Source organism: Roseomonas aeriglobus (assembly GCA_016937575.1).
GTDB classification, from domain to species: Bacteria; Pseudomonadota; Alphaproteobacteria; order Sphingomonadales; family Sphingomonadaceae; genus Sphingomonas; species Sphingomonas aerigloba.
The window spans coordinates 2324273-2381943 of sequence record JAFHKN010000002.1; the positions used below are offsets into that span (position 1 = coordinate 2324273).

45 protein-coding genes (2 of these 45 running past the window's edge) are annotated in these 57671 nt (G+C 67.1%); 19 read left to right on the top strand and 26 right to left on the bottom strand.

What is annotated here, in order from left to right; genetic code table 11:
- Both JW805_11670 and JW805_11675 read left to right on the top strand, forming a co-directional pair.
- Positions 1 to 1196: the 3' portion of a glycosyltransferase gene (locus tag JW805_11670; protein MBN2972674.1), read on the top strand. 1078 nt of this gene lie to the left of the window's left edge; 1196 of the gene's 2274 nt are visible here — the last part of the coding sequence; its start codon lies beyond the left edge, outside the window; the stop codon is at positions 1194 to 1196.
- Between the two features lie 45 nt (positions 1197 to 1241).
- Entirely contained in the window at positions 1242 to 2525 is a 1284-nt protein-coding gene (locus JW805_11675) for a glycoside hydrolase family 130 protein (GenBank protein MBN2972675.1), read from the top strand.
- 403 nt (positions 2526 to 2928) lie between these two features.
- Here the strand turns inward: JW805_11675 and JW805_11680 are convergent, their stop codons facing one another.
- The 6 genes from JW805_11680 to hflK form a co-directional block, all read right to left on the bottom strand.
- Complete coding sequence (locus JW805_11680; GenBank protein ID MBN2972676.1) at positions 2929 to 4884, bottom strand: oligopeptide transporter, OPT family; 1956 nt, start codon at positions 4882 to 4884, stop codon at positions 2929 to 2931.
- 231 nt (positions 4885 to 5115) lie between these two features.
- Complete coding sequence (locus tag JW805_11685; protein MBN2972677.1) at positions 5116 to 6339, bottom strand: amidohydrolase; 1224 nt, start codon at positions 6337 to 6339, stop codon at positions 5116 to 5118.
- Between the two features lie 46 nt (positions 6340 to 6385).
- On the bottom strand, positions 6386 to 8050 hold the full coding sequence (locus tag JW805_11690; protein MBN2972678.1) for a DUF853 family protein: 1665 nt from the start codon (positions 8048 to 8050) through the stop codon (positions 6386 to 6388).
- 58 nt (positions 8051 to 8108) lie between these two features.
- Entirely contained in the window at positions 8109 to 9641 is a 1533-nt protein-coding gene (locus JW805_11695) for a Do family serine endopeptidase (GenBank protein ID MBN2972679.1), read from the bottom strand.
- 114 nt (positions 9642 to 9755) lie between these two features.
- The gene (locus JW805_11700) at positions 9756 to 10616 is read right to left on the bottom strand and encodes a protease modulator HflC (protein ID MBN2972680.1); all 861 of its coding nucleotides are present in this window, start codon (positions 10614 to 10616) and stop codon (positions 9756 to 9758) included.
- Positions 10613 to 11767, bottom strand: a complete 1155-nt coding sequence (gene hflK / locus JW805_11705) for an FtsH protease activity modulator HflK (protein MBN2972681.1) — start codon at positions 11765 to 11767, stop codon at positions 10613 to 10615. Before hflK ends, JW805_11700 begins: the two co-directional genes overlap by 4 nt.
- A 73-nt stretch (positions 11768 to 11840) precedes the next feature.
- Between hflK and JW805_11710 the strand changes: the two genes are divergently transcribed.
- Both JW805_11710 and JW805_11715 read left to right on the top strand, forming a co-directional pair.
- Positions 11841 to 12782, top strand: coding sequence for an Mrp/NBP35 family ATP-binding protein (locus JW805_11710; protein MBN2972682.1), 942 nt, complete (start codon positions 11841 to 11843; stop codon positions 12780 to 12782).
- 1 nt (position 12783) lies between these two features.
- Positions 12784 to 13212 (top strand): CoA-binding protein, encoded by a 429-nt coding sequence (locus JW805_11715; GenBank protein MBN2972683.1) that lies wholly within the window; start codon positions 12784 to 12786, stop codon positions 13210 to 13212.
- Here the strand turns inward: JW805_11715 and JW805_11720 are convergent.
- The 3 genes from JW805_11720 to JW805_11730 all read right to left on the bottom strand — a co-directional run bounded on the left by JW805_11720 (position 13209) and on the right by JW805_11730 (position 15027).
- A complete protein-coding gene (locus JW805_11720) occupies positions 13209 to 13487 on the bottom strand; it encodes a DUF1294 domain-containing protein (protein ID MBN2972684.1) in 279 nt (92 codons plus the stop codon). The two genes, JW805_11715 and JW805_11720, sit on opposite strands and share 4 nt — an antisense overlap.
- Positions 13488 to 13549: 62 nt before the next feature.
- A complete protein-coding gene (gene dapD, locus JW805_11725) occupies positions 13550 to 14359 on the bottom strand; it encodes a 2,3,4,5-tetrahydropyridine-2,6-dicarboxylate N-succinyltransferase (protein ID MBN2972685.1) in 810 nt (269 codons plus the stop codon).
- Complete coding sequence (locus JW805_11730) at positions 14356 to 15027, bottom strand: pyrimidine 5'-nucleotidase (GenBank protein ID MBN2972686.1); 672 nt, start codon at positions 15025 to 15027, stop codon at positions 14356 to 14358. Before JW805_11730 ends, dapD begins: the two co-directional genes overlap by 4 nt.
- Before the next feature lie 240 nt (positions 15028 to 15267).
- Here JW805_11730 and JW805_11735 point away from each other — a divergent pair, with 240 nt between their 5' ends.
- Positions 15268 to 16248 (top strand): LLM class flavin-dependent oxidoreductase, encoded by a 981-nt coding sequence (locus JW805_11735; GenBank protein MBN2972687.1) that lies wholly within the window; start codon positions 15268 to 15270, stop codon positions 16246 to 16248.
- A gap of 128 nt (positions 16249 to 16376) precedes the next feature.
- Here JW805_11735 and JW805_11740 read toward each other — a convergent pair whose 3' ends face one another.
- The 3 genes from JW805_11740 to JW805_11750 form a co-directional block, all read right to left on the bottom strand.
- Positions 16377 to 17744 carry a HAMP domain-containing histidine kinase gene (locus JW805_11740; protein ID MBN2972688.1) on the bottom strand — a complete coding sequence of 456 codons (1368 nt, stop codon included), beginning with the start codon at positions 17742 to 17744 and terminating at the stop codon, positions 16377 to 16379.
- A gap of 178 nt (positions 17745 to 17922) precedes the next feature.
- Positions 17923 to 18603 (bottom strand): response regulator transcription factor, encoded by a 681-nt coding sequence (locus tag JW805_11745; protein ID MBN2972689.1) that lies wholly within the window; start codon positions 18601 to 18603, stop codon positions 17923 to 17925.
- Between the two features lie 42 nt (positions 18604 to 18645).
- Positions 18646 to 18951 (bottom strand): hypothetical protein, encoded by a 306-nt coding sequence (locus JW805_11750; GenBank protein ID MBN2972690.1) that lies wholly within the window; start codon positions 18949 to 18951, stop codon positions 18646 to 18648.
- Between the two features lie 239 nt (positions 18952 to 19190).
- Between JW805_11750 and JW805_11755 the strand changes: the two genes are divergently transcribed.
- The 4 genes from JW805_11755 (at position 19191) to JW805_11770 (ending at position 24774) form a co-directional block, all read left to right on the top strand.
- The gene (locus tag JW805_11755; GenBank protein ID MBN2972691.1) at positions 19191 to 20984 is read left to right on the top strand and encodes an ATP-binding cassette domain-containing protein; all 1794 of its coding nucleotides are present in this window, start codon (positions 19191 to 19193) and stop codon (positions 20982 to 20984) included.
- 200 nt (positions 20985 to 21184) lie between these two features.
- Positions 21185 to 21793 (top strand): hypothetical protein, encoded by a 609-nt coding sequence (locus JW805_11760; protein MBN2972692.1) that lies wholly within the window; start codon positions 21185 to 21187, stop codon positions 21791 to 21793.
- A 6-nt stretch (positions 21794 to 21799) separates the two neighbouring features.
- Complete coding sequence (locus JW805_11765) at positions 21800 to 23620, top strand: copper resistance system multicopper oxidase (GenBank protein MBN2972693.1); 1821 nt, start codon at positions 21800 to 21802, stop codon at positions 23618 to 23620.
- A gap of 485 nt (positions 23621 to 24105) precedes the next feature.
- Positions 24106 to 24774 carry a copper resistance protein B gene (locus JW805_11770; protein ID MBN2972694.1) on the top strand — a complete coding sequence of 223 codons (669 nt, stop codon included), beginning with the start codon at positions 24106 to 24108 and terminating at the stop codon, positions 24772 to 24774.
- Positions 24775 to 24786: 12 nt separating this feature from the next.
- Here the strand turns inward: JW805_11770 and JW805_11775 are convergent, their stop codons facing one another.
- The 3 genes from JW805_11775 to JW805_11785 all read right to left on the bottom strand — a co-directional run bounded on the left by JW805_11775 (position 24787) and on the right by JW805_11785 (position 29215).
- On the bottom strand, positions 24787 to 25782 hold the full coding sequence (locus JW805_11775) for a class 1 fructose-bisphosphatase (protein MBN2972695.1): 996 nt from the start codon (positions 25780 to 25782) through the stop codon (positions 24787 to 24789).
- A 409-nt stretch (positions 25783 to 26191) separates the two neighbouring features.
- Positions 26192 to 28591, bottom strand: a complete 2400-nt coding sequence (locus tag JW805_11780) for a TonB-dependent receptor (GenBank protein ID MBN2972696.1) — start codon at positions 28589 to 28591, stop codon at positions 26192 to 26194.
- A gap of 168 nt (positions 28592 to 28759) precedes the next feature.
- Entirely contained in the window at positions 28760 to 29215 is a 456-nt protein-coding gene (locus JW805_11785) for a MarR family transcriptional regulator (GenBank protein MBN2972697.1), read from the bottom strand.
- Between the two features lie 117 nt (positions 29216 to 29332).
- Here JW805_11785 and JW805_11790 point away from each other — a divergent pair, with 117 nt between their 5' ends.
- On the top strand, positions 29333 to 29797 hold the full coding sequence (locus tag JW805_11790) for a MarR family transcriptional regulator (GenBank protein MBN2972698.1): 465 nt from the start codon (positions 29333 to 29335) through the stop codon (positions 29795 to 29797).
- An 87-nt stretch (positions 29798 to 29884) separates the two neighbouring features.
- On the opposite strand, the gene JW805_11795 is transcribed toward JW805_11790, so the two are convergent.
- The 5 genes from JW805_11795 to JW805_11815 all read right to left on the bottom strand — a co-directional run bounded on the left by JW805_11795 (position 29885) and on the right by JW805_11815 (position 36283).
- Positions 29885 to 31975: an acetate--CoA ligase family protein gene (locus JW805_11795; GenBank protein ID MBN2972699.1), complete on the bottom strand. Its 2091-nt coding sequence runs from the start codon at positions 31973 to 31975 to the stop codon at positions 29885 to 29887.
- A gap of 150 nt (positions 31976 to 32125) precedes the next feature.
- A complete protein-coding gene (locus JW805_11800) occupies positions 32126 to 32962 on the bottom strand; it encodes a p-hydroxycinnamoyl CoA hydratase/lyase (GenBank protein ID MBN2972700.1) in 837 nt (278 codons plus the stop codon).
- Between the two features lie 22 nt (positions 32963 to 32984).
- Complete coding sequence (locus JW805_11805; protein ID MBN2972701.1) at positions 32985 to 33509, bottom strand: DUF3237 domain-containing protein; 525 nt, start codon at positions 33507 to 33509, stop codon at positions 32985 to 32987.
- A 14-nt stretch (positions 33510 to 33523) separates the two neighbouring features.
- Positions 33524 to 34930: an aldehyde dehydrogenase gene (locus JW805_11810; protein MBN2972702.1), complete on the bottom strand. Its 1407-nt coding sequence runs from the start codon at positions 34928 to 34930 to the stop codon at positions 33524 to 33526.
- A gap of 54 nt (positions 34931 to 34984) precedes the next feature.
- On the bottom strand, positions 34985 to 36283 hold the full coding sequence (locus JW805_11815) for an MFS transporter (protein MBN2972703.1): 1299 nt from the start codon (positions 36281 to 36283) through the stop codon (positions 34985 to 34987).
- 155 nt (positions 36284 to 36438) lie between these two features.
- Here JW805_11815 and JW805_11820 point away from each other — a divergent pair, with 155 nt between their 5' ends.
- Entirely contained in the window at positions 36439 to 37548 is a 1110-nt protein-coding gene (locus tag JW805_11820) for a 5-methyltetrahydropteroyltriglutamate--homocysteine S-methyltransferase (protein ID MBN2972704.1), read from the top strand.
- Positions 37549 to 37723: 175 nt separating this feature from the next.
- Here JW805_11820 and JW805_11825 read toward each other — a convergent pair whose 3' ends face one another.
- The 4 genes from JW805_11825 to JW805_11840 all read right to left on the bottom strand — a co-directional run bounded on the left by JW805_11825 (position 37724) and on the right by JW805_11840 (position 43511).
- On the bottom strand, positions 37724 to 39301 hold the full coding sequence (locus JW805_11825) for an alkaline phosphatase D family protein (protein MBN2972705.1): 1578 nt from the start codon (positions 39299 to 39301) through the stop codon (positions 37724 to 37726).
- A gap of 16 nt (positions 39302 to 39317) precedes the next feature.
- On the bottom strand, positions 39318 to 41957 hold the full coding sequence (locus tag JW805_11830) for an outer membrane beta-barrel protein (protein MBN2972706.1): 2640 nt from the start codon (positions 41955 to 41957) through the stop codon (positions 39318 to 39320).
- 511 nt (positions 41958 to 42468) lie between these two features.
- Complete coding sequence (locus tag JW805_11835; GenBank protein ID MBN2972707.1) at positions 42469 to 42912, bottom strand: MarR family transcriptional regulator; 444 nt, start codon at positions 42910 to 42912, stop codon at positions 42469 to 42471.
- 113 nt (positions 42913 to 43025) lie between these two features.
- Entirely contained in the window at positions 43026 to 43511 is a 486-nt protein-coding gene (locus tag JW805_11840; protein ID MBN2972708.1) for a MarR family transcriptional regulator, read from the bottom strand.
- 118 nt (positions 43512 to 43629) lie between these two features.
- Here JW805_11840 and JW805_11845 point away from each other — a divergent pair, with 118 nt between their 5' ends.
- From JW805_11845 to JW805_11880, 8 genes are read left to right on the top strand one after another with little or no spacing between them, the layout of a single operon-like run.
- Complete coding sequence (locus tag JW805_11845; GenBank protein ID MBN2972709.1) at positions 43630 to 44151, top strand: TRAP transporter small permease subunit; 522 nt, start codon at positions 43630 to 43632, stop codon at positions 44149 to 44151.
- Positions 44141 to 45445 (top strand): TRAP transporter large permease, encoded by a 1305-nt coding sequence (locus JW805_11850; GenBank protein MBN2972710.1) that lies wholly within the window; start codon positions 44141 to 44143, stop codon positions 45443 to 45445. Before JW805_11845 ends, JW805_11850 begins: the two co-directional genes overlap by 11 nt.
- A complete protein-coding gene (gene dctP / locus JW805_11855) occupies positions 45445 to 46482 on the top strand; it encodes a TRAP transporter substrate-binding protein DctP (GenBank protein ID MBN2972711.1) in 1038 nt (345 codons plus the stop codon). Before JW805_11850 ends, dctP begins: the two co-directional genes overlap by 1 nt.
- Positions 46479 to 47669: a CoA transferase gene (locus tag JW805_11860; protein ID MBN2972712.1), complete on the top strand. Its 1191-nt coding sequence runs from the start codon at positions 46479 to 46481 to the stop codon at positions 47667 to 47669. The genes dctP and JW805_11860 overlap by 4 nt, the downstream gene beginning before the upstream one ends.
- Positions 47666 to 48643 (top strand): CoA transferase, encoded by a 978-nt coding sequence (locus tag JW805_11865; protein MBN2972713.1) that lies wholly within the window; start codon positions 47666 to 47668, stop codon positions 48641 to 48643. Before JW805_11860 ends, JW805_11865 begins: the two co-directional genes overlap by 4 nt.
- Positions 48640 to 49803: a CoA transferase gene (locus JW805_11870; protein MBN2972714.1), complete on the top strand. Its 1164-nt coding sequence runs from the start codon at positions 48640 to 48642 to the stop codon at positions 49801 to 49803. The genes JW805_11865 and JW805_11870 overlap by 4 nt, the downstream gene beginning before the upstream one ends.
- Positions 49800 to 51047 carry a CoA transferase gene (locus JW805_11875; protein ID MBN2972715.1) on the top strand — a complete coding sequence of 416 codons (1248 nt, stop codon included), beginning with the start codon at positions 49800 to 49802 and terminating at the stop codon, positions 51045 to 51047. The genes JW805_11870 and JW805_11875 overlap by 4 nt, the downstream gene beginning before the upstream one ends.
- On the top strand, positions 51047 to 53374 hold the full coding sequence (locus JW805_11880; GenBank protein ID MBN2972716.1) for a 2-hydroxyacyl-CoA dehydratase: 2328 nt from the start codon (positions 51047 to 51049) through the stop codon (positions 53372 to 53374). The genes JW805_11875 and JW805_11880 overlap by 1 nt, the downstream gene beginning before the upstream one ends.
- Before the next feature lie 57 nt (positions 53375 to 53431).
- Here JW805_11880 and JW805_11885 read toward each other — a convergent pair whose 3' ends face one another.
- Together JW805_11885 and JW805_11890 are read right to left on the bottom strand one after the other, a co-directional pair.
- Positions 53432 to 56128: a TonB-dependent receptor gene (locus tag JW805_11885; GenBank protein MBN2972717.1), complete on the bottom strand. Its 2697-nt coding sequence runs from the start codon at positions 56126 to 56128 to the stop codon at positions 53432 to 53434.
- Positions 56129 to 56147: 19 nt separating this feature from the next.
- Positions 56148 to 57671, bottom strand: partial view of a CocE/NonD family hydrolase gene (locus tag JW805_11890; protein ID MBN2972718.1) — the 3' portion only. Its footprint extends 186 nt past the window's final position; only the last 1524 of its 1710 coding nucleotides appear in the window; the start codon falls outside the window, past its right edge — the gene reads right to left on this strand; the stop codon is at positions 56148 to 56150.

The following is a 57671-nucleotide window of genomic DNA, read 5'->3' on the forward strand; positions in this document are numbered from 1 at the left end:
CGGCACGCGCCTATGCCCGCGGCCGTTCGATGATCTGGCCGCGCCTGGCGGAGGCCGCGCTCGCACAGATCGAGCGCATCGTCGCCAATCGCCCGCGCCGCCTGGGCCAGCAGGGTCACGCCGCCCGCATCCTGCCGATCGACATCGCAGCGGTCGAGCGGATGAGCGACGCGACCGGGATGCTTCAGCATTCGATCCTCTCGGTGCCCGATCGCCGTCACGGCTATTGCATCGACGACAACGCCCGTGCGCTGATCCTGATGACGCAGGTACCCGATCTCGAACCGGTCGTCCGCGACAAATGGTCGAGCGTGTACGGCGCGTTCGTGCAATATGCCTGGAACCCGGACAAGCGCCGCTTCCGCAATTTCATGAACTATGACCGCACCTGGTGCGAGGAATATGGTTCGGAGGATTCGAACGGCCGTGCGCTGTGGGCGCTGGGCGTCACCGCGCGCGATGCCGGCATGCAGAAGCACCGCGACTGGGCTGCGCGCCTGTTCGACGAAACCGCCAGCCTGGCGTTCGAGCTCGGCAGCCCCCGCGCGCATGCCTTTGCGATGCTGGGCGCTGCGGCGATGCTGGAGGCGCATCCCGGCCACGGCCTGTCGCGAGAAATCCTGACGCGCTTTTCTGCCGAACTCGCCAGCCTGCTCGACACTGCGCGCCGGCCCGAATGGAGCTGGTTCGAAATCGTGCTGGCCTATGACAACGCCCGCCTGCCCGAAGCGATGATCCGCGCCGGTGTCGCGCTCGGCAAGCCCGAGCTGGTTGCGACGGGCATCGAGACGCTCGACTGGATCGTCAGCCGCCAGACGTCGCCCGAAGGTCGTTTCCGCGCGGTCGGCACGGAAAGCTTCGGTCGCGAATATGCCGATCCGCTGCCGTTCGACCAGCAGCCGCTGGAGGCGCAGGCGACCGTCGATGCGTGCGCAGCGGCCTTCGACGCCACCCGCGACGGTCGCTGGCTGACCGAAGCGAACAAGGCCTATGGCTGGTATCTGGGCGCAAACGACCTCGACCTGCCGCTGGCCAGCATTTCGGACGGCGGCTGCTTCGACGGCCTGATGCCGAATGGTTTGAACCGCAACCAGGGTGCCGAATCGATCCTGGCGCTGCAACTTGCCGGGTGCACGATTTCGGCCCTTTCAAAGCGGGGCGCATCCGTGGCAGGTCAAACCCGCGTGGCGGCGTAATCGCGCCGCCCGCCAGGACTGACCGTAACGCCCCGGGGGGGACGCATGATTGAATTCCACGACCATCCGCTGCGCCTGCACGCCGACCCTTCGCGCGTGGTGGTCCGCCCGTTCCACATCGCCTGGGCGACCCCGACCCCGGGCGCGGAAAGCCGCACCCAGCGGATGGTCCGCGCCGTCTTGGAAATGAGCCCCGGCGAAGCGCGCGAGCAGCTGGAAACGGTGCTCAAGGATTTCGAAGCGCGCCACTGGCAGACGCGGCGCGTGTTCATGACGCGCTATGACGAGATCGAGGCGTTGCTCGGGCTCGACGGCAGCCAGATCGGCGACGAGAAGCGCCAGCTGATCGGCGCCTATTTCTGCCACGAATACAGCTACGCCGCCGCCGCGCTGATGAACCCCAGCGTGGTGCCGCATTTCGATCAGAGCGGCATGCCGCGCGGGTCGCAGCGCATCCTGATGTCGATGCGCGCGGTCGGCGAAGGCCACATCAGCTCGGTCGCGTTCCGCGAAGGCATCATCACCGACCAGAACGAACTGACGCTGGCGCCCGAACCGCCGTTCGCCACCGCGGCGGACGCGGTGGGCGACGAGTTGGAAATGCCGTCAGGGCCGGTGACCGTCTATCGGCACCGCGACTCCACCCTGTCGGGCACGGTCATCTTCCCGATCACCGAGCAGCAGTCGAAGGGACTGGAGGACCTGCGCCTGGTCCACTTCACCCATGACGACGGCGAAGTGGAGTGGATCGGCACCTATACCGCCTATGACGGGTCGGGCATTCAGTCGGAAATGCTGCGGACCAAGGACTTCCGCGCGTTCGACCTGGTGCCGATGTCGGGATCGGCTAGCCGCAACAAGGGCATGGCGCTGTTCCCGCGCAAGGTCGGCGGCAAATATATGATGATCGGCCGCCAGGACGGCGAGAACGTCTTCATCATCGACAGCGATCGCATCGACCATTGGGACGAAGGCCAGCTGTTGCTGAAGCCGGAATATCCGTGGGAACTCGTCCAGATGGGCAACTGCGGCCCGCCGATCGAAACCGAAGCGGGCTGGATCCTGCTGACCCACGGCGTCGGCGCGATGCGGAAATATTCGATCGGCGCGGCCTTGCTCGATCTCGACGATCCGACGAAGGTGATCGGGCGGACGAAGGAACCGATCCTGGCCGCAGCGGATCAGGATCGCGAGGGATACGTGCCGAACGTGGTCTATAGCTGCGGCGCGATCCGGCATGGGGACAAGCTGTTCATTCCGTACGGGATTGCGGACAGCTCGATCGGGTTTGCGTTCGTCGAGATCGAGAAGCTGCTGGCGGCGATGTAAGGTGCGGGCACCCTGCGATTGCCAAAGCAATCGCAGGGAAAGCAATCGCAGGGGATGCCACGGCGGGCAGCGGGGTCGCGCAGCGATCCCGTCTGACGGCGTGGGGGTACGCTCTTTCTCGCCCCCGTGGTGCTCCCGCGAAGGCGTGAGCCTAGGGCGACAGACTAAATCCTCTGTAACTTTAAGGCTCCCGACTTCGCGGGAGCACTGGTGGGTCTCATTCGCCGTCACACCGCCCAATTCGTCATCCCCGCGAAGGCGGGGATAAATTCTGGCTGGCCATCGTGAGTCTCATGTCGTTCAGCGACTATTGATCCCCGCCTTCGCGGGGATGACGATCGTGAGTGACGGGATTCAGGTCAACAGCGCGCGGACTGGCTGAGCGCCGGCCAGTCCCCCGGACCTACCCCCGCGCCGCCTTCAACGTCTTCTGGTACAGCACCACAATCCCGAGCGCGAACACCACCAGCGCCGCCGGAATGGTGACCCCCTCGCCCAGTTCCGCAATCGCCAACGGTGCGTCGCTGCCCGTTGCGGCGACGATACCGGCGAAGACGACGCCGAACAGGCTTTCACCCACGATCAATCCGGTCGCGGCCAGCACGCCCAGGCGGCTGACGAATTCCGGGTTCGCGCTTTTGGCCGCCTGGCGTTCGTACCAATGGCCGATCGCAGCCCCGACCGGGATGAGCAGCGTCAGCGCCATCGGCAAATAGATGCCCATGCCGACGGCGAGCGGCGGCAGGCGGTAGCGGCTGGTCTTGCCGAGCGTCTCGTCGACCGCGACGACGACCACGCCGATCCCTGCCCCGATGCCGATCAGCCCCCAGTTGATGTCACCGCCCAGCACGCCCTTCGCCAGCGCGGAAATGAGCGAGGCCTGCGGCGCCGCCAGCGCGTTCGGGCCGGCGTTCGCCGCGCCGGCGAACCCGAAGGCGGTATTGAGCAGGTCGAGCACCGGCGGGATGATGAGGCTGCCGAAGACGACGCCCAGCACCAGCGCGAACTGCTGCTTCCACGGCGTCGCGCCGACCAATTGGCCGGTCTTCAGGTCCTGGAGGTTATCGTTCGAAATCGTCGCGATCGAAAAGACGATCGCGGTGGTGAACAGCGCATAGGCGACCAGCGCATCGACCCGTGCGGGATCGCCGCCGTGGCCGAAGACCATCGCCAGCAACAGCGACGCGCCCAGCACCGCAAGGATGCCGACGCCCGACACCGGCGAATTGGACGCGCCGATCAGCCCGGCCATGTATCCGCACACCGCCGCGATCACGACGCCGACGACCAGAACATAGGCAAGCGTCCCGCCGATCACGAGCCAGGGGTGTTCCGCCACCGGCCCGCCGCTGGCGAAGTCCCACAACAGCCAGGCGATCGGGATCAGGGAGAACAGGATGGTGCCGCCGACGACGCCGATCGGCAGGTCGCGCTCGGTCAGCTCCAGCACCGCCCCGCCCTTGCGCGCGCGGGCCGCGACCATCGCCGATCGGATGCCGCCGATGATCGGCCCCAGGATCTTGAGCAACGTCCAGATCGCCGCGACGCCGATCGTGCCGGCGCCGATGAAGCGCACGTCGTTGCGGAACACGGACCCGACCACGGTATCGACCGGGTCGAGCGTCGGTTGCAGGCTGGTCAGGGTTGGCATCAGCACGCCCCAGGCGAGCACCATGCCGATCGCCATCGCGATACCGACGGTCAGCCCGACGAGGTGCCCGACACCGATCAGCGCGAGCGAGAAGCTGGTCGAGACGCCTGTTGCCGACGCCGCACCGACCTTGAAGTTCTTTGCCGCTTCCGCCGCGACCAGGCGGAGTTGGGTCAGGAGCGTGAAGCCCGCCGCGATCAGGCTGCCGAGGATGATGGTGCGCAAGCCGCGCATGTTCTCCGCGCCGCCCTCGCGCGATTCGGCGCCGACCTTCAGCACTTCGGCCGCGGCGACGCCCTCCGGGTAAGGCAGGTCGGAACCGGTCACGAGCGCGCGCCGCAAGGGCACCGAGAACATGACACCCAGGATCCCGCCGACCGCGCAGACGAACGCGGTGATCCAATAGGGAAAACCGCTCCACCACCCGACCAGCACCAGGCCCGGCAAGACGAAGATGATCGCGGCCAGCGTGCCCGCGGCCGACGCGATCGTCTGGACGATGTTGTTCTCCAGGATATTGCCGGTCTTGAACAGCCGCAGAATCGCCATCGAGATGACCGCGGCCGGGATCGACGTGGCGAAGGTCAGGCCGACCTTCAGCCCCAGATACACGTTCGCTGCGGTGAACAGCACGGTGATGATCGCGCCGAGGATGATCCCGCGCAGGGTGAGTTCGGGCAGGCGGGCAGTGGTGCGGGTGTCGCTCATGGGCGGGAGCGTGGCACAGGATGGAAAAGGAGGGAAGATGGGCGGGCGCCATGGGCCGCCCTTACCCTCTCGCTCGTCATCCACGCGGAGGCGGGGATCAATTCTGGCTGAACGCAGTGCGACTCCGCCTTCAGCGACTATTTATCCCCGCCTGCGCGGGGATGACGGCGCGGGGCGATTGCGAGGATGACGGTCGAGGGGCGATCGCGGAATGACGGTCGAAAGCGAGCGTCAGCCCGGCAATCCGCCCTGCAACACTCGATCCGCGAACGCACAATGCAGCGCGATCCCTTTGCCCATCACGCTCTCCTCGATCGTCATCCGCGTGTTGTGGAGCGGTGGGTTCGTCGCAGGGTCGCTCCCCTCGGGCGCCACACCGATGAAGGCCATGCAGCCCGGCACGTCGCGCAGGACATAGCTGAAATCCTCGCCGCCCATCATCGGCGCGGGCATCGTCATCCAGCCGGCTTGCGGGTTCATCTCCTCGGCGATGTCGCGCACCAGGGTGATCGCGCGCGGGTCGTTCATCGTGACCGGATAACCCTCGTCGATCCGCACTTCGGCGGTGCAGCCATGGGCCAGCGCGACATGCTCCGCCACGCGCTTCAGGCCGGCACGCGCCGTGTCGCGAGTCGCGGGCGACAGCGTGCGCAGCGTGCCGAGCATCGTCACGTCGGACGGCACGATATTGTAGGCCGATCCGGCCGCGATCTTGGTGATCGACAGCACGGCGGGGTCGCTGACCGGGATGGTCCGCGCGATGAAGGCATTGAGCGCGGTCACGATCTCGCAGGCGACCGGGATCGGATCGACGCATTCGTGCGGCATCGCGGCGTGGCCGCCCTTGCCGCGGATGGTGAAGTTCAGCGCGTCGGTCGAGGCCAGCAGCGGTCCCGGACGGCTGACAACAGTGCCGGCTGGAATGTTCGGCGAAATGTGCAGCGCAAAGGCCGCGTCGGGACGGGCGATGTCGAGCAGCCCGTCCTCGATCATGAAGCGTGCGCCGTGGTGCCCCTCTTCCCCTGGCTGGAACATGAAGACGATCGTGCCGGGCAGTTCTTCGCGACGCGCGCACAGCACGCGGGCGGCGCCGGCGAGCATCGCGGAGTGGCTGTCATGGCCGCAGGCGTGCATGGCACCGGGCACGGTGCTGGCGAAATCGAGGCCGGTTTCCTCCTGCATCGGCAGCGCATCCATGTCGCCACGCAGCAGGACGGTGCGGCCGTTGTCGCCCTTGCCCCCGGCCCCGCCCCGCAGGATCGCGATGAAGCCGGTGGTCGAGCGGCTTTCGTGGATTTCGAGCGGCAGCCCCTCCAGCGCCGCGCGCAGCTTCGCGGTGGTCTTGGGGCAGTGCAGGCCGACTTCGGGCTCGGCATGGATCGCGCGGCGCAGCGCCACGACATCGGCGAGTTCGGCCGCTCCGGCGGCGGTCCAGCGGGTGGTGGGGGCGTTCATGACAGAATTACTACGCCTCCACGCCGCCCCCGCCAAGCCTGCCCGCTCAGCCCTTGAACAAGCCGCCCAGCACGCCGCGGACGAGGCCGCCGAGCAATCCGCCGCTCGACGATCGGCTGCGCGACGAGCCGCCGAGCACCGCCTTTGTCACTTCGTTCGCGATCGTGCGGCCAACGGTCGAGCTGGCGGAGCGGGTGGCCGAGGTGATCGCCTTGTTCCACGGGCTGTTTGCGGCCTCGCGTTCGGCGGCGCGCCGCGCCTGGGCGTCGAGGCGGGCCTGACGGTCGGCGTCCTTCTGCGCCTGGAGCCGCGCGCGTTCGGCCTCCTTTGCCGCCTGCGCATTGGCCTTGGCCTGGAGGGCGGCGGCCTTATCGGCTTCGGTCTGCGCCTTGGCGGCCGCGGCCGCGGCGGCAGCTTCGCCGGCCTTGGCGGTCAGCAGTTCCTCGGCGCTTTCACGGTCGATGCGCTCGTCATATTTCGATCCGATCGCGTCGGTCTGGATCAGCACGCCGCGCTCGACCGGCGTGACCGGACCGACGCGGCTCGACGGCGGCTTGATGAGCGTACGCTCGACCGGCGACGGCGCACCGTCGGGCTGGAGCAGCGACACCAAGGCCTCGCCGACCTTCAGTTCGGTGATCGCGGTGGCGACGTCGACGCCGGGGTTGGCGCGGAATGTCTCTGCCGCGGAGCGCACAGCCTGCTGGTCGCGCGGCGTGAAGGCGTTCAACTTGTGCTGAATGCGGTTGTTGAGCTGACCCGCCACCGTGTCAGGGATGTCGATCGGGTTCTGGGTAATGAAGTAGACGCCGACGCCCTTCGAGCGGATCAGGCGGACGACCTGTTCGACCTTTTCGAGCAGCGCCTTGGGCGTGTCGTTGAACAGCAGATGCGCTTCGTCGAAGAAGAAGACGAGGCGTGGCTTGTCGGGGTCGCCGACTTCGGGGAGCGTTTCGAACAGCTCGCTGAGCAGCCAGAGCAGGAAGGTCGAATAAAGCTTGGGGCTCGCCATCAGCTTGTCGGCGGCCAGGATGTTGACGACGCCCCGGCCCCGGTCATCGGTCGCGATGAAATCGGTGATGGCGAGCGCGGGTTCGCCGAAGAAATGCTCGCCGCCTTGGCTCCGCAGCTGGAGCAGCGACCGCTGGATGGCGCCGACCGACTGTTTGGTGACGTTACCGTAGGTGACGGTCAGTTCGTCGGCGCGGTTAGCGCATTCGGCGAGCATCGCCTGGAGGTCGTCGAGGTCGAGGAGCAGCAGCCCTTCCTTGTCGGCGACGTGGAAGGCGATGGTGAGCACGCCTTCCTGTACCTCGTTCAGGTCCATCAGGCGCGCGAGCAGCACCGGGCCCATTTCGCTGACGGTGGTGCGGATCGGGTGCCCCTGTTCGCCGAACAGGTCCCAGAATTGCGTGGGATTGTCGCCGTAGGACCAGTCGGTCAGGCCGAGTTCGGCAGCGCGTACGGCAAAGATTTCGTGAGTCTTAGTCTGGGCAGAGCCAGCCATGGCGAGGCCGGACAGGTCGCCCTTCACATCGGCGACGAAACTGGGGACGCCTTCACGGGCAAACCCCTCGACGATGCCCTGCAGCGTCACCGTCTTGCCGGTGCCCGTCGCCCCGGCGATCAGGCCGTGGCGGTTCGCGCGCTTGAGGACCAGGTCCTGCCGCTTGCCGTCCGCACTGGCACCGATGAAGATCGAGTCGGCCATCCGCTATCCCCTAACCTAATTCGGTTCAGGGATAGCGGATGGCGCGGACCGCTCAAGCTTACTTCAGATCGACCGCGACGTAGCGGCCGCCCAGACGGGCGCGCTGGAAGTAGATCAGCACCGTCTTGCGACCGGCAGACTTCGCCGCAGCAATCGCCGCCGTCGCCTCAGCCGGAGTCGTCACCGGCTTGCGATCGATCGAGCTGATGACGTCACCACGCTGCAGGCCCTTGGCCGCGAGGTCGCTCGATTGGTCGACCTGGGCGATCACGACACCGCGAACGCTGGCGTCGATCCCCAGCTGGCGCGCGATCTGCGGAGTCAGCGCGACGACCTGTGCGCCGAGCGACTGCGACGCCGGCGTCTGGCTGCCGCTGTCGCCACCCGGCAGGCCGTCGTCGTCGTCACCACCGGCCGACGCGATCAGCTGGTCCTCGGGCGGACGCGTGCCGACGGTCGCCGTCACCGTCATGCGCTTTCCGTCACGCAGCAGCTCGATCGGGATGCGGGTTCCGGGCGCCTGATTGGCAACAAGGAAGCTGAGGGTCTGGTCTGGCGTCACGTCCTGGCCCGCGACCTTCACGACCACATCGCCCGACCGGATGCCGGCCTTATCGGCGGCCTCGCCTGGCTCCACGCGGTTGATCAGTTCGCCAACGTTGCGCGGCAGGCCGAGCGCGGAGGCGATCCCCTCGTCGATCTGCTGGATGCCCACGCCCAGGTAACCGCGCTGGACGCTGCGGCCCTTCATCAGCGTGTCTATGACGGGCTTGGCGACTTCGGCCGGGATGGCGAAGCCGATGCCGACATTGCCGCCGGTCGGCGAGAAGATCTGCGAGTTGATGCCGATGACGTTGCCGTTCAGATCGAACATCGGGCCACCCGAGTTGCCCTGATTGATCGACGCGTCGGTCTGGATGAAGCGATCGGCGTTGCCCGGCTGGGTGCCGGTCGAGCGATGAACCGCCGAGACGATACCCGCAGTGACGGTGCCGCCAAGTCCGAAAGGATTGCCGATCGCGACAACCCAATCACCGACACGCGCGCGCTGCGAATCGCCGAAGCGAACGAATGGAAGGTTGGTCGCGTCGATCTTGAGCAGCGCCAAGTCCGACGTCGGGTCGCGGCCGATCAGGCGGGCCTTATATTCCTTGCGGTCGCTCAGCGTCACGGTGATCGTCTCGACCACGGCGTTACGCGTTCCGGCCGAAATGACGTGATTGTTGGTTACGACATAGCCGTCGGGCGAGATGATGAAGCCCGAACCCAGCGACTGCGCCTGGCGCGTCACCGGCGCACCGCCCTGCCCCTGGCTCGGCCCGCCGAAGAAATTCTCGAACGGCGTGCCCGAGAACGGGTTCTGCTGCTGCTGGTTGAGCGTCACGCGCTGGGTGGTGGAAATATTGACGACGGCCGGCTGCAGCTTCGCGACCATGTCGGCAAAACTCATCGGCGCGCCGGCGCGCGGGGTGCTGGCGCTGATCGCGCCGGGTTCGTTCTGCGCGGTCTGCGCGCCGATCGGCGACAGCGTCATCGTGGCGGCAGTGCCGCCCAGCAGGAGGGCGGCGGTCAATGCGTAGGCGTAGCGCACGTGCGTGATATTCCTCTCAACTCAGAAAAACTGATGACCCCTCTGGCGGCAGTCTCGCTGGCCTTTGCTGAACGCTGACTGAAGGCAATTGGTCCGCCGCCTGTTCCCTTCGTTCTATCGTCCCCCGAATTCGCGCAGATACCCGTTCTGCGGGCTGAGGATGATCGATGTTCCACCGCGGCCTTCATCCGCCTGGCCATCGGCGCCGAAGGTGTAGCGATAGGACTGCATCGCCCGGTAGAAGTCGTAGAATTGCGGATCCTTGCCGAACGCATCGGCGTAGATCTTAGACGCCTGGGCATCCGCCTCGGCCTGCACGATCTGCGCATTGCGTTGGCCCTGTGCGCGGATGGTCAGTGCCTGCTGCTGGCGCGCGGTGCGCATGCGGTTAAGCGCGGATTCGAGCGGCGTGCCGTCCGGCAGATCGGCATGCTTGATCCGCACGTCGACGATCTGGACGCCGTACTGGGTCGCGTAATTCTGCAGGCGGGTCTGGATATTGTCCATCACCTGGCCGCGTTCGGGGCTGAGCAATGTCGCGAATTCGACCTTGCCGAGCTCGGCCCGCAGCGCCGAACTGAACAGCGGCTGGAGCGCCGAGGTCACGCCCTCTTCGCTGCGCGCTGTCACGACCATCTTGAGCGGATCGATCACGCGGAAGCGGGCATAGGCGTCGACCTGCAGTCGCAGCTGGTCGGTCGAGAGCACCGGCTGGTTTTCCAGATCGACGTCGAGCACGCGCTTGTCGACCCAGACGATGCGGTCGACGAACGGGATGCGCGCGATGACGCCGGCGCCGGTGTTGCCGAAATCGCGGTTCGGCTGCCACGCGTTCACGGTACGCACGGGCTGTTCGAAGCGCAGGATGACCGCCTGGCGCTTCTCATCGACGATCGTGAACGTCGACAGCAGGACGATGACGGCCGCGAGCAGCGCGATGCCGAGGCCCATCGGGCCCTTCAACCAGCCGGTCACTGGCCACCTCCCTGCACCGCAGGCGCGGGCGTGGTCGCCGGCGTCGCCGGTTCGGGCAGGCGCTTGGCCGCTTCGGGAAGCGGGAGGTAGGGCGTCACGCCCTGCGCCTCGATAATCGTCTTGTTCGACTTGGCGAGCACGGCTTCCATCGTTTCGTAATAGAGGCGGCGGCGGGTGACTTCCGGCGCGGTCTTGTACTGTTCGTAGATCTTGTCGAACTTCGCCGCCTCACCCTGCGCGCGGGCGATGACCTGCTGCGCATAGGCGCGGGCGTTGTTCAGGTTCGCCTGCGCCTGCTGCTGGGCGGCCGATACCGCCTTGAAGTCGTCGTTGACGGCCGCCGGCGGATCCGCCTTCGAAATGGCGACGCCCTGGACCATGATGCCCGAATTATAGTCGTCGAGGATCTGCTGCATCGTCTGCTGCACGCGCGCCTCGATCACCGTCCGGCCGCGGCCGATCGCCTGGTCGAGCGTCACGTCGGCGACGACCGCGCGCATCGCGCTTTCGGCGGTCGCGCGGACGGTTTCCTGCGGATTGCGGATCTGGAAGACGAAGTCCTGCGGGTTCGCGATGTTCCAGCGCACCTGATAGCCCAGATCGACGATATTCTGGTCGCCGGTCAGCATCAGATTCTCGCCCGACCCCGAGGTCGGGAAATTCTCTTCGCGGATCGCGCGGACGTTGACCTTCGTCACGCTGTTGATCGGCGCCGGCAGGACAAGATGGATGCCGGGTTCGAGCACGCGCGAATATTTGCCGAAGAAGGTGACGACGCCGCGTTCCTGCGGGCCGATCTGCTGGAAACTGGTGAAGACCAGCCAGATCGCCGCGATCACACCGACGCCGATCGCCCACAGCCGCTTGGCCGGCAGGCCGCCGCCGGGGAAACCGCCGCCCGAAAAGCCGCCGCCGCCCCCGCCGCCGGTCTTTGCCCGCTTCAGCAGTTCGTCGAGCGCGCTGGGACCGCCGGGACGCGGACGGCGCCCCTCGGGCGGGAAGGACCAGGGATTGCGCGGCCCGTCATTGCCGCCGCCACTCCCCTTACCGCCATTGCCGTCGCCGCCCGATGGCGGCCCGCCCCATGGACTCTTCGGTGGTTCGTTGCGAAGGATGCCGCCGAGAGTGGCCAGCCCCGAAAAGATGCTCATGCCTGTCTTTATAGGTGCGGCTTTTCAGAAAAACAGTGGCACGGCGCGCCCGCGGACCTAAATCGCCTGCGACATGAACGACACTTCCCTGCCCGGTCTGCCGCCCGGCGCCACCGCGCGCGTCGCCGACGGCCGCGCCAGCATCATCCTCGACGTGACCGGCCTGTCCCCCGACGCGGCGGACACGTTGGAAGCGCAGGCGCGCGCGGTCGCCGAAGCGGCGGGCCTGGAAGCGCGTGTCGCGCGCACGGCGTCGCGGGTTGCGCGGCGGCTGATCGCGGTGGCCAGCGGCAAGGGTGGCGTCGGCAAATCGACCGTGTCGGCCAATCTTGCGGTCGCGCTGGCCAAGCGCGGGCGGCCCGTCGGACTCGTCGATGCGGACATCTCCGGTCCGTCGCAACCGCGGCTGTTCGGCGTGGAGGACGCAACCCCCGATGCCGCCGACAAGCGGATGTTCCCGGTGCCGACGGCGGCAGGCGTGGGACTCGTTTCGATGGGTATGCTGGTGCCCCGGGCCCAGGCGATCGCCTGGCGCGGGCCGATGCTCGCAGGCGCGCTCAGCCAGTTGCTCGATGCGCATTGGGGCGCGGCCGACCCGCTGATCCTCGACCTGCCACCCGGCACCGGCGACGTCCAGCTGACGATGGTGCAGAAGCACCGCCCGGCGGGGGCCGTCATCGTCTCGACGCCGCAGGATCTGGCGCTGATCGACGCGCGGCGCGCGATCGATTTCTTCGAAAAGGCGGGCGTACCGATCATCGGCCTGATCGAGAATATGGCCGGCTATGCTTGCCCGCATTGCGGCGAGGTCAGCGATCCGTTCGGCTCGGGCGGCGCGCAGGCCGATGCCGAGCGGCTGGGCCTGCCGTTCCTGGGCCGCATTCCCTTGAGCCGCGAGGTCCGCGCCGCGTCCGACGCCGGTACGCCCCCGGCCGCCGGGAACGGCCCGGATGCGGCGGCGTTCGATGCGGTGGCGGAGCAGGTGGACGACTGGCTCCGCACCAACGGAGGGTGATATGCCGCTGACCTGCGACGAGGATATCAAGGCGCTGCTGGAGAGCGCACGCACCATCGCCGTGGTCGGCGCGTCCGATCGGCCCGACCGGCCGAGCTACGGCGTGATGCAGCGGCTTCAGGACCATGGCTACCGCGTGATCCCGGTCAATCCGCAGATCACCGGCGAACATGTCCACGGCGAGTTCGTCTTCCGCGAGCTGGCGCAACTCGGCGACCCGATCGACATCGTCGACATCTTCCGCCGCCCCCAGGCCGCCGGCGAGGCGGTGGACGAAGCGATCCGGATCGGCGCGAAGGCGGTGTGGATGCAATTGGGCGTCGTCAACGACGAAGCGGCGGCACGCGCCGAGGCGGCGGGGCTGAAGGTCGTGATGGACCGGTGCCCCGCGATCGAGATCCCGCGATTGGGTGTGGCGCCGGTCGCCTAGAAAAATGCGATCGTCAGGCCGATCGTTACGCCGACCTGCAGCATCGCGATCGCGGCAAGTTGATCCGAAAACGGCTGTTTGCGTGTCTTGTGCCGATAGACACGGCGCGCGAGATACGCCGCGGGGGTGCCGCCGAAAAAAGCCAGTTGCAAAAGGTGCGATTCCCGGATGCGTCGCACACCGCGCATGGCACGCTGTTTGTCTGCCCCGAATTGCACGAACGTGACCGCGTTGACGATAACGACACCAACGATGATCAAAACCGTGATCGACATGACGCGGTCTTAGCGGCCCGACGTTTCCGTGAGCTTACCAGATAGCGTGAATGCTTAGTCCTTCAGTCCCGCAGCAGCTCGTTGATCCCCGTCTTCGACCGCGTCTGCGCATCGACCGTCTTCACGATGACCGCGCAGTAGAGATTCGGCCCGTTCGGATTGCTGGCCGATGGCGCGCTGCCGGACACGACAACCGAATAGGGCGGCACTTCGCCGCGATATTCCTTGCCGCTCGCGCGGTCGATGATGCGGGTCGAGGCGCCGAGATAGACGCCCATCGATAGTACGGCGCCTTCACCGACGCGGACGCCCTCCGCCACTTCGGCACGTGCGCCGATAAACGCGCCATCGCCGATGATGACCGGATCGGCCTGGAGCGGTTCGAGCACGCCGCCGATCCCTGCGCCGCCCGACAGGTGAACGTTCCGTCCGATCTGCGCGCACGATCCGACCGTCGCCCAGGTGTCGACCATCGTGCCGTCACCGACATGGGCGCCGATGTTGACGAAGCTCGGCATCAGCACGCAGCCCTTGCCGATGAAGGCACCGCGGCGCACGACGCTGCCCGGCACCGCGCGGAAGCCCGCGTCGCGGAACTGGTCGGCGCCCCAGTCGGCGAACTTCAGCGGCACCTTGTCGTACCACCCGTCCATGGGCACGTTATCGTTCAAGCGGAACGACAGCAGCACCGCCTTTTTCAGCCACTGATTGACCTGCCAGCCCTGACCGGTCGGCTCGGCGACGCGCGCAGTGCCGGCATCGAGCATCGCCAGCGCCTCGTTCACCGCGTCGCGCACGGCGCCGGTGGTGGCGGTGCTGAGCGACGCGCGGTCGTCCCAGGCGGCGTCGATGGTCGATTGCAGATCGGTCACAGGGGGTCTCCCAACAGGTCGGCGAGCCACGCGGTCAGATCCGCGGTCGCATGGTCGATGTACGGCGCGGCGTGCGCCTCGGGCTGGTGTTCGGATCCGTTGTCGATCCACAACGTCGTCATGCCGATCGCCTTGGCCGGCGCCAGATTGCGCGCCATGTCATCGGCGAACAGCGCGGCGGCCGGGTCGAGGCGGTAGGCGTCGCACAGGCTCTGGTAGGCGATCGGCGCGGGCTTGGGCGCCAGCGCCATCGCATGGATGTCGTGCACGCCTTCGAACGTCGACCCCAGCCCCAGGCGGCCAAGCACCTTTTCGGCATAGGGCCCGTCGCCGTTGGTGAAGACGATCTTGCGCCCCGGCAGCTTCGCGATCAGCGCGGCGAGCGGCGCGTTTTCCTCCAGCACGTCCATTTCGACGTCGTGGACATAGGCCAGGAACTCGTGCGGATCGACGCCGTGCTCGGCCATCAGCCCGGCGAGCGTCGTGCCGTGGCTAAGAAACCAACCACGCCGGAGCGCCGATGCCTCCGCCTCGGGCAGGCCCAGCTTCTCGGCGATATACCCCGTCATCCGCGCCTCGATCGGCGCGAACAGGTTGCAGGACGCCGGGTAGAGCGTGTTGTCCATGTCGAAGACCCAGGCTTCGATGTGGGCGAGATCGGCGCGCATGGGCGGCCGCTTAGGGCAAGGCTGCCGGAAGAAGAAGAGAGATTGTTCAGAGAAGACGCGAAGGCACGAAGAGCCCTCGCCCGCTGCCCCGTCTCGCGACAGCGACACCTTCGCCTGATCGGTCTGGGAAGAAGGCCGCATTCGCGGCGAGCACTGAACGCCTTAGCGCCTTCGCGCCTTCTCGGAACAAAACTTCTTCTTCTCTTACCGAGCCTTGCCCCCGCCCCCACATGGGCGGTCATGATACCGTACAGTTTCCTCGACCTCGTCCCGATCCTCGAAGGCGGCACCGCGGGCCAGGCGCTCGCCCACGCCGCCAAGCTCGCAGCGCATGCGGAAGCGCAAGGCTTCACCCGCTATTGGGTCGCCGAGCATCATGGCATGCCGGGGATCGCGAGTGCCGCGACGGCGGTCGTCATCGGTCACTTGGCGGCCGCGACGAAGACCATCCGCGTCGGCGCGGGCGGGATCATGCTGCCCAACCACGCGCCGATGGTGATCGCCGAACAGTTCGGCACGCTCGACGCGCTCTATCCCGGACGGATCGACCTGGGTCTCGGCCGAGCGCCGGGCAGCGACGGGCGCGTGGCGCGAGCGCTCCGGCGGACGCTCGACAGCGATCCCAACGCCTTCCCGCGCGATGTCGTCGAGTTGCAGAGCCTGTTCGCCGATGACGGCGCGACCGGCATCCATGCGACTCCCGGCGGCGGGGCGGACGTAAAGCTGTGGATCCTGGGATCGAGCACCTTCGGCGCCCAACTCGCGGCGATGCTGGGGCTGCCGTACAGCTTCGCCTCGCACTTCGCGCCGGATTCGCTCGATGCCGCCGCCGCGATCTATCGGCGGGACTTTGCCGGCGCGGGCAAGCCGCACTTCATGCCCGCGTTCAACGTGATCGCCGCGGATACCGACGAAGAGGCCCAACTGCTCGCCACGTCGCAGCAACAGGCGTTCGTCGCGATCCGCACCACCGGCACCGGCATTCAGCTGCCCCCGCCGGTCCCCGGCTATCGCGAGAGCCTGCCCCCACAGGCCGCCGCGATGCTCGACCATGTGCTGTCGTGCACGGCGATCGGATCGGCGGACACGGTAGCGAAGGGCTTGCGCGCGTTCATCGACCGCACCGGCGCGGACGAGATCATGCTGACGAGTTCGATCTACGACCAGGCCGCGCGGAAGCGGAGCTTGTCGATCGCGGCCGAGGTCATGCGGTCGCTGTAATCCTCCCCGCTTGCGGGGAGGGGACCAGCCGTAGGCTGGTGGAGGGGGTGGGCCGCAGAGGGTGTCGCTCGTGGAGAACCCCCTCCACCACCGCTTCGCGGCGGTCTCCCCCCGTACCGGGGAGGATTCTACGCTGCCGGTAACCTGAGCCGCACCAGCAGCCCGCCCAGATCGTCGCTTTCCTCCAGGCTCGCCGTGCCTTCGTAGATTTCCGCGACGTCGCGCACGATCGCGAGGCCGAGCCCCGTCCCCGGCTTGCCCGAATCCAGCCGCACGCCGCGGTCGAAGATGCGGATGCGGTCGGCCTCGGGGATGCCCATCCCGTCGTCCTCGACCAGAATCTCGACGAAACCGGCGTTCGCCCGCGCCGTCACGAACACGCTGCCACCGCCATATTTCGCGGCGTTCTCGACTAGGTTGCCGAGGATTTCGTCGAGGTCCTGCCGCTCGATCCGCGCGATCAGGTCCTTTTGCCCGTCCACGTCGATGCGGACGTTGGGATAGAGGCGCGCGACCGCACGCTCGACTGCCTCGACGGAGGGCCAGACGTCCGCGCGGCTGTGCGCGGAGCCGCGCCGCCCGACCGCACGCGCACGCGCGAGGTGATGGTCGACCTGGCGCCGCATCGTCCGCGCCTCGCGGATCACGGTTTCGGCAAGGTCGCTCTGCCCCGCGGCGGCGGCATTCATGATGACGGTCAGCGGGGTCTTCAGCGCATGTGCGAGATTGCCGGCATGCCGCCGCGCCTCCTCTGCCTGGCGGTCGTTGTGTGCGACCAGTGCGTTCAACTCCTCGACCATCGGCGCGATTTCCATCGGCATGTCGCCCTCGACCCGCGTCGACTTGCCTTCGCGCAACCGCTGGATCTCGAGGCGGAGCTTGCGCAAGGGAAGCAGCCCCCAGATCGTCTGGAGCGCGACCATTACGATCAGCCCGGCGCCCAGCAGCAGGAAGCTGCGGACCAGCACGCGGCGCAGTGCCGAAATCTGTTCGTCGAGCGCATCGCGGTTCTGCGCGATCTGGAACCGCCAGCGCACCGGCGATCCCGGCACCGTCGAATCGATCTCCGCGACCCGCAACGTCTCGTCAGGGAACTGCGTCGAATTATAGATGTGGACGTTGCGATCGTTGTGCTTCTCGGTGGTCGCCAGCCGCCGGTCCCACAGCGAGCGTGACGGGAAAGGCGCGAAGTCGCCGCCGCTGATCTGCCAGTAGAGACCCGAATTGGGCTCCAGGAAGCGCTGATCGGCGAGCTGCCGGTTGAAGACCAGTTCGCCCTCCGAATCGATCTCGGCCGATGCAAGCATCGTGTTGAGCAGAAATTCGAGCTGATTGTCGAAATTGCTGCTGATCGCCGATGTGAGCACACGGTCGAGCGCATAACCGCCGCCGGCGAGGAGCACGAGGATCCACGCCGCCGCGATCGCGATCATCCGGCGCGAGATCGAGCCCGTGACGCGGACGTAGGGGCGTGGGGGGTCGGTAGAAACTGTCATAGCCCTCTCCCCTTGAGGGGAGTGACGGGTAAACAGCGCCCCGCGCTGTTTTGGCCATGCTGGGAGCATGGCCGACCCGACACTGGTGGGGAGAGGGGCCGGGCCAAGGGCGATAGTCTCGGTGAGAAACCTTTCCCTCTCCCAACCCTCTCCCCAGAGGGGGAGAGGGCTTTAATGGTCACTCGCTCGGCCGGCGCTCGTCGGGTTCGTCCAGGCTGTAACCGAGCCCGCGGATGGTCGTGATGACGTCCTGACCCAGCTTCTTGCGGATGCGCGTCACGAACACTTCGATCGTGTTCGAATCGCGGTCGAAATCCTGGTCGTAGATATGTTCGATCAGCTCGGTGCGGCTGACGACCTTGCCCTTGTGGTGCAGCAGATAGCTGAGCAGCTTATATTCCTGCGCGGTCAGCTTCACCGGCTCGCCAGCCTTGGTCACCTTGCCCGAACGGGTGTCCAGGCGGATGTCGCCCGCGGTCAGCTCTGCCGAGGCGTTGCCCGACGCGCGGCGGATCAGCGCACGCAGGCGGGCGATCAACTCCTCCGTCTGGAACGGCTTGGCGACATAATCGTCGGCGCCCGCGTCGAGCCCGGCAACCTTGTCCGACCAGCTGTCGCGTGCGGTCAGCACCAGCACGGGAGCGGTGCGGCCTTCCTTGCGCCAGCGGTCGAGCACGGTCAGTCCATCGACTTCGGGCAGGCCCAGGTCGAGGATGATCGCGTCATATTGCTCGGTCGAACCGAGGAAATGCCCCTCTTCACCATCCGTCGCCAGATCGACGGCATAGCCCGCACCTTCCAGCGTATTGCGGAGCTGTTGGCCGAGATTGGGTTCGTCCTCGACGATCAGAACGCGCATCAATGTCTCCCCTGTTCGGTGGCGCCAATTCGGTGCCGGGCGTCAGCGGCTTCGACCGATGATGTTGCCCGACCGACCGTCGACCATCACCCAGATCATCGACCCATCGCGCAGGAACTTCAGCGTGTAAACCGCGGTTCCCGAATCGAAGTCGACGCCGAGATATTTGGCCCCCTGCATCGACGGGATCACCCGGCGCTGAATCTCGCTGAGCGGCAGGATGCGCCCTTCGCGGCGGGCGGCCAGCACCGCCTCCTGCTCGCGCGTCTGCGACGGCGGCTCGGGCGCGGCTGTGGTCAAGGCCAGGCCGGTCAGGGCGGTCAGGAACATGCTCATGGACGGCGGCATAGGTGCATCGCTTTGAACGGACTGTGAATGGTCGTGGCAGCGCAGTGTCAGGAAAGGCGCGGGGTGTGATGATTGGGCCACAGTTTCGGGTGTGGTGGCGCCGGGGCAAAGCCGCCCTTCGACTGCCTGCAAGGCAGGCGCTCAGGACAGGCTTTGTCGGTCGTCGCTCGTAGCGACGCCGGCCGAGGCTGCGCTTGAGCCTCGATTTAGCTGCGCTAACTCGCTAGGCCGCGCGGCATATGGCCTCTGCCCCCATCCTCTCCTACGAAAAGCTCGGCCTCGTCCAGGGCTCTGGCTGGCTCTTCCGCGACCTCGACCTGTTCATCGGCCAACGCGACCGGCTGGCGCTCATCGGCCGCAATGGCGCGGGCAAGACGACGCTGTTGAAACTGATCGCCGGCACGATCGATTCCGACGAAGGCCGCCGCACGATCGTGCCCGGCACGAAGGTTATCCTGCTCGAACAGGACCCCAAGGTCGACGGCTCCGCGACGCTGCGCGACTTCACGCTGTCGGGCGACGATGCGCCCGAGCGTCACGAGGTCGAGGCGATCGCCGACCAGCTGGGCATCGACCTGAACCGCGAGGCGGCGACGGCGAGCGGCGGCGAGCGGCGGCGGGCGGCGATCGCGCGGGCGCTGGCGATGGACCCCGACGTGCTGCTGCTCGACGAACCGACCAACCACCTCGACATCCATGCGATCGAGTGGCTGGAGGATTGGCTGTCACGTTTCCGCGGCGCGTTCGTCGCGATCAGCCACGACCGCGCGTTCCTGACCAACCTGACCAAGTCGACTTTGTGGCTCGACCGCGGCAAGATCCGCCGCGCCGAAGTCGGCTTCGGAGGGTTCGAGGCCTGGACCGAGACGGTCTATGCCGAGGAGGAACGCAACGCCGCGCGGCTCGATGCGAAGCTGAAGATCGAGGAACATTGGCTGCAGCGCGGCGTCACCGGGCGGCGGCGGCGCAACCAGGGGCGGCTCGCGAAACTCAAGGAAATGCGCGCCGAACGCGCCGCGATGCAGGGGCCGCAAGGCGCCGCCGCCCTGTCGGTCGCCGCGGACGACAGCAAGACCAAGGTCGTCATCGATGTTAAGGGCGTGACGAAGCGGTTCGGCGCCGGAAACGAACAACGCACGGTCATCAAGGACCTGAACCTGCGTGTCACGCGTGGCGACCGGCTGGGCATCGTCGGCGCGAACGGCGCAGGCAAGACCACCCTGCTTCGCCTGTTGACCGGCGAACTGGCGCCCGACGAGGGCACAATCCGGCTTGCCAAGACGCTGGACGGCATCGTCATCGACCAGCAGCGCAAGCTGATGGCGCCCGACAAGACCGTGCGCGACGTGCTGACCCAGGGCGGCGAGTGGATCGAGGTCCAGGGCAGCAAGAAGCATGTCGCGGGCTACCTCAAGGAGTTCCTGTTCGACCCCTCGCTGGTCGATGCCAAGATCGGCACGCTGTCGGGCGGCGAGCGGTCGCGTCTGCTGCTGGCGCGTGAGTTCGCGCGGCCGTCGAACCTGCTGGTGCTCGACGAACCGACCAACGATCTCGACCTCGAGACGCTCGATCTGTTGCAAGAAGTCATCGCGGACTATGCGGGCACGGTGCTGATCGTCAGCCACGACCGCGACTTCCTCGACCGGACGGTGACGGTGACGCTGGGCCTCGACGGGTCGGGTACGGTCGACGTGGTCGCGGGCGGCTATGCCGATTGGGAGGCCAAGCGGAAGCCGAAAATCGCCGCCAGGGCACCGGTGAAGGCGGCGCCGGTCGCCGAGGCGCCCAAGCCGAAGGCGGCGAAACTCTCGTACAAGGACCAGCGCGACTACGACCTGTTGCCCAAGCGGATCGACGAGCTGGATGCCGCGATTGCGCGCGACGAAGCGGCGCTGGCCGACGCGACCCTGTTCATGCGCGATCCGAAGAAATTCGACGCCCTGATGGCTTCGGTCGCCAAGGCGCGCGACGAGAAGGACATGGCCGAGATGCGGTGGCTCGAGCTGGCGGAAATGGCCGAGGGGTTGGGATAGGGTCTCCGGGGGATGGGCTTCCGCAAGGCTCAGCCCCCTCAAGGGAGAGCCTGTGTCGGTATGATCCGATCGGTCAGGCCGATCCAATGCTATGTCAAGACCGTCGACCGCTTGTCGAACGCCAGCCGCAGGAGACACGCATTTGCCGGGGAGCCGCGGGACGCTTTCGCAGCGTGGCGATCGGCGGTAGCAGGGTCGCCATGATTCAGATCGTCCCGCTCCTCCTGGCCGCCGTCGCAGCGGCGCCTGCCGACGCACAGGCCGTCCGCCCCTCGAAGGTCGCGTCGGAGACCTTCACCGGCTGCCGCTGGGGAAAGGTCACCGGGCGGAGCTATTCGATCTGGAGCTATGCGTGCGGCAAGGCCGATGGCGACCAGCGACTGGTGCCGGCCAACGATGTCGACGGCTTCGCCATCGTGCCGACCGCGCCCGCCCGCGACCGGCAGATCGTCCTGCGCACCTTTCGCCGCGCGCGGGGCGCCCCCGTCACCGCGATCCTGCCCGCGGTGCTGAAGGTCACCGGCCGTGCCAAGTCGTCGTGCCGTCTGGTCAAGCGTCGCAACTATGGCGACTGGGGCACCGTCTGGCTGCTCGAGCCGACCGGCGCGCAGAAGCGGGCGTATGACATCGCCAATGCGAAGGAACCGCAGGAGAATCCGTGCGGAGCGCTCGGCATCGGGCCGGCGGGCGACCGGTTCTTCCGCGTGTTGCCGGCGGACCCGACGCGAATCATCTATGCGGACATGGGCAGCGAAATCCAGATCTTCGACCTGAAAACGCTGCGCCTGACCTCTGCCAGGACGCGCTGACGCACGATGATCTCGACCGACCGCCGCGGAATGATCCGCAACGCCCTGTCTCTGGGCGGGACCGCCGCGCTGGCGCCCTGGTTTCCCGCCTGGGCGCAGCCGGTATCCGCCGGCATCGTGCGCCCGCTGCCGAGCGTGTCGGGCGAGGACATTCACCTGCGCATCGCGCACCAGATGATGACGATCGACGGGCGCCGGTCCCACGCGATCGGCATCAACGGCACCGTGCCGGCACCGCTGATCCGCCTGCGCGAGGGGCAGACGGTCCGCCTGCACGTCGAGAACACGCTCGACGAGGACAGCTCGATCCACTGGCACGGGCTGATCCTGCCGTTCCACATGGACGGCGTGCCGGGCGTCAGCTTTCCCGGCATCAAGCCACGGTCGGCCTTCACCTATGAATTTCCGGTCGTGCAGGCGGGCACCTATTGGTACCACAGCCATTCCGGGCTGCAGGAACAGATGGGACATTATGGTCCGATCGTGATCGATTCCGCGGGCGAAGACCCCGTCCGCGCCGACCGCGAGCACGTCATCCTGCTGTCCGACCACAGCCAGTTGCACCCGCACACGATCTTCCGGAAGCTCAAGCAGCAGGGCGGCTATTTCAACTATCAGAAGCAGACGCTGGCCAGCCTGCTCGCCGGCAAGGATCAGTCCGCGAAGGAACGGCGCGCGTGGGGCGCCATGCGCATGGACCCGACCGACGTCGCCGACGTGACGGGCAGCACCTACACCTACCTGGTCAACGGCCACGGCCCGCGCGACAATTGGACCGGGCTGTTCCGCCCGGGCGAGCGCGTGCGGCTGCGGCTGATCAACGCATCGGCGATGACGACCTTCAACGTCCGCATTCCGGGCCTGAAGATGACCGTCGTCCAAGCCGATGGCCTGCCGGTGCGGCCGGTCGCGATCGACGAGATGCAGATCGCGGTGGCCGAGACCTACGACGTCATCGTCGAGCCGAGCGACGATCGCGCCTATACGATCGTCGGCGAAAGCGTCGACCGGTCGGGCATGGCGCGCGCCACGCTCGCCCCGCGCGAAGGCATGGCCGCCGAGGTCCCTCCCCTCCGTCGCCGGCCGCTCGCCGACATGAAGGACATGGGCATGGGCGCCATGGCGGGAATGGATCATGCCGCGATGGGACATGGCGTATCGCCGGCGCCGGCCGCGGCCGCCTGCCCGCCCGAACACGCCGCGATGGGGCATTGCACCCCGCCCGCCAGCCAGCACGCCGGCATGGGTCACGGGTCGGGGGGCATGAATCATTCGATGCGCGATTTCTCCGTCGCGCCGGAGGTCAGGAAGACCCCCACCGTGCAGACGATCGCCCCGATGCCGGTCGACCGCATGGGCGAGCCGGGCCAGGGGCTGGAGGATGTCGGCCATCGCGTGCTCGTCTACACGGACCTGATGGCGGTGACGCGCAACCCCGACGTCCGCGCGCCCGATCGTGCGCTGCGCATTCACCTGACCGGCAACATGGAACGCTATATGTGGGCGTTCGACGGGCAGAAGCTGAGCGAAGTGACCAAGCCCATCCCTTTCCTGAAGGACGAACGGGTACGCGTGACTTTGGTCAACGACACCATGATGGGACACCCCATCCACCTGCACGGGCATTTCTTCGAACTGGTGACCGGCAAGGGTGCGTACGCGCCGCGCAAGCACACCATCCAGGTCCAGCCAGGCGGGACCGCGACGTTCGACGTGACGACCGATGCGGTCGGCGACTGGGCGTTCCACTGCCATATGCTCTATCACATGCACGGCGGCATGATGCAGGTCGTGTCGGTCCGGCCGCGCGCAGGCGACGCGGCGTGAGGGTGGTGATCCTCGCCAACGTCGGGGCGATGGCACTCGCCACGGCGTCGCCCGCCGCGGCGCAGTCGATGGGACATGGGCACCACATGCCCGGCATGACGATGCCGATGCCCGCAGCGACGGCGACGCCGGCTCCGCGCCGTGCGCAGCCCAAGACCCCGGTGCGCAAGGTCGCCAAGCCGGTCGCGACGCGCACGCCCCCTCCCGCCGCGACCGCCGGCTGTCCGCCCGAACACGCCGCGATGGGCCATTGCACGCCCGAGGCCAGCGCGCCGCCGCCGGCACCGATCGCCCCGCCCAGCACCGACGCAAGCTGCCCGCCCGAGCATGCCGCGATGGGGCATTGCGTGCCGAAGCCCCCCGCGTCCACGCCGGCAGCGACAGCGCCGACGGCTGCGATCGGTACCGCGCTGCCCGCCGGCAATGCCCCTGCGCCGGCCGCCCCGGATGCCGATTACGCCGATCGTATCTGGGGCCGCGACGCGATGGCAGCGGCCCGCGCCACGCTTCGGCGCGAGCACGGCGGAATGGCGATCTCGCAGCTGATGCTCAATCTGGCCGAGGTGCGGGTCGACCGCGGTCGCGATGGCTACCGCTGGGACGGCGAATTCTGGTATGGCGGCGACATCAATCGCCTGACCGTGAAAAGCGAAGGCGATGGCCGCTTCAGTGAGCCGGCAGGCGGCGAGGTCCAGGCGCTCTACAGCCGCGCGATCGGTCCCTATTTCAACCTGCAGGCGGGCGTCCGCCAGGATATCGCGCCCGGCCCCGACCGGACCTATGCCACGATCAGCGTCGAGGGACTCGCTCCCTATTGGTTCGACGTGGAGGGCGCGCTGTTCCTGTCGGACAAGGGCGATCTGCTCGCCCGGCTCGAGGGCTATTACGACCAGCGGGTGACCCAGCGCCTGATCCTGCAGCCCCGCGTCGAGCTGAACCTGTCCGCACAGGACGTGGCCGCGAGCCGCATCGGCTCCGGGGTGACCGACGCCGAGGCCGGGCTGCGCCTGCGCTACGAGATAGCGCGCGAGTTCGCGCCCTATATCGGCGTGTCGTGGGAACGCCGTTTCGGCGACACCGCCCGCTTCGCCCGTGCCGACGGCGAACGGACCGGCGGGGTCAACATGGTCGCCGGCATCCGCGCCTGGTTCTGACGGCGTAACTCGCTACGCCGGTTCGCGCAGCATCGCGATTTCGTCGGCGTCGCCCAGCAGCAAACCAACCCGCTGGTGCAGGCCCGTCGGTACGATGTCGAGGATGCGGGTCGTCCCGTCGATCGACGCGCCGCCCGCCTGTTCGATCAGGTAGCTCATCGGATTGGCCTCGTACATCAGCCGCAACCGCGCGCCGCCGGTACGGACGTCGGTCGGGTAGCAGAAGGTGCCGCCGCGCTTCAGGATGCGGTGGACGTCGGCGACCATCGATCCGGTCCAGCGCATCGTATACTCGCGCCCGCACGGCCCCGTTTCGCCCGCCACGCGGTCGTCGACGAAGCGGACGACGCTGTCCGACCATTGCCGCCGCCGCGCCATGTTGATCGCGAATTCAGGCGTGCCCGCCGGCAGCCGGATCGGCCCGTCCGTGAGCCGCCACGACCCGATTTCGCGATCGAGCGTGAATTCATAGACCCCCGAACCGACCGACAGGACCAACAGCGGCTGCGGCCCATAGATGGCGTAGCCAGCCGCGACCTGGCTCGATCCGGGCTGGAGAAAATCTTCCTCCGCAATCTCGCGTCCCGCCGCATCGGCCGGCGCCTTCAGCACCGAAAAGATCGTGCCGACCGACAGGCAGACGTCGATGTTGCTCGACCCGTCGATCGGATCGAAGAGCAGCAGATATTCGCCCTTGGGGTAGCGGTGCGGGATGCGATGGATCGTCTCCATCTCCTCCGACGCCATCGCTGCCAGATGCCCGCCCCACTCGTTCGCATCGAGCAGCAGTTCGTTGGCGATCACGTCCAGCTTCTTCTGCACCTCGCCCTGGACATTCTCCTTGTCCAGGCTGCCGAGCACTTCGCCCAGCGCCCCTTTCGACACGGCATGACAGATCGTCTTGCACGCGCGCGCGACGGTCTCGATCAGCAGGCGCAGCTCGGCCGGCAACGCCGCCTCCCCGCGCTGCTGCTCGATCAGGAAACGGGCGAGCGACATAGCTTGCATCATGACCGGGCTCCGGATTGGGGCAGAAAGGCAGACTGGGGCAACGGGACGTCTTCGTTCCAACCACGCGGCGACTGCTGAGGGGTCGACGCGAGCAGGTCCGGAAGATGGCGGTCCTTTACAGGACAAAGCGGCCCACTCAAGTCATCGAGCGGCGCGATCCTTCTCGCGGCCCGGCTGCCCGCCGGCGTCGCGCTGCTGTCCGATCATGGGTGCGAACCCGCCCCGCAGGCCGGGGCCGGACGGTTTCCGGCAGGTTAGTCCGGCCGCATCGTCGCGCGTCTCCGTCGGCCAAGTCGACCGTAGCGGGCAGTGCCTGTACCCGGCAGGGCCCGGCGGGGCGCCGCGTCGCGCCGTCCCGCCAGGGTCAGCAGCGATCCGTTTGGTTCGGCGCCCGCCCCTCGCCCCGTCAGAACGACGCCGAAATCTGCGCGAACCAGTTGCGCGGACGCGCAAAGATGCGTTCGGCATAGCCGAGCGTCGCCAGCGACGCATTGCCCTGAATGAGGTAGCGCGAGTCGAGGATGTTGTTGACGCCCGCACTCACTTCAAAGCGATTGGCGAACTTCAGGCCAACCGACGCGTTGCCGACGAAATAGCCGTCCTCTTCGATCAGCGGGATGCTGCCGGTGATGAAGGTGATCTTCGACTGGTAGGTGCCGTCGACGCGCGGGGTCAGCGTGGTGCCATTCCCCAGTTCGATCCTGTATGACAGACCGAAGTTCGCCTGCAGGTCGGGCGTGAAGGGAAGATCGTCGGCCGGGGTAACGGTCGCGGTCGCGCCGGGGATGGGCGTGATGCTCTTGATCTTGTCCTTCAGCACGCTGAGGCCGCCGTCGAAGATCAGCCCCCAAGGCGCGCGGTAGCTGGCTTCGGCCTCGAAGCCGCGGATGCGCGCTTCGCCGGCGTTGAACAGCAACGGTACGACGCCCTGACGGAAGATCAGCTGGATATCCTGATATTCGGCCTGGAACGCCGCCAGGTTCAGGCGCAGTCGCCCGATGTTGGTCTTGATACCCGCTTCGTAGCTGGTCACGCTTTCGTCGGCGAAGGGCACCGGCAGGTTATCCGCGGTCGCGGCATTGTAGCGGGTGTTGAAGCCCCCAGACTTGAAGCTCTTGGCATAGGACGCATAGGTGCTGATCGCGTCGTTCCAGCGGTACTGGACGCTGCCGGAGCCGGTCAGCGCGGCGAAATCGCGCTGGAACGGCCGCGGGAAGATGAACAGCGAACCGCCCTGCGTCGTCGCCAATGTCGGCAGCGGGTTGGGATCGGGTTGGGTCGCCGGGAACAGGTTGAGCACCGTGCCCTGATAATATTTGCGGTCGGACGTGTAGCGCAGTCCGCCGCTCAGCTCGAGCCGTGCGGTCGGCGACCAGCTGACCTCGCCGAACACGGCGACCGAATTGGTCTTGAGGCGCGACACCTGAAGATCGCGACTGCCAGGTCCGCCGGCGAGCAGCGAGGAAATGACCGGCGGCGACGGCGGGAACGCCAGGAAGACGGTCGCGCGCTCATTCGTCGCTTCGTTGAAATAATAGCCGCCGAGGATGCCATTGACCTTGCCGAAGTCGAGCTGGAGCTGGACTTCCTGGCTGAACTGGTTGGACTTCGAGCCGACATCGGTCGTGATCAGGGTCAGCGGCGTGTTGTCCGCATCGCGGACGCCGCGCGACGTGGTCTCGCGATAGCCGGTGATCAGCTTGACCAGCGCCTGGTCGGTCAGCCGGATGTTGGCGGTGCCGGCTACGCCCCACACTTCCGACATGCTCATGACCGGCGCGTTGCCGCCGTTGACGAAGTCGCCGCGCGCCTGAAGGTCGTTGGCGCAGCGAATGTCGTTGATCAGCGGCACGTTGGGCGCACCGAAGCGCGGGTTGCCCGGCGCGATCGGCGCAAAGGGGATCGTCGCGCCGGGGCAGCCCGCCGCGACGCTGGCGATGGCCGCGACCGGCGCCTGTTCGTTGACGCCGGCCAGCACGAACGGCGCGCCGTTTTCGTCCCGTCGCGAATAATCGCCGCGGATGAACAGGTCGAAATCCTTCGACGGCTCCCATTTCACCGCGCCGTTGAACGAATAGCCGTTCTCGTTGCCCAGATCCAAACCGTCGACCGCGCGGATGACATAGCCGTCACGCTTGCGGAAACCGCCGGACACGCGCGCCGCCAGCGTGTCGCCGATCGGAATGTTCAGGGCCGCAAAGCCCTCGCGCAGATCATAGTCGCCGATGCGCAGGCGGCCACGCCCGCTCCAGCTGCCGAGCTCGGGCTGGCGGGTGCGGACCAGGATCGCGCCGCCGATCGTGTTGCGGCCGAACAATGTCCCCTGCGGCCCGCGCAGCACTTCGACGCCGTCGATGTCGCCAAAATCGATCGCCCCACCGACCGCGCGGCCGAGGTAGACTTCGTCGAGGTAGATCCCGACGCCCGGGTCGACCGCCGCGGTCGGATCGACCTGGCCGACGCCGCGGATGAAGACGACGGCCGAGGCGGTGTTGCCCGAAAGCTGACCGGCCGGCTTGAACTGCAGGCTGGGCGTGATGCGTTCCAGATCCTGGGTCTGTACGACCTGCCGCTGTTCGAGGATGTCGGCGCTGAAGGCCGAGATCGCAACCGGCGTGTCCTGCAGGCTTTCCTCGCGCCGACGTGCGGTCACGATGATATCCTGGTTGTCGGTCGCGGCCGCCGCTTCTGCCTGGGCGGTCGCATCCTGCGCCACGGCGGTTCCGGGTATCGCGGCGATCGCCAGAGCACCGATCGCGGCATTACAGCGCAACAGCGCGCGCATCGTCGAACGAAGACCAGTCATCGCATCCTCCCACTGCGGGAGGTTCCCCCTCCCTTTGCGATCAGGCTACGCCAGTAATTGCTATTGTCAATAACTGTTATGTTGGACAGCCAGCCCGCGCTCGGCGGATCGCGTCGTGCCCATGCCGACGCCTGTGACGGACGGACGAAAAATCGGTGTGCTCCGACATCACACCTCGCGGGCTTCGTGGATGCGCGCCAACAGCGCGATCAGCGTACGTACCTCCGCTTCGGTAAAGCGATCCTTCAGCCACGCCTCATGCGCGCAGATGGCGGTACGGGCCCCGGCGAGCGCGGTGTCGCCGGCAGAGGTCAGCGCCAGCGTCTGACGACGGCGATCGAGAGTGGACGCGCCGCGGACGACCATATCGCGAGCCTGCAACCGGTTGACGATCGCCATGACGGTCGCGCGATCCATCTGCAGCCGTCGCCCGAGTTCGGCCTGCCCGATGCCGGGATGATCGTGAATCAGCCACAGCACCGACACCTGCTTCTGAGTCAGGCCCAGATCGCTGAACGTATCGGTGAAGTGTCGATAGACGGCCCCGTGCGCGAGGCGGATGTGAAAGCCCAGGATATCGGCGACCGACCCGGGGGCGCGGGTCATCGGGTCCATGTCGCTCACCTGTCCATCCTCCTGGTGCGATCGCCGGTCGCTCTACCCCAGCGCGCCGCACGAACAAGTCACCCGCCTCGCCAAGCTTCGAAGATTATCGGTTTGACGCCCACCCAAAAAACTGGCTTGCCAGCGACGATGTCGACACCCACTCCCCTGATCGGCGCACTCAGCCCGTTGGTCGGCTATCACCTTCGTCGTGCCTCCGGCGTCTTTGCCGCAGACTTTGCCGCAGCGGTCGAGGGCACGGGCATGCGCCAGGTGCTGATCGGCATCCTGGCGGTCGTCGCAGCCAGCCCGGGCATCAACCAGGGCGCGGTCGGACGCATCCTGGGGATCAAGCGCGCGAACATGGTGTCGCTGATCAACGAGCTGATCGATGCCGGCCTGATCGTTCGCGAAACCGATCCAACCGACCGTCGGGCCTTCACCTTGGCGGTCTCGTCCGAAGGCACCGCGATGCTCGACGAGTGCACGCAGCGAATCGAGGCGCATGAGGAGCAGTTGCTTGCCGGCTTCTCGGCGGCGGAAAAGGCGATGCTCCTCGACCTACTCGGCCGCATCGAGAAACGGGCAACGCCGGCGGACTAGGGTGCGTACGGCTGACTGAGTCCAGACCCTGGACCTTTCCGCCCTCCGGCGGTCAGGGCTTCGCCCTTCGCCGGAGCATGGTTCTCCTCAGTCGGTCGCCAGGATCAGCGCATCGAGCGCTACCACGCCTTCGCCCCGCGGATAGACGACGACCGGATTGAGATCGACCTCGCGGATTGCGGGCGTGCCCGTCAGCACGCGACCGAGGTTTGCGATGAGGTCCGCGACCGCTTCCACATCCAGGGCCGGCGACCCACGATAGCCATCGAGCAATGCGCCCTGCTTCAGCGCGCGCAGTTCGGCGATGATGGCGTCTTTCGTGAGATCGACGGGCAACAGGCGAACGTCGTGGAGCAGTTCCGCGGTCACCCCGCCGAAGCCGACCAGAATGACCGGCCCCCAGTCGGGATCGTTGCGCGCGCCGACGATCAGTTCGACCCCGCGCTTGCCCATCGCCTCCACTTGCGCGCCGTCGAGCGCGATCGTGCCGTCATAGGCGGCGACATTGCCGTATAGCCGGTCCCATGCCGCCTCCAGCGCGGCATCGTCGGCGATGTTCAGGATGACGCCGCCGGCATCGCTCTTGTGGCTGAGCGCGGCAGCCTGCGCCTTGATCGCGACCGGGTAGCCGACGCGTGCGGCCACCGCCTTCGCTTCGGCCACATCGGCAGCGAACCCGCCTGCCGGAAACGGAATGCCGACCGGCGCCAGCAGGTGCTTCGCGCGATATTCCGGGATGACGCCGCCCGGCAGGTCGAGCGCGACCGGCGTGGCATCGGCGCGCGCGAAGTCCCGCTCCGCCCCGCGCAACAGGTGGCGAAGCGCGCGGAACGCGCGGTCGGGCGACGGGAAATAGGTGACGCCGATCGCGCGCAGCCCGTCTATATACTCCGCCGGCACCGGTGCCCCGTCGTCCAACCCGGCGAAGATCACCGGCTTGGTCGGGTTCAGCCCCGCCACCGCATCGATGATATAGGGAAATTTGCGCGCTGCCGTGGCGGGATCGGTCTGGATGATGCCGAACACCAGCGCGGCATAGGCATCGTCGGCCAACAGCGGGATCAGCGTGCGGCGGTAGAGATCGGGGTCGACCAGCGCCTGCGCGGTCAGGTCCATCGGGTTCGATACGGGAATGAAATCGGGAATCGCGTCCCGCAACGCCGCCGCCGTATCGCCGGACATCTGAGGCAGGTCGAGCCCGATCGTCTCCGCCAGGTCGAGCGTCAGTGCCTTGAACGCCCCGCTCTCCGTCAAGACGGCGGTGCCGCCACGGCGAACCGGCTGGCTGCGCACGGCGAGTTCGACGACGTCACCCAGCGCCTCCAGGCTGTCGACCAGAATGACGCCGGCGCGCTCGACCTTGGCGCGCATCAGCTGCCAGTCGCCGGCCATGGCACCGGTGTGGGTGGCCGCGGATTCGCGTGCGGCGCTGGACGTGCCGGGGTGGAGCAGGACGATCGGCTTGCCCGCCGCGCGCGCCCGCTCGGCGAGTTCCAGGAAGCGCGCGGGCTTGCGGAACTGTTCGACGATCATCGCGAGTCCCCGGGTGGCGGGATCGTCGATCAGATGCTCGACATAATCCTCGACGCCCGACGCCGCTTCGTTGCCGGTCGACACCGACACGGTGATGCCGAGCCCCTTGGCCATCAGCGTCGTGCCGAGCACCACCGCCATCGCGCCCGACTGGCTGACGATGCCGACCGCCGGCTTGTCTGCGAGTTCGAGCACCGGCGCCTCGACGAAGGTCAGCGGTACGCCCGCGGCATAGTTGACGAGGCCGAGGCAATTGGGCCCCTCGACGATCATGCCATGATCGGCCGCAATCCGTGCGACTTCGGCCTGCGCGGCGAGCCCCTCCTCGCCCCCTTCGGCGAACCCTGCCGAGAAGATGATCGCCGCGCCGACATTGCGCTTGGCGAGGGCCTGCACCGCGCCCAGGACGGCGGGTCCGGGGATGGCCAGCACCGCTGCATCCACACCGTCCGGCAATTCGTCGATCGACTTCAGGCACGGCCGTCCGTCGATCTCGTCCCGCTTGGGGTTGATGAGATGAATGGCGCCCGCATAGCCGTGACGTTCGAGATTGCGCAGCACCGAATTGCCGAGCGCACCGGGTGTCGGCGACGCGCCGACGATAACGACCGAACGGGGGGTGAGCAGGCGGGAGAGGTCGGGCATTTTCGTCCTTTGATCCTCCCCGGCACGGGGAGGTGGCAGCGCGCAGCGCTGACGGAGGGGGTTCGCCGCATATGGCATCGCCCGCAGATAGCCCCCTCCACCATGCTGCGCATGGTCTCCCTCCCCGTGCCGGGGAGGATCAGATGAAGCTCAGGCCTTCACCTTGTCCTTGTCATAGGCGCCCAGCCCCGGCTTGTAGCTCTTCTCGTCGATGAACTGCCGAATGCCTTCCTTGCGGCCTTCATTGTCGTAGGAATTGGCCGCTTCCTGCGCGCGGACCAGATAGTCCTCGGCATCGTCGTAGCTCATCACCCCGACGCGCTTCATCGCATCCTTGGTCGCCTTGAGCGCCACCGGGTTCTTCGCAAGCAGCACCTTGGCGACCTCGGTCACCCGGTCCTTCAGCGCCGAGAGCGGATGCGCTTCGTTGACCAAGCCCCATTCGACCGCGGTCTTGCCGTCGATATTCTCGCCCATCATCGCGTGATACATGGCTTTGCGGAACGGCATCAGTTCCTGCGCCACCTTGGTCGCACCGCCGCCGGGCAGGATGCCCCAGTTGATTTCGCTGAGACCGAACTTCGCCTCTTCCGCCGCGAACGCCAGGTCGCAGGCGAACAGCGGGCCATAACCGCCGCCAAAGCACCATCCGTTGACCATCGCGATCGTCGGCGTCTGATACCAGCGCAGCCGCCGCCACCAGCCATAGCTTTCGCGCTGCGCCTGGCGCGTGCCGGCTAGGCCCTTGGCCTCGGTTTCGCGGAAATATTCCTTCAGATCCATGCCCGCGGTCCAGGCCGGCCCCTCTCCCGACAGGACGAGCACGCCAACGTCGTCGCGGAATTCGAGCGCGTCGAGCACCTCCATCATGTCGCGGTTGAGCGTCGGGCTCATCGCGTTGCGCTTCTCGGCGCGGTTGAAGCGGACCCAGGCGATGCGGTCTTCGACGTCATAGGCGACGACGCCGTTGCTGCTGTATTCGGTCATGGTTGAACCCTCTGCTGGCGCGTCAGTCGACGGCGAAGATTTCGATGAGGACGTGGTCGGGCATGCGGATGCCGCGACCGATAAAGGTCTTTTCCCGCAGCCACTGGTGCTTACCCGGCGGGGGGTCGAACACCGGCGAACTGCGGAAGTAATAGGCGGACGGATCGACCCGTTCGCCGCGGGCGATACGGTCGGTGACGTCCTGGCTGGCGACGCGGACACCCGGATTGTGGATGCCGATGACGGTGCCGTCGGCAGCCTTCAGGAAATAGCGGGCCTCCACCCGCGTAAACCCGCCGGGATAGATGGTCTGCCAGTCCCCACCGCCGGTCAGCACCGTGCCGGTCAGCCGCGCGCCGGTGATGGTGCCGCCGGTGATCGGGATGAACCGACGCCGCCCGCCGTCGATCTCCCCCTGCTCGACCGGCGGAGCGATCTCGACACGCACCGTGAAGACGGGCGTCAGGCGTGGCGCGACCGGAGCGTCCGCGCCCACGACCGATGCGACGGTCGCGACACCGGCAAGGATCATGGGGAGGATCGACATCGCGGCCGCCCCGATCAGATCGGATAATGGCCGGGCTGGGTCTCGATCGTGATCCAGCGCAGTTCGGTGAAGGCGTCGATCCCGGCCTTGCCGCCGAAGCGGCCATAGCCCGACGCCTTCACGCCGCCGAACGGCATTTGGGCCTCGTCATGGACGGTCGGCCCGTTGACGTGACAGATGCCCGACTTGATGCGCTTGGCAACGCCCAGGCCCCGCGCGGTGTCGCGGGTGAAGACCGATGCCGACAGACCGTATTCGGTGTCGTTGGCGAGTTCGATCGCATGATCCTCGTCGCGGGCGCGGATGATGCCGACGACGGGGCCGAAGCTCTCGTCGCGGAACAGCTTCATCTCGGGGGTGACCTTGTCGATGACGTGCGCGGGCATCAGCACGCCGTTCGCGTCACCGCCGTTGACCTGCACTGCGCCCGCACCGACCGCATCCTCGATCAGCGAGCGGACATGATCGACCGTCTTCTGGTCGACCACCGCGCCGAGCGGCGTCTTGCCCTCGCGCGGATCGCCGACCGGCATCGTCCCCACCTTCGCTGCGAACTTCTCGACGAAGGCATCGGCGACGGCATCGACGACGATAATCCGTTCGGTCGACATGCAGATCTGGCCCTGGTTCATGAACGCCCCGAATGCCGCGGCCTTGACCGCTTCGTCGAGATCGGCGTCCTCCAGGACGATCAGCGGCGCTTTGCCGCCCAGTTCCAGGAGCACCGGCTTCAGATGTTCGGCGGCGCGCTTGGCGATGATCCGCCCGACATGCGTCGACCCGGTGAAGTTGATGCGGCGGATGTGCGGGTTGTCGATCAGCGCGCCGACGACGTTGCCCGCATCCTGTGGCGCGTTGGTAACGATCGAGACGGCACCCGCCGGCAGCGCCTCGGCAAAGGCTTCGGCGATCAGGCTGTGGGTACGCGGGCACTGCTCGCTCGCCTTGAGCACCACGGTGTTGCCGCAGGCCAGCGGCACCGCGACCGCGCGGACGCCCAGGATGATCGGCGCGTTCCACGGCGCGATGCCCAGCATCACGCCGACCGGCTCACGCAGCGCCATGGCGATGCAGCCGGGCTTTTCGGAGGGAATGACCTCGCCGCCGATCTGCGTCGTCAGCGCCGCCGCCTCGCGGACCATGCCGACCGCCAGCATCAGGTTGAAACGCGCCCACCCCTCGGTCGCGCCGATTTCACCCATCATCGCCTCGACGAACTGGTCGGCCTTCGCGGCAAGCGCGTCCGCCGCCTTGGTCAGCGCGGCGCGGCGGGCGTTGGGACCAAGCGCCGACCATGCGGGAAACGCAGCGGCGGCGGCCTCGACCGCGGTATCGGCCTCGGCCGGGCCGAACGCGGCGGCGGTCGTCGCGACCTCGCCCGTCACCGGATTGATGCGATCGAATGTCTTGTCGGACGCCATCGGGTCGCTCTCCTTTTGTTATGTCTTATAGCCTAATTCGAGTCGTTCGGATCGTCAATCGGCCAATTGCGCGGCGGGTCGGCTTCTCATCATGATCAGCGCCACGGCGGCGATCAGCGACCCGATTCCCATCAGCACCGCGACAGTCTGCAACCCGTAGCCGGCCGCGAACAGGAAGCCCGCCACCGCCGGGGCAAGCGCCGATCCGCCACGGCCCACGCCGATGACGAAGCCCGTCGCCGTCGCACGGACGCCGGTCGGAAAGCTCTGGGCGATCAGCGCATAGAGGCCGACGACGCCGGCGTTGGTCGCGAACCCGGCACAGGCGGCGACGATCGACAGCCCGGCCAGGTCGCTTTGCGCGCGGCCGAAGACGACGACGAGCGCAGTCGACAGCAGCATCGCGGTGATCGTCAGCGCGAGCAGGCGGATACGCCCGGTCAGCAGCCCGAGGATCAGCGACCCCGTGGCTCCGCCGATGCTGGCCCACACCAGGACGCCGGCGGCCTGTGGCGGCGGGAAGCCCATGTCGACGACGATCTTCGGGATCCATTTCAGGATGAAGTAGAAGGTCATGATGTGGGCGAGGTACGCAAGCGTCAGCAAGACGGTCGTTCGCACCAGAGCCGGGGAAAACAGCGCAACGACAGGTGCCTTGGCGGCCGCCGACTGCGGCTCGGCATCGGGCAGCGCGTCCACGGGCGCGTGGCCCATACGCCGCAGGGTCGCATTGATCCGTTCGAGCGCGCCGGGGGGGCGCTTGTGCATCAGAAACGCGACCGATTCGGGCGCGCGCCACAGCACCAGCGGGACAAACAGCGCGCTGCAGATCGCACCGAACACGAACACCGCGCGCCAGTCGTAGTGCGCGAGCAGTACCGCCGACACCGATCCGCCGACGATCGTCCCGACCGGATAGCCGGCCGCCATCAGCACGACCGCGAGCGAGCGATGCCGGGCATTCGCGGCTTCCGCCACTGCGGCGTTGGTCGACGCGAGCATCCCGCCGATGCCGAGGCCGGTAAGCACGCGCCAGACCGACAGCGTGACCACGTCGTGCGCGGTCGCCGCACCCAGCATCCCCGCGGTCATCATGCCCAGACAGCCAAGGATCGTCGCCCGCCGCCCGATGCGATCGGCGACACCGCCCAGGAACAGCGACCCGATCGCCATGCCGATCAATTCCATCGACAGCACGATCCCCAGCGCAGCGCGGTCGATGCCCCAGTCGGCGGCAATGCCGGGGGAGGCGAAGCTGATCGAAAGGACGTCGAATCCGTCGAGCGCGTTCAGCCCGACCATCGTCGCGACGATGCCCCATTGGAACCGCGACATCGGTTCCCGATCGATCACAGCACGCGGATCCTGGGCCACCCGTACCTCTCCAGCTTATTGTTATAGGACTGAACATATACCGGGATCGTTGCGCGCGGCAACCGGCATTGCGCGACGGTGCTCCGCCGCCTAGGAGCCGTACGTAACACCTACAAAGTCAGGAGAGCCCTGCGATGCCCACCCCGCCGTTCCGCGCCGACCATGTCGGCAGCTTCCTGCGTCCCAAGGCACTGATCGACGCGCGCGAAGCGTTCCGAGCAGGCACCATCGACGCTGCAGCCCTGCGCGCGGCCGAGGACGAGGCGATCCGCGGCGTGGTGCGGTTCCAGGAGGATCTGGGGCTTCAGGCCATCACCGACGGGGAGTTTCGCCGGACCTATTTCCATACCGACTTCCTGCTGCAGCTGGACGGCGTCGACGAAGCCGGCGGGACGCAGGTGAAGTTCCACCAGCATGGCGGCAAGGAGCTGGAATATGCTCCACCGGTCATGAAGATCACCGGCAAGATCGGTCATGCGAAGGACATCCAGCGCGCGGATTACGAGTTTCTGGCGTCCTGCACCGCGCGCACGCCCAAGGTGACGATCCCGTCGCCGACGATGCTGCACTTCCGCGGCGGGCGCGACGCGATCGATGCGACCGCCTACCCGAATCTCGAGGATTTCTATGCCGACCTCGCCGCCGCCTATCGCGCCGAGATCGCCAGCCTGGCGGATGCGGGGTGTCGTTACCTCCAGCTCGACGATACCAACCTTGCCTATCTGTGTGACGACACGCAGCGCGAGAATGCGCGGAAGCGGGGCATGGCCCCTGACGAACTGCCACGCCTTTATGCCCGCCTGATCAACGAATCGATCCGCGACCGGCCGGACGACATGGTCGTGTGCGTCCATCTGTGCCGCGGCAATTTCCGGTCGTCGTGGGCGGCGGAGGGCGGCTACGAACCCGTCGCCGAAGTGCTGTTCAACGAACTGGCGATCGACGGCTATTTCCTCGAATATGACGATCCGCGTTCGGGCGACTTCGCACCCTTGCGCTTCCTGCCCAAGGGCAAGACGGTCGTCCTCGGCCTCGTCACGACGAAGCTCGGCGAGATGGAAAGCGCGGACGACGTGAAGCGCCGGATCGATGAAGCCGCGCAGTTCGCGCCGCTCGACCAGCTCGCGCTGTCCCCTCAGTGCGGCTTCTCGTTGACGGTTCACGGCAACGACATTCAGGTCGAGCAGCAGGCCGCGAAGATGCGCCTGGTGATCGACGTGGCCCACGACGTGTGGGGCGCGTAACGCCCCGGGGGAAGCCGCTCAGGCAGAGCTCGCCGAAGCGCCGACCATGGTATCGGTGCGCCCGGCTGGCTCTGCAGAGAGCGGCTTCGCTGTAGAGGCTGACCGTGCGCCTGCACTGGCGACGTTGCCCCTGGGTCGGGCGTCACACCGCGCATCTGCGGCGGCGACTATCGGGTCACACCGAATGCAGGCCCGGCTTGCCCCGCTCGGCGGCAAAGGACGCGTATGTCGAGAGCCGCCCCTCCGGTGTCGTCACCGTGTCCACTATCTTGAGATCGCCGCGGAACTGGTCGCGGGTGACGTCGCAAAGCACATAGCCGCGCCGGTCCGTCATCGCCTTGATCGCCGGCGTCTCGGCCCGCACGCGCTTCGTGAAATCGTCGTCATCGCCCACGCCGTCGGCGCCCGACGTAACCGAGGTCGCCAGAAACTCGCTCGACGCGATGCGGCCGTCGTCGAGGATCAGGTCGCCGGTGTAATGGCGGTGCGCGTCGCCAGAGACCGTCATCACATTGCCCGGGCAGCGATCGGCGATGTGGGTCAGCAACCGGCGCTGGCTGTGCATATAGCCAGTCCACTGGTCCATCGAGGCAACGGGCTGCGCTTCCCCGGGTTTGATATAATGCATACTCATTAGCCGGACCTGCTGTGCAATCAGGTTCCAGCGCGTGTCCGAACTCGCCAAGCCGTCGAACAGCCAGGCTTCCTGTCGATCGCCAAGCATGGTGCGCTGGGGCGAGAAGACGTCCGGACCCTGCACGAGGTCGCCGTCGCCCTGCGCCTGGTCGGAGCGATACTGACGCGTATCGAGGAAGAAGCCGCGCATAAGGTCGCCGAACCGGGCGTCGCGGAACATTTGCATGTGCCCGCCCGACGGCAACGAACGTAGGCGGAGCGGCATGTGTTCGTAATAGGCCTGCATCGCCATCGCGCGGCGCATCATAAACAGCGCAGGCGGCGTCCCGTCCTGATCGTGATCGCCTGCCCAATTGTTGTCGATCTCATGGTCGTCGAAGCTGACGAACCAGGGCGCTGCGGCATGTGCGGCCTGCAAATCCCTATCGGCCTTATATTGCGCGTAGCGCCGGCGATAATCGACGATGGACTGGATTTCCTCGCCGACATGACGACGGATCGGGGTAACCACCCGCCCACCGATCCGCCGCGGCTGCGGACCGCGGTCACCGCCTTCGTAGATATAATCTCCGTAGTGGAAGACGAAGTCGATCGGTTCCTCGGCGATACGGCGCCATACGGTGTAGAACCCCTCCTCGTAATGCTGGCATCCCGCCACCGCGAAGCGTAACCGGTCGAGCCGCGCGCCGGGCGCCGTCAACGTCGCGCTCCGGCCGACCCCGCTGCGGCGCCCGCCGCAGGTGAAGCGATACCAATAGGGCCGCCCCGGTGCCAGGCCAGCCACCTCGACATGGACCGAATGCGCCAGTTCGGGATGGGCGATGGCCACCCCCGATTGCGCCACACGGCGAAAATCGGGATCGGCGGCGACCTCCCATGTCACGGTGACGGGCGCCGGGAACATGCCGCCATCGATCGCCATCGGTTCGGGCGCGAGCCGCGTCCAGATCACGAAGCCGGTCGCATCGGGATCGCCCGATGCTACGCCCAGCGTGAACGGATCGGCGGCAAAGCCCGGCGCATCGATCAGGTTGCGCTGCGCGAGCGCCGCGGTGCCGCCGCCCAGCCACAGGATCGGCAGGGCTGCAAGGACCCGCCGGCGGTCGATCTGGCTCATTCCTCCCCTCCCCGGATCAACGCAGGATGACGTGCAAGAACGCCGACCGACCGTAGTAATCGATCTGGCTGACCGAATTCAGGCGTTCGCCGATCGCCATTGTCGGCTTCGAATTGAACACATTGGCCAGCTCATACTTGAGCGTCACTCGCTTGCCGACCACGTGCCACAGCGCGGCGTTGACGACGGTCAGCGGCATGCGCGCCGAGTCGTCCTGCGGCAGCGCGCCGATCCCGCGCAATGCGGTCGTACGGTGCGAGACGGTGGTGCTGAACGCACCGTCGATGGCCGGCAGCTGCACCTTCACGCCGCCGTTGGCGATGAAGTTCGGCTGGTACATCAGCCGGTCGATCGTCCGCGTCCCGCTGTCGGTCGCGACGCGCATCGACCCGCTCAGCACGGTCGCATTGAAGAACGGATCGAACCGGACGCCGAGCAACTCTACGTCGCGCTTCGAGATCTGGAATTCGATGCCGTAGAGTCGCGAGCTCTCGGCGTTCATCGGCTCCCGGACGCTCGTCACGCCGTTCGGGCCCTGCTGCACCGACCGCAACAGGAAGATGTCGTCCTTGATCCGCTTGGCAAAGGCCGTCAGTCCGATGATGCCGTCGCCGCCGAGATAGCGTTCGATGCCGATATCGAAATTGTCCGACTGTCGCGGGCGCAAATCGATGTTCCCACGGCTGATGACGCAGTCGGTGTCGCCGTCGTCATCCAACCCGCAGGTGACGCTTTCGACCCGCGCTATGTCGCCCGGCACCGGCCGGCCGAGCGTGCGGCTGTACGACGCCCGTAGCCGCAGGTTCTGGTCGAAGTCGTGAATACCGTGAAGCGAGGGGAGCAGAAATGCATAGCCGCCGCCACGCCGGCGCAGGCCCGCCTGCAACACGCCGTTCGCCTGATACGGCTGATAAGCATCGAAATCGACCAGGTCGTACCGTAGCCCGGCGATGATCTTCGAAGCGGCACCCAGCCCGTAGTGGAACGAAACATACGGTGTCCACAACCGCTCGACATAGCGATAGTCGCTGATCGTCCGTTGCGTTGCGCTGGATGCGGCATCGACGGTCAACGTCGGCAACAGCTCGGCGCGGAGCTTCTGATAGTTGATGAACGGGAAGCTGATCGGCGATCCGATCGGACGATAGTGGGGGTCGTAGAGATAGGCATCCACATTCGCGCCGGTGCGGTAGATTGTGACATCGAGGTCGCGGTCGAGATCGAGGCGGCGAAATTCCATGCCCAGCGCGAGGCCCGCCCCCCGGTCACGCGGGCCGGTATTGCGGGCGTAATCCAGGCGAACGTTGCTGAGCGTTTCGGTCGCCGAGTGATCCGACATCTGCGCACCGCTCAACCGGTATCCGGTGGTGAAGCCGATGTTGGGATTGCTAACGCCGGTCGCGCGCGGGATTACCTCGCCGTCGTCGTCGCCGGCTTCCCAGTCGAGCGTTACCCCCGTCGGAAATACGCGCGCGACCAACGACGGCTGCTGGTTGTCGAACAACGCCTTGGTGTAGCCAGCACGCAACTGCAGCGAGGACACATCGTCGGCCCAACCCAGGCTCGCAATGCCCCCCAGCGTCTTCTTGTCCCAATTATCGAAGCGATAGCGGGTATACAGGCTGTTGGCGCTCGAGCGGCCACCGGTCGGCGTGGTGCCCAAGATAGTGCGGGCGGTAAAGATGTCGTTCTTATTCATCGACGACGATTCCCACATGCGGAATCCGAAGCCGAGCAAAGCGGCGCGGACGTTTGGGGCGACCTGCCATTCCAGCTTCGCGCTGCCACCCGCCGTCTGCAGCCGATTGGTATAGCTGCCGAAACTATGGTCGCCCGGCACGATCCGCCCGTCCCAGCCGGGCGTATCCGGCCCGGCCAAATTCTTGCCGCTGCGGTCGAAATAGGTCTTCACGACCTGCCACCATTTGCCCGAATTCCGCACCCGGCTCTGGTAACGGCCGGTCAGCGTCAGGCCGAACTGCCCGTCGCTGCCGAAGCGGTTGGAATAGACGCCCTTGAACCCGCCGCCCCAGTGTCGCCAGCTCTTTTCCGCGGCGAACCGACCGTCGGGACCGGCCAGGCCAGAATAGATGCCGAACGCATCCAGAGACAGATACCGACGGCGAAGATCCAGGGCACTGCGCGTCACGAGATTGACAACCCCGCCGATGGCCCCACCGTCCTGTTCAGCGGTGAACGTCTTGTAGATGTCGGTGCGCTGCGCAAGTTCCGCCGGGATGATCTGCAGGTTGATCTGGCGTGACCCTTCGCCGTCGTTGCCGATCGTCGCCAGCGTGATGCCGTCGATCTTCGTCTGATTCAGGTCCGGCGCGATACCGCGAATGATGACGAAACGCGGTGAATCGCCCTCGTCCTCGGTCGTCACGCCCGGCAGCAGCCGCAATTGTTCGGCGACACCGCCGTCCGGCGCCAGCGACGCGACGTCGTCATAGGGAATGGTGTCGACGGTCGCGACCTGCTGCGACTTCACGGCGACGATGCTCTTCTTGCTTGTCACGATGACGTCGGTCCGCGCCGCATTCGGCCCGTCCGACTGGTCCTTGTCCGATGCGAACGCCGGAGCCACGCCCATGATGGACACGACGGCCGCGCCAGCCAACCGCGCAACGCCGCGCGACGAAACTTTGATGAACACGAAAAATCCCCCGCCCTGAGAGGTGGCCGCTTGCGGCCACGCGAATGGCCTCTCCTGTGAATGCGGGACGATGCTGCGGCCGACGCCCGACCGCACCCCGCTTGGCGATGAGCCTGCTAGGCAGTCGACATGACGGCGGTGTGCCAGTTTGCGGTCGGGCCGATGACGGCATCAAAACAGTCTTGTGACACCTCTTAGGATGCCTGTTGCAGTTTTCAGGGGAGTCACGGAACGCAACGCGGACGTCGCGTCGCTGACGCATGCCGCCGACGCCGTTACGCCGACGAATGCTGCATCGATCGCATCGCCGACATGTGCCGGCGACGTCAGCTCAGAGGTAGAGCGGCTGCAAGAACAAGTGGACGCTGTTGCGCTCGCGCGGATCACCGGAGAGGTTTCCGCGGATGGCGTCGGCTACCGGGCCAGGTGCGCCAAGGTCACCGTGTGCCGATGACGCACCGGCACAGGGCCGATCGCGAAAGGCATCCCGATTCCCAGCTCGACGTACGGCCTATCCGGCGGACCTCGTGACGCGGTTGAGGAAGTCGAGGAAGGTCGCCTTCTCGAGATCGGTGAAGCCGGTGAGCAGCTCATCTTCACAGGTGTCGAGCCGCTGCGTACAGTCCTCGAGCAGGGCCGCGCCGCGGGGCGTGACCGTCAGCGCGAAGGCGCGGCGATCGATCGGATCGGTGTCCCGCACGATCAGTCCGGCGTCGACCAGTTCGGTGATGAACGCGACCATGTTCGCGGGCTTGATACCAAGGAGGCGGCCCGCGGCACCTTGATTGACCCCCGGGTTTACCGCGACGACGGACAGGATCCCGATCAGGATCTGCCGCATTCCGGTTCCCTCGACAGCGTGCGTGAAGTCGGCGGAGAAAATCGCGGCGGCGCGGCGCAAATTGTAGCCGATGCGTTGGCTCACGACCCCGATGTCGTGGCTCGGTTCTTCCATCACGATATACCCTATCGGCCGCGCTCGCGGAAATAGAGCTGCATATATATAGTTGATTTTACGCCACGTCCATCGCTCTGCGGCGACCGACGTGGCAGCCTGCCGTGACAGATCTAGCGGTGAAAAACCCCGTACATGCGATCCAACGCGGCATCGAACAGCGGACGCTCCTCTGCGCTCAGCTGGGCCAACACCTCGGCCTCGACGCCGAGCATGATCGCAAACAGTTCGTCGAGGATCTTCTCGCCCGCAGGCTCGATCGTCAGCGAGTGGCGGCGGCGATCGACGGTCGAACGCGTCCGCCGTGCCCATCCCCGTCGTTCGAGGTCGTCGACGATCTGCACGGTGATCGATTTGTCCAAACCGACCGTGCTGGATAGCTCCTGCTGGGAGATGCCGGGATTGGCTTCGATCAGCGCCAGCGACGAGAACAGACCGGCCCGGATGCCATAGTCGGTCGTCGCCGCCGCGAAACCCGCCGACAGCTGGTTCTGCACACGGCGCATGCGAAAGCCGACATAGTCCCCCAGCCGTCCGAGCCGAAGCCGGCTGGGCGCATCGCCGTTGCTCGTCTTGCTGTCGTCCCGTTGCCCCGCCACTCGCCCCGCTTCCCACCAAAATGAAGTTGTTGACAGATTGTTGAATTTATCTACTGTTTTGCAGAACAAGAGTACTAGACGGGCCGGTGTGCAGTCTGTCAATCAAAAGGGAGGGGTCGTGTCCGACGCAATCGTCGATGCTGCAGCGGTGCAGGGTGACGAAGCGCGTGCGACCCGCCCGACGGGACCCGCGGGCAAGATCGCCTTCGCCATCGGCGCGACCGGCCTGATGCTCGCCATGGCGGCGGACGGCATCGCCGTCCTGGGGCGGCACACCGGCTTCCCGTTGCTCGGCGCGATCGAGATCGTGCAGGCCGCTATCGCCTTGATCGCCACCTCGGCGATGGTCAGCGTGACGCTGGCACGCAGCCATGCCGCGGTCCATATCCTGACCGAACGTCTGCGCCCGACGTGGCGCCTGAGGCTTGCGATCCTGGCCAATGTGCTGGCGGCGATCACCGTCGGATTGCTGGTGGCAGGCTCGATCCTGCTGCTGGTCGACCTGTGGGGCGGGTTCGAGCGGTCGGAACTGCTGCACGTTCCCTTGCGCTGGCTGCGCGTGCTGATGGTCGTCGCCCTGTTGCTGGTGGCCGGCATTTTCGTTCGGCACGCCGTGACAGGGGCAGAGCATGACGCCTGAGCTGATCGGCCTGATCGGCATCCTCGGCCTGCTCGTCCTCCTGACGTTGGGCGTGCCGATCGGGGTCAGCCTGGCCCTGACCGGCATCGTCGGCATCGCGGTCATGATTTCGCCCGAAGCGGCGCTGGCGAAGGCAGGCGTCGTCGTGTTCGAGGTCGCGACGAAGTACGAACTGGGCGTGCTGCCGCTGTTCCTGCTGATGGCGCATCTGTGCTTCGCGGCGGGGGCCAGCCGGGATTTCTTCGACGTGGCGGCGCGGTTCGTCGGGCATCGCCGCGGCGGCCTGGGACTGGCGTCGATCGCGGGCTGTGCCGGGTTCGGCGCGATCAGCGGGTCCAGCCTGGCGACGGTGGCGACGGTCGGCTCGGCCGCGCTGCCGGAAATGCGGCGCGCGGGCTATAGTCCCGGCTTTGCGGCAGGGGCGCTGGCGGCGGGCGGCACGCTGGGGGCGCTGATCCCGCCATCGGGTGCGCTCATCGTCTTCGGCATCATCGCCGAACAGTCGATCGGCAAGCTGTTCGTCGCAGCCGTCGTGCCGGGCTTCACCCAGGCGCTGTTCTACATGGTCGCCATCGGGGTCCTGTGTGCGCTGCGTCCCGACCTCGGCCCACCCTCGGAGCGGGTACCCTGGGCATACCGCATGCGCGGGCTGCTGGGGATCGCCGACATCATCCTGCTGGTCACCTTCGTCATCGGCGGGCTGATGATCGGCTGGTTCACGCCGACCGAAGCCGCCTCGGTCGGGGTCGTCGCCGCCTTTCTGCTGTGCGCGGTCCGAGGCGCCTTCAACCGCACGGCGATCGGCGAAGCCTTTGCCAAGACGCTGTCGACGACGGGGATGATCTACCTGATCATCTTCGGGGCGATCCTGTTCGCCACCTTCATCAGCGTGACCGGTATCGCCGACCTGATGTCACAGACGGTGCGCGACCTGCATGCGAGCCCCGCGCTCGCGATCATCGCGATGGCGGTCCTGTTGCTCGTCCTCGGTTCCTTTCTCGACGGCCTGGCACTGATGCTGCTGACGACGCCGATCTTCCTGCCGATCGCGATGGAGCTCGGCTACAGCCCGATCTGGTTCGGCATCTTCCTGGTCCGCACGATGGAGATCGGTTTCGTCCATCCCCCGCTCGGGCTGAACGTCTATGTCATCCAGGCGATCGGAAAGGATATCCCGCTCAGCGCGATCTTCCGCGGCATCGTTCCGTTCCTGGTCGCCGATTTCGTCCACCTCGCCATGCTGATCGCCTTCCCGCTGGTCACGTTGTGGCTTCCCAGCGTGACCGCCGGCTGATGCGCATCCTCCCGATCCTCGCGGCGCTGCTGCTGGCCGGCTGTTCCGCCGCGCCGGCGCCGAAGGCCGATTATGTGCTGACCTATGCCAGCCCCTATCCGCCGAGCCATCCGTTCGGTCTGGCGGACCAGGAATGGATGCGCTGGGTAACTGCCAAGAGCGGCGGGCGAATCGCCTTCAAGCCCTATTGGTCGGGCGCGCTGCTGTCGTCGGACATGAGCATGGAAGAGATCCGCCACGGCATCGCCGATATCGGCCTGATCACGCCCATCTACTCGCGCGGCGGCGCGCATCTGCTGCGCGGTCAGGCAGCCTTCTATGGTGGGGTGCGCGACATTCCCGATCAGGTTGCGGTCTATGATTGCCTCGCCGCGCGTTTCCCACAGTTCGGCCGCGAGACCGAAGGGTTGCACGTGCTGGCGGTCCAGGGTGGCAATTTTCCCGGCATCCTGACGCGCACCCGCCCGGTGCGCACGCTCGCCGACCTGCGGGGCTTGCGGCTGCGCGCGCAGAGCGACGCGATCGACATTCTGAGGCAGCTCGGCGCCGACCCGGTGAACATGCCGATGGGCGAAGTCTATTCCGCGCTGGCCAAGGGCGTCATCGACGGCGTCGTCGCGCCCGCCGACACGATCCGCAGCCTGCATTTCGCCGAAGTCGCCCGGCACTTCACCGCGCTGCGCTTCAGCCGCGGCGCCTATCCGGCCCGCGCCATGTCCGATCGCGCCTGGCGCCGCCTGCCCGCAGACCTTCAGGCCGTATTGGCGGCAGGCAAGCCGGTGTGGGAAGGTGCGCTCAATACGCAGTTGCTGAAGGCCGAAGCCGCCGGCCTCGACTATGGCCGGCGAGAGGGCATTCGCTTCTACGCCCTGCCCGTGCAGGAGCAGCGCGCGTTCGACGCGCTCTATAACAAGGACGCCCGCGCCCAGGCCGTGCGTCTGCGATCCGTCGGTATCGACGCGCTGCCGATCTACGAGGCCGCACAGCGCCTGATTGCGGCCGGACCCATCCAATGTTCGAAGGAGGACGCGCGATGAGCGCCCCGCTCGCCGGCGTGAAGGTCGCCGATTTCTCCTGGGTCGGCGCCGGCCCGCGTGCGACGAAGGACCTCGCCGATCTTGGTGCGACCGTCATCAAGATCGAATCGCGCAAGCGCCTGGACCTGGGCCGTTTGAGCCCGCCGTTCGCCGGCGGAAAGCGCGATCCCGACGCATCGACCTTCTTCGCGATCACCAACACCAGCAAACAGGGAGTGACGATCAACCTGGGCGATCCGCGCGGGGTGGAGGTCGCCAAGCAGCTGGTCGCCTGGGCCGACATCGTCGTCGAGAATTTCAGTCACGGCTACATGGACCGCATCGGCCTGTCGTTCGACACGCTGCGGGCGATCAAGCCCGACATCATCCAGGTAAGCGTCAGTGTCGCGGGACGCACCGGTCCGCTGGGGACGATGCGCGGCTATGGCAATTCGGCGGGCGCGCTGTCGGGGATGGCGGCATTGTCGGGCTGGGAGGACCGCGGGCCGCACATGCCACCGTTCGCGTACGGCGATGTCGTGGCGCCGATGTTTGCGACCGTCGCGATGCTCGCCGCGCTCGAGCATCGCCGCAGGACTGGCGAGGGACAGCTTATCGACATCAGCCAGGTCGAGCCGCTGGTCCATGTCATGGCCGATGTCTTTGCGGAGCGACAAGCCGGCAAGTCGGAAAAACCCGGCAATCGCGACGCCGGGATGGCGCCGCACGGGGCCTATCCGGCGCGCGGACACGACCAGTGGGTTGCGATCGCGGTGCGCGACGATAGCGACTGGGCGCGGCTCGCCGAACTCGCGGCGATCGACGATCCCCGTTTCGCGACGCTCGCCGGACGCAAGGGCGCGGAGGAGGCGCTGGATGCTGCGCTGTCGGCATGGACGCGCGGGCAGGACAAGCATGTGCTGGCCGACCGCCTGTCCGCCGCCGGCATCCCGGCCGAACCGGTCGCGGACGGACGCGACGTCTTTACCGACCCCGAGCTGATCGAGCGCGGCCACTTTCGCCCGATCGCTCATTCCAAGCTCGGCGCCTGTGACATGCCGGCGCCACCCCTGCGCTTTTCCGAAAGCACGATCGCGGTCGGTCCACCGCCCAATCTGGGCGAACATAATCACGCCGTGTTCGTCGACCTGCTCGGTATGGACGCCGATGAGGTTCGCGAGCTTGTCGAGACGGGGGCGCTCGCATGACGGGGATGCTGTCGCACCTGATCGTCTTAGACCTGACGACGGGACTTGGCGAAATGGCCGGGCGGATGCTCGCCGAACTCGGCGCCGATGTGGTCCGCCCGACGCCGGGTGTGCCCGCCTGGACGCACGGTAGCCGACAGGTGTCGGCGGAGGAGGCCGATGCTCTGCTCGGCCGCGCCGATATCGTGTTCCGCAACGCCGGCCGCGATCACGACGCGCTCGCCGTGGCCAACCCGGCGCTGATCGACGTGGTCGTCGCTCCGTTCCTGCCCGGTGGGCCGAACGAGGGCCGGCCCGAAACCGATCTGACGCTGATGGCGCGATCGGGGCTGATGACGATCGTAGGCGATCCCGACCGCGCACCACTGACCCTGCCGGGGCGGCAGGCCTATGCGCTGGCCGGCATCCAGGCGGTGATCGGCGCGCTGACTGCGCTGCATGCGCGTGCCGCCACGGGGCGCGGACAGCTGGTCGAAGTCTCGGCCTATCAGGCGGCGGTGCTCGCCAATTACCGCGAGCCGCTGACCTATGGCTGGACGGGACGTGTCGGCGGCCGGACCGGCAATCTGCTGATCCGCGGAAAGTCTGGCGTACGCCAGATCTGGCCGTGCGCAGACGGGTGGGTGACCTGGGCGCTGGTCGACAATCCGCCGATGATGCGCGGCATGGTCAAGGTTCTGGGCGACACGGCCGGACCGCTCGGCGCAGTCGATTGGGACGCGGTGCTCGTCGCCGACCTGCCGCGCGAGACCCTGCTGGACTGGGAAGCGATCGTCGAGAGGTTCTTCCTGCGCCACACGCGCGCCGAACTGGGGCGTATGTCGACCGAGAACGGCCTGGGGCTGTCGTGGATCGATACGCCGGAGGACGCGCTGGCGAGCGAGCATCTGCATGCGCGCGGTCTCTGGCGCGACGTCGACGGGATGACGTTGCCGGGCCCCTTGTGGGTGTCGTCGCTGGGGGACGCTTCATGAACGCGCTTCGCGGACTGACGGTCGTCGATTTCAGCAAGTTCCTGCCCGGCCCCTATTGCACCTGGCTGCTCGCCGAACTGGGTGCCGGGGTGATCCGCATCGAGAATCCGCGCGAACTGGCCAAGCAGCGCAAGGTGTTCGGCTGGGATAAACTGTCGGAGGAAGAGAACGCCCGGCTACGCGCCCGCGACGTCTTCGCCCGCGGCAAGAAGAGCGTGCTGATAGACCCCGGCAGCGAGGATGGTCGCGCAGCGATCCACAGGCTGATCGCCGACGCCGATGTGCTGGTCGAGGATTATCGCCCCGGCGTGATGGCCGACATGGGCTATGGCTGGCCCGAGATGGCGGCACTCAACCCGCGGCTCGTCTATTGCTCGGTCACGCTATGCGGCCAGACAGGCCCCTATGCGCGCCGCCCCGGGCATGATCCGGTAGCGTTGGCGATCGCGGGCGCATTGTCGCGCATGGGGGAGGATCCCGAGCGTCCCGCCTTCCCCGGCGTCCCCGTCGCCGATCTATTGAGCGGATCGAATGCGGTCATCGGCATTCTCGGCGCCCTGCTTGCCCGCACGACGACGGGACGCGGCCAGCATGTCGACATCGCGATGTCCGACGCCTCGCTGCCGCTGGTCGCCAACGTCCTTTCGCGCAACGTCGATCTCGCCCACGCGCCGCCCAAGGGCATGCACCGTGCCGACAGTGGCATCTGGCGGACCGCCGACGGCCTGTACGTCGTGACCACCGACATGGAGCCGCGCTATTGGCGCTTGTTCGTCGAAGCGATCGGCTTGCCCGATTTGGCCGACCGCCAGATGGATCGCGCCGCCTGGCCCGAAATGAAGGCGCGCATCGCCGAGCGGATCGCGACCCGGCCGCGCGACGAATGGCTTGACCTCTTCGCCCGCGCCGGCACGCAATATGCCCCGGTCCTGACCATCGCCGAAGCGCTCGACGACCCGCACAACGTGGCGCGTGGCATGGCGATCGACGTCGCGCTGCCCGGCGGCGGCACTGCCCGCCAGATCGGCAGCCCGGTCCGGCTGGGCGACACCGCCCCTGCCCGCGCGGCCTCCGCACCCGGCGCCGATACGCGCGCGGTTCTGGCCGCGCTTGGCTATTCCGATTCCCAGATCACCGCCCTCGAAGGAAGACTCTCTTGACCGAACAGCACCGCCAACGGCCGCTCGAGGGCCTGCGCGTGATCGACCTGACGCGGGCGCTGGCCGGCCCCTACGCGACCCTGCTGCTGGCGGGCCTTGGTGCGGAAGTCATCAAGGTCGAGGACCCGCGCGGCGGCGATCTGGCACGCGACAACAGCCCCTATGTCGGACGCGATGGGATCACCGTCGAAAAGGTGCACGACGACGACCTGTCGGTGTCGCATCTGACGCGCGCACGCGGCAAGCTGGGTGTGTCACTCAACCTGAAAGCGCCGGGCGCAACGGGCGTCTTCCTCGACCTCGTGCGCAGCGCCGACATCGTCGTCGAGAATTTCACCGCCGGCACCGCCGATCGCCTGGGCATCGGCTATGCCGCGGCCAAGGCCGCCAATCCACGCATCATCTATTGCTCGCTGTCCGGCTTCGGCGCGACCGCGCCGGAGGGCGGCAAGGCGATGGACATCATCATCCAGGCCCTGTCCGGCGCGATGTATGCCAGCGGCGAGGCCGACGCGCCGCCCGTGCGCATCGGCATCCCGATCGCCGACATGCTGGCGCCGGTGTTCTCGGTCATCGGCATCCTGTCGGCCCTCGAACAGCGGCATCGTACCGGGGTTGGCCAGCATATCGACGTGTCGATGCTGGGAGCGCTGACCAGTTTCGTCGCGATCGAGAATTGGTCGGCGATGGCGGCGGCAGGCATGCAGGCCAGGACCGGGCTGACCGTTCAGCGCCTGTCGCCGTTCGGCGTGTTCGAATGCCGCGACGGGTTCATCGCGCTCGTCGCGGTGCACGAGAAACTGGCGCAGGGTCTGTTCCGCGCGATGAACCGTCCGGAACTCGCCGGCGATCCCCGCTTCGCCACGCGGGATGCGCGCGTCGCCAACGCTGCACTGCTGGAGGCGAACATCACGGCCTGGTCGTGCGGGCTGTCGGTCGCCGATGCGGTGGCGCGGCTCGAGGCGGAGGGCGTTCCCGTCGCCCCCGTGCGGCACCCCGATGAAGCGCTGCTCGACCCGCGCGTCATCGAACGGCGCGAGGCCGTGCCGGTCGCCCATCCCTCCTATGAGGCCGACATCGACTTGCGGACGGCGGGCGTGCCGATCGTCTTCTCGGACGCCGACACCGGGTTCGACGACGTCCTGCCGATCAGGATCGGCGAGCATAACGACCATGTGCTCGGCGAGACGCTGGGATATTCGCCCGAACGCATCGGTGAATTGCGTACCCAGGGCGTGATTTGATGACAGATGAGGCCGATGCGCTGATCCGGCTGATCGACGCGTGCGACGATCCGGGCGCGGTCGCCGACACCCTGCGCGCCCGGGGGCACCGGGTAATCCGCGTGCTCGGCCAGGATGCGCCCTATGCCCTCATCCGAGCGGCCGGTCTCGCCCCGGTGCGAATGGTGCCGCGACCGGGTGCGACGCCGCAAGCGGATGCCCTGGTCGGGGGCGGCGCGCTCAGCCAGCGCGGACGCTCGCTTCTGCAGCAGATCGCCGCCGATGACAGCGGCGACCCGTTGCTCTTTACGCATGCCGACAGCGACCTGCCGCAGCTGTTCGCGACCATCCGCGACCTGATGCGGACCGGCGATGTGCCGAGGCGGCCGATCCATATGCTGGACCTGGCGCATCTGCCGCGCGGCTCGAGCCGGACCTATAATCTCCACCGCCTCGACCAGCTCGACGATTGGCTCGAACGGATCGGCGGCGCGCGCGGCGCGGCGCGATTGCCCGATCAGGCGGCGATCGAGCACGACCGCGCTCGGCTGATCCACGGACTGACCGGCGTTGCCCGCCTTGCCGCGATCGGCGCCGCCTATGCGCTCGAACCCGGCGACTGGGCCGCTCTCATCGCCGCGGTGCGTTCGGGTACCGAGCCGGTGGGCACTCCGGTTTTCGTGCTCGGTTCGTCGCAATATTCGACGACGCGACAACGCGACCTGGCGGCGCGCGGGCTCGACACGGTCGGCGACGATCAGGATTGGGGGGATCCCCTGGTGGAGAGCTGGGCAGACAGCCCTGCCACGATCGATGCGCTTGCCGAACCGACACGTCTGACACCGCGAATGCTGGTGCGGACGCCCGATCGACTTGCCCGCATCGTGGGGCGAATGCAGGCGCTGCGTGTCGACCGCGCGGTCATCGTGCAATCGGAAGGGGACGAAGCCGCGGCATGGGACGCCGGCTATTTCGATCGCGGGCTTGCCGCACAGGGTTTTGCCGTCGAGCGGATCGGCAAGGCGGCGGTCGTAGCAGAGCCGGCCGCTGCGCCCCGCCCCGCCCCGTCGCCATCGGGTCGCCGGAGCCGCAAGTCGCTCGCTTCGCTCGCCAGCTTCGGGGCGTATCAGCGCGAGTGGTTCCAGCAGGTCCGTACAGAGGTCGCCGCCGGCGCGCCGCTGGCGGTCGTCAACGCCAACTCCCCACAGGAAATCCTTCGGGCGATGGGCGTGCCGTTCGTCGTCAATCAATGGTGGGCGTCGATCGCCGCAGCGAAACAGCAATCAGGCCGCTATTTCGACCTGCTGACGAAGCACGGTTATCCGAGCGATGCCGAGGCGTACAGCGCCCAGGGACTTGCCGCGGCGTTCGACGACGATGCCACGCAGGCCCCGTGGGGCGGACTGCCGCGGCCGCGCTTCGTCCAGGCCGTGCTCGGCACCGACGCGACGCCGCGCATCTTCGACCATTGGGCGCGCGAGACGGGCGCCGACCTGTTCCTGTTCGAACGCAGCATCGAATCGCGCATCGATTTTCCGATCGACTGGTGGGACAGCCTGCAGGACCGCTGGGACGCGACGCTGGAGCCCGAACGGCTGGACCTGATGGTTGCCGAGCTGCGCACCCTGATCGAGCGGATCGAAGCGGTCAGCGATCGCCGCTTCGATCCCGAACGGTTCGTGGAGATCCTGAACCTCGTCAACGAACAGGAAGATTATTACCGGCGCACCCGCGATCTTATCGCCGGCGCGCATCCGGCACCGGTATCGATCAGCGACACGATGCCGGCAACGATGGTGCCACAGTGGCACCGCGGCACGGTGTGGGCGCGCGACGCGGCAAAAGCGTTCCACGACGAGGTGGCGGCGCGGCATGCAGCGGGCGAAGCGGCGTGTCCGAACGAGCGCCTGCGGCTGATGTGGGTCGGCCGCGGCATGTGGAGCGACATGGGCTTCTATCAGCGCTGGGAGGAAAGCCACGGCGCGGTCTTCGTCTGGTCGATGTACCTCGCGCTTGCCGCCGACGGCTACATCCGCCGCGCAGCTCCGGGACAGGATCCGATGCGCGCGCTTGCTGCCCGGTTCGTTACCATGGGTGATGAGTTGCGCATGCCGACCTGGGCGGGAGCGTGGCACGTCCGCGAAGCGGAGAGCCACGCTGTCGATGGCGCGATCGCACTGTCGGACGCCGATCCGTTCGTCCTGCGCGCGCTGCGTCAGGCGGGGGTGCCGGTGCTCGCACTCGACCTCGACAACTATAATCGCGAAGCCAGCGACGCCGCCGCGATCGATCGGCGGATCGAGGATTTCCTGACCGGCGACGTCACCCGCTATCGCGCGCGGCGCTGACGACTTGCATGGCCGCGTGAAGGGGAGCGACCAGACGGCCGCTCCCCATACGCCGCGTCAGAATTTCGCGCGCAGCGATACCGCGAACTGCCGCCCGATCGGATTGGCGGCCGTCGCGTCATAGCCGCCGCTGCCGTTGCCCGACGGCGCGAGATTGACGAACGGCGGCTGGAGATCGAACAGGTTGCGGACTTCGGCACCCAGCGTCAGCCCGCCCAGGAAACCGCGCTTGGTGCTGCCGCCCAGATCCCAGGCGATGCTCAGATCGACCGGCGTATAGCTTTTCACCTGTTGCGGCACGGTGACGGCGTTGTTGGTATAGCCGCCGACGTGCGTCGCCTGGACCTGCAGGCGAACCGGATCGAGATCCCAGGCGATGGCCCCCCGCGCCTTGAACTTCAGCGGGAAGAAAATCGTGTTGCGGCGGTCGATCAGCGCCGCATTCTCGGTGATCGCGACTTCGTAGCGGGTCAGATAGGTGCCGCTCAGATTGACCTGGAACCGGCCGAAACTCTCGGTCGGCAGCGTGTAGTTGGCGACGAAATCGATCCCCTCGGTCAGCGACTTGCCAAGGTTGTTGTTGCGCCCGTCGACGAACAGCGTGACGTTGGTCGGCAACGCGCCGACGACGCCGATGCCCGAGGCGATCAACTGCTGCACGCGCGTCGCGGCCTCCGCCCCGCGCGTGATGATGCCGAGCCCGGCAAACGACTGTTCGCGCGACAGGATGGCGAGGTCCGACAGATACGCCTCGACCTGGTTGGTATATTCGACGTTGAAATAGGTCAGGCTGAACCGCAGCCGGCTGCCGATGTCGAGGTCACCGCCCACCGACCAGGTCGTCGCCTCCTCCGGCCGCAGACCAAGGTTTTGCCCGGACAGCGCGACGCCAACGATCGGCGATCCGCCCGGATTCTGATAGGTCTGGACGAACAGATTGTTCGAATTGCCGTAGATCTGCGAGATCAGCGGTGCGCGGAACGACGTGCCGTAGCTGCCGCGCAGCGTCAGTCCGTCGAACGGCGTCCAGTTGACGCCGAACTTCGGGTTCGTCGTCTTGCCGACGTCGCTGTACTTGTCATAGCGGACGGCTGCATTGAGCACGAGCTTGCGGAAGCCCGGGATCGCGTTCTCGGCACCGAAGATCGGCAGCAGGACTTCGGCATAGCCCGAATCGACCCGCCGGGTGAAATAGCGGTACGCGATGGGGGTACCCACGACGCCGCGCGCGGAGCCGAGGATGGTCAGGATCTCCTGCCCCTCGTAGCCCGCGGCCAGCTTCACGTCGCCGCCGGGTAGCGCGAACAGCGTGCCGTTCAGCCGCGCTTCGTATCCGGTGAAGCGATTGAGCGTGGGGGCGAAGAAGATGCTGTTGCTGATCAGCTGCTTCGTCGCCTCGGTCGTCCGGCCGAGACCATAGGGATCGAAAGCCGTCGCCGGATTGCTGCTGGCGAGTGCGGCGTTGAGATTGGCCGTCGTCAGGCCGCGATAGGTATAGGACTGATCCTCGCCCTGGCCGTAGCTGTAGATGCCCTCGGCCTCCCAATCGCCGAACAGCTTGACGCGCACGCCCGGCGAGATCTGCCAATTCTCGGCACTGCCCGGATTGCCGTTGATCGGCAGATCGTTGATGAAGTTGTACGCGATCGTATAGCTCGTGCCGGTGAAGCCCGCCGGCCGCACGAAGAAGGCGTTGGTCTGGGGCACGGTGAGCGTCGCGCTTTGCGAAGCCGGGTTGCGGAAGAAGGTACGGCGCGAGAAGAAGCCGTCCGCGAACAGCGTCACCCGGTCGCCCAGTTCCTGCGTGACCGTCATGTTCGCCGAGTCATAGGCCTGTTTTGGAAACAGGTCCTGCCCGATCAGGTCGTTGCACAGATTGGCGGTGCCGGCGACCAGGCTGCCCGCATTCGCCTGGGTCAGCCCGCCCGCGGGAATTGCATAGGTCGTGCCGCCGGCGATGATGGTGCCGGGCGCGCAGCGATTGACGCGATAGTCGTTGCCGCCAAACGCGCGCTGGTCGGAGGTGAAGAACGACCGATCGTCGCCGCTGAGGTTCGAGCGCTGGACATGTTCGAACGCCAGCATGATCTGGCCCTGGCTCCATTTGTGCCCGACCGCGACGCCGACCTGCCATTCGTGGAAGTCGTCGCCGAAGCCGTAGCGGGCCGAGGCCTCGACCCCGTCCAGCGAGCGGCGCGGGATCAGGTTGACGACGCCCGCGACCGCGTCGGAACCATAGATGGCGGAGGCGCCGTCGGCGACGACCTCGACCCGCTCCAGGCCGAGTGTGGGGATGACCGACGGGTCGAGCGCGCGGCTGTTGTTCACCGCGCGGTGGCCGTCGATCAGGATCAGTGTCGCATAGGGCCCGATGCCGCGCAGGTTAACGCTGTTGCCATAGGTGATGTTGCCGTTGCCGCCCGACTGGCCGCGCGAATTCTCGCTGACGCCCAGGTCGAAGACCTGCGGGATCTGCTTGATGAGGCGATCGGTCGTCACCGCGCCCGAAGCGATGACGTCTTCACGGCCCAGCGCGATCACGGTCGAACCGACCGGCGCGGCGCCGCGAACGCGGCTGCCCGTCACGATGATGTCGCGATCGACCTGATCCTGCGTGATCGTCGACGGCCCGGCCTCGGGCGTTTGTACGTCGGGCTCGCTGGCCGGTGTCGTCTGTTGCGCGAAGGACGGCGATGTCAGTCCCAGCAGGACCATGCCGGTCGTGGCCAATGCGGCGGTACGGATGCTCTTCATAGGTCGTCCTCCCCTTTTCTTATCTTTGGAATGTCGGCGTCGCCTCGAACGGCAGGTCGATCCGGGACCCCGCGACGCCCCCGGTCAGAATGGTGAATTCGGGCGCAGGATCGGTGGCGAGCGCCTTCAGGTCGCGTTGGCGCGGGTCGGCCCCGGTCAGTGTCACGCGGATGCGATGGCCGGCGCCAAAGGTATAGGCGCGCGGCGACAGGCTGAAGGCGAGTTCCGCCGGCGCGCCCGGCGTCATCGGCGCCACATCGGCGCGCAGGCCCGAATGATAGGGCAGGTCGAGCTTGTCGTAAGGTGGCGTCGAGACCTTGCGGTGCGACGCCGCCAGCCGACCGTGCGCGATGACGCGGACGCCGCCGTCGGGCGCCACGTCTTCGACATAGGCGAACAGGACGGCATCGGCTCGATCGATCGCCGTGCGGATCCGCGCGATCGGATAGCCTTGCAACCGCGCCGGAGCGGCAAGCGGCGGCGTCGTCCAGCTCGGACCGAAGCCCGTCAGCGGTCGCGGCCAAAAGGGGAAATACTCCCCGGTTGCGACGTCGTAGCGCACCCGGAAGCGCCGCGTCGACGCCGCGCGTGGTGCCTGCAACGACGCCGCGGTATCTGCGGCGAGGAACAGCGGCGTGCGTCGGATGCCGACGCCCGGCAACCGGTCCGCGCGTACCATCGCCCCGCCCGCGCCGTCTTCCCGCCACCACGTGTAGCGCGGCTCGCGATCGATGCCGTTCTCGATCCCCTTGAGGTGCCGGTCGAAGAAGCGCCGCTGCTCGGCGGCGATGTCGAATTGCGCCGGGCCCTCGCAGTGACTGCCCGGCCCAAGGATCAGCTTGCCCGGAATGTTACGCGCCGCGAGAATCATCTGCTCGGTCGGCTCGTCTTCCCAATTGCTCCAGAAATACCAGGCGATCCGCGGGTCGCGCAGGGCCTTCAGATGGGTATAGGGGCCGACCTCTTCCCAGAAGCGCGTGCCGGTCAGCGGCGAGACGCTGTCGCGATAGGGCATGCCCGCCCACAGCGCGGCCATCGGCGTATTGCGCGCATGCTGGGCGACCGCCTGCTTCAGCAGGCTTCCGTCGCGATCGGCGTCGACGGGAACGCTGGCCGCGTCGACCTCGAGCGGTTCGTCGGGTCGCGTATTGAACTGCGCGGTCACGCCGCCGTTGCGGACGAAACTGTATTTGTCGAGGTCGGTGGCCGCGGTGAACACCGCCCGGACCGCAGGCGGACGCGTCCCGGCGACCAGCATCGTCGTGCCGCCGAGGTACGAACAGCCCGTCAGCCCGACCCTGCCGTTCGACCATGGCTGTCGTGCGATCCAGCCGACGAGGTCATAGCCGTCCTGTGCTTCCGTCCGGTCCAGGAACCCGCGCCGCGCCCCGAAGGACGCGCCCTTGCCGCGGACATCGGCGATGACGACGGCATATCCCTGCTGCACGAGCGCGGGGAAACCGAAAATCGCCTGATCGAAGGTTTCGACGATCGCGCCATCCTTGAAATAGCGCGCGCGATAGGGGGTGAAGGCGAAGATCGT

Excerpts from the sequence above, each read along its gene's own strand:
- JW805_11675 (MBN2972675.1), top strand. The coding sequence starts at position 1,242 with ATGATTGAATTCCACGACCATCCGCTGCGCCTGCACGCCGACCCTTCG.
- JW805_11680 (MBN2972676.1), bottom strand. The coding sequence starts at position 4,884 with ATGAGCGACACCCGCACCACTGCCCGCCTGCCCGAACTCACCCTGCGC.
- JW805_11685 (MBN2972677.1), bottom strand. The coding sequence starts at position 6,339 with ATGAACGCCCCCACCACCCGCTGGACCGCCGCCGGAGCGGCCGAACTC.
- JW805_11690 (MBN2972678.1), bottom strand. The coding sequence starts at position 8,050 with ATGGCCGACTCGATCTTCATCGGTGCCAGTGCGGACGGCAAGCGGCAG.
- hflK (MBN2972681.1), bottom strand. The coding sequence starts at position 11,767 with ATGAGCATCTTTTCGGGGCTGGCCACTCTCGGCGGCATCCTTCGCAAC.
- JW805_11710 (MBN2972682.1), top strand. The coding sequence starts at position 11,841 with ATGAACGACACTTCCCTGCCCGGTCTGCCGCCCGGCGCCACCGCGCGC.
- JW805_11715 (MBN2972683.1), top strand. The coding sequence starts at position 12,784 with ATGCCGCTGACCTGCGACGAGGATATCAAGGCGCTGCTGGAGAGCGCA.
- JW805_11720 (MBN2972684.1), bottom strand. The coding sequence starts at position 13,487 with ATGTCGATCACGGTTTTGATCATCGTTGGTGTCGTTATCGTCAACGCG.
- JW805_11730 (MBN2972686.1), bottom strand. The coding sequence starts at position 15,027 with ATGCGCGCCGATCTCGCCCACATCGAAGCCTGGGTCTTCGACATGGAC.
- JW805_11735 (MBN2972687.1), top strand. The coding sequence starts at position 15,268 with ATGATACCGTACAGTTTCCTCGACCTCGTCCCGATCCTCGAAGGCGGC.
- JW805_11740 (MBN2972688.1), bottom strand. The coding sequence starts at position 17,744 with ATGACAGTTTCTACCGACCCCCCACGCCCCTACGTCCGCGTCACGGGC.
- JW805_11745 (MBN2972689.1), bottom strand. The coding sequence starts at position 18,603 with ATGCGCGTTCTGATCGTCGAGGACGAACCCAATCTCGGCCAACAGCTC.
- JW805_11750 (MBN2972690.1), bottom strand. The coding sequence starts at position 18,951 with ATGCCGCCGTCCATGAGCATGTTCCTGACCGCCCTGACCGGCCTGGCC.
- JW805_11755 (MBN2972691.1), top strand. The coding sequence starts at position 19,191 with ATGGCCTCTGCCCCCATCCTCTCCTACGAAAAGCTCGGCCTCGTCCAG.
- JW805_11760 (MBN2972692.1), top strand. The coding sequence starts at position 21,185 with ATGATTCAGATCGTCCCGCTCCTCCTGGCCGCCGTCGCAGCGGCGCCT.
- JW805_11765 (MBN2972693.1), top strand. The coding sequence starts at position 21,800 with ATGATCTCGACCGACCGCCGCGGAATGATCCGCAACGCCCTGTCTCTG.
- JW805_11770 (MBN2972694.1), top strand. The coding sequence starts at position 24,106 with ATGGCAGCGGCCCGCGCCACGCTTCGGCGCGAGCACGGCGGAATGGCG.
- JW805_11775 (MBN2972695.1), bottom strand. The coding sequence starts at position 25,782 with ATGCAAGCTATGTCGCTCGCCCGTTTCCTGATCGAGCAGCAGCGCGGG.
- JW805_11780 (MBN2972696.1), bottom strand. The coding sequence starts at position 28,591 with ATGACTGGTCTTCGTTCGACGATGCGCGCGCTGTTGCGCTGTAATGCC.
- JW805_11795 (MBN2972699.1), bottom strand. The coding sequence starts at position 31,975 with ATGCCCGACCTCTCCCGCCTGCTCACCCCCCGTTCGGTCGTTATCGTC.
- JW805_11800 (MBN2972700.1), bottom strand. The coding sequence starts at position 32,962 with ATGACCGAATACAGCAGCAACGGCGTCGTCGCCTATGACGTCGAAGAC.
- JW805_11805 (MBN2972701.1), bottom strand. The coding sequence starts at position 33,509 with ATGTCGATCCTCCCCATGATCCTTGCCGGTGTCGCGACCGTCGCATCG.
- JW805_11810 (MBN2972702.1), bottom strand. The coding sequence starts at position 34,930 with ATGGCGTCCGACAAGACATTCGATCGCATCAATCCGGTGACGGGCGAG.
- JW805_11820 (MBN2972704.1), top strand. The coding sequence starts at position 36,439 with ATGCCCACCCCGCCGTTCCGCGCCGACCATGTCGGCAGCTTCCTGCGT.
- JW805_11825 (MBN2972705.1), bottom strand. The coding sequence starts at position 39,301 with ATGAGCCAGATCGACCGCCGGCGGGTCCTTGCAGCCCTGCCGATCCTG.
- JW805_11835 (MBN2972707.1), bottom strand. The coding sequence starts at position 42,912 with ATGGAAGAACCGAGCCACGACATCGGGGTCGTGAGCCAACGCATCGGC.
- JW805_11850 (MBN2972710.1), top strand. The coding sequence starts at position 44,141 with ATGACGCCTGAGCTGATCGGCCTGATCGGCATCCTCGGCCTGCTCGTC.
- dctP (MBN2972711.1), top strand. The coding sequence starts at position 45,445 with ATGCGCATCCTCCCGATCCTCGCGGCGCTGCTGCTGGCCGGCTGTTCC.
- JW805_11860 (MBN2972712.1), top strand. The coding sequence starts at position 46,479 with ATGAGCGCCCCGCTCGCCGGCGTGAAGGTCGCCGATTTCTCCTGGGTC.
- JW805_11865 (MBN2972713.1), top strand. The coding sequence starts at position 47,666 with ATGACGGGGATGCTGTCGCACCTGATCGTCTTAGACCTGACGACGGGA.
- JW805_11870 (MBN2972714.1), top strand. The coding sequence starts at position 48,640 with ATGAACGCGCTTCGCGGACTGACGGTCGTCGATTTCAGCAAGTTCCTG.
- JW805_11880 (MBN2972716.1), top strand. The coding sequence starts at position 51,047 with ATGACAGATGAGGCCGATGCGCTGATCCGGCTGATCGACGCGTGCGAC.
- JW805_11885 (MBN2972717.1), bottom strand. The coding sequence starts at position 56,128 with ATGAAGAGCATCCGTACCGCCGCATTGGCCACGACCGGCATGGTCCTG.